The 45,119-nt window shown below is 53.3% G+C and carries 44 protein-coding genes and 1 pseudogene (1 of these 45 only partly in view); 12 read left to right on the forward strand and 33 right to left on the reverse strand.

From position 1 onward, the window contains the following. The 3 genes from HA51_RS18710 to dnaB form a co-directional block, all read right to left on the reverse strand. Positions 1-405, reverse strand: the 5' portion of a protein-coding gene (locus HA51_RS18710; protein WP_084936102.1) for a YitT family protein. The gene continues 210 nt to the left of window position 1, outside the view; the window shows 405 of its 615 coding nt (coding positions 1-405); it begins with the start codon at positions 403-405; its stop codon lies beyond the left edge, outside the window. A 230-nt stretch (positions 406-635) separates the two neighbouring features. Next, a complete protein-coding gene (locus tag HA51_RS18715) occupies positions 636-1,127 on the reverse strand; it encodes an Lrp/AsnC family transcriptional regulator (protein WP_084936103.1) in 492 nt (163 codons plus the stop codon). A gap of 128 nt (positions 1,128-1,255) precedes the next feature. Further along, entirely contained in the window at positions 1,256-2,662 is a 1,407-nt protein-coding gene (gene dnaB / locus HA51_RS18720; protein ID WP_084936104.1) for a replicative DNA helicase, read from the reverse strand. Positions 2,663-2,735: 73 nt separating this feature from the next. Between dnaB and HA51_RS18725 the strand changes: the two genes are divergently transcribed. Then, complete coding sequence (locus tag HA51_RS18725; RefSeq protein ID WP_084936105.1) at positions 2,736-3,719, forward strand: quinone oxidoreductase; 984 nt, start codon at positions 2,736-2,738, stop codon at positions 3,717-3,719. Between the two features lie 185 nt (positions 3,720-3,904). Here HA51_RS18725 and pspG read toward each other — a convergent pair whose 3' ends face one another. From pspG to HA51_RS18740, 3 genes are all read right to left on the reverse strand, one after another. Next, complete coding sequence (pspG, locus tag HA51_RS18730; RefSeq protein ID WP_084936106.1) at positions 3,905-4,171, reverse strand: envelope stress response protein PspG; 267 nt, start codon at positions 4,169-4,171, stop codon at positions 3,905-3,907. Positions 4,172-4,424: 253 nt separating this feature from the next. After that, positions 4,425-5,420 carry a tRNA dihydrouridine(20/20a) synthase DusA gene (gene dusA, locus HA51_RS18735; protein ID WP_084936107.1) on the reverse strand — a complete coding sequence of 332 codons (996 nt, stop codon included), beginning with the start codon at positions 5,418-5,420 and terminating at the stop codon, positions 4,425-4,427. 93 nt (positions 5,421-5,513) lie between these two features. Beyond that, the gene (locus HA51_RS18740) at positions 5,514-6,764 is read right to left on the reverse strand and encodes a conjugal transfer protein TraF (RefSeq protein WP_084936108.1); all 1,251 of its coding nucleotides are present in this window, start codon (positions 6,762-6,764) and stop codon (positions 5,514-5,516) included. A gap of 453 nt (positions 6,765-7,217) precedes the next feature. Here HA51_RS18740 and zur point away from each other — a divergent pair, with 453 nt between their 5' ends. Continuing rightward, on the forward strand, positions 7,218-7,736 hold the full coding sequence (gene zur / locus HA51_RS18745) for a zinc uptake transcriptional repressor Zur (protein WP_084936109.1): 519 nt from the start codon (positions 7,218-7,220) through the stop codon (positions 7,734-7,736). A 70-nt stretch (positions 7,737-7,806) separates the two neighbouring features. Here zur and HA51_RS18750 read toward each other — a convergent pair whose 3' ends face one another. From HA51_RS18750 to HA51_RS18765, 4 genes and pseudogenes are all read right to left on the reverse strand, one after another. Then, positions 7,807-8,019 (reverse strand): CsbD family protein, encoded by a 213-nt coding sequence (locus HA51_RS18750; protein ID WP_084936110.1) that lies wholly within the window; start codon positions 8,017-8,019, stop codon positions 7,807-7,809. 164 nt (positions 8,020-8,183) lie between these two features. Further along, a pseudogene (gene dinF / locus HA51_RS18755) lies at positions 8,184-9,505 on the reverse strand (MATE family efflux transporter DinF). A 131-nt stretch (positions 9,506-9,636) separates the two neighbouring features. Then, complete coding sequence (lexA, locus tag HA51_RS18760) at positions 9,637-10,251, reverse strand: transcriptional repressor LexA (protein ID WP_084936111.1); 615 nt, start codon at positions 10,249-10,251, stop codon at positions 9,637-9,639. 105 nt (positions 10,252-10,356) lie between these two features. Then, positions 10,357-10,725 carry a diacylglycerol kinase gene (locus HA51_RS18765; protein WP_084936112.1) on the reverse strand — a complete coding sequence of 123 codons (369 nt, stop codon included), beginning with the start codon at positions 10,723-10,725 and terminating at the stop codon, positions 10,357-10,359. A gap of 127 nt (positions 10,726-10,852) precedes the next feature. Between HA51_RS18765 and plsB the strand changes: the two genes are divergently transcribed. Then, positions 10,853-13,276 carry a glycerol-3-phosphate 1-O-acyltransferase PlsB gene (plsB, locus tag HA51_RS18770; protein WP_084936113.1) on the forward strand — a complete coding sequence of 808 codons (2,424 nt, stop codon included), beginning with the start codon at positions 10,853-10,855 and terminating at the stop codon, positions 13,274-13,276. Between the two features lie 70 nt (positions 13,277-13,346). Here the strand turns inward: plsB and ubiA are convergent, their stop codons facing one another. The 4 genes from ubiA to HA51_RS18790 all read right to left on the reverse strand — a co-directional run bounded on the left by ubiA (position 13,347) and on the right by HA51_RS18790 (position 16,026). Further along, a complete protein-coding gene (ubiA, locus tag HA51_RS18775) occupies positions 13,347-14,213 on the reverse strand; it encodes a 4-hydroxybenzoate octaprenyltransferase (protein WP_211282967.1) in 867 nt (288 codons plus the stop codon). A gap of 24 nt (positions 14,214-14,237) precedes the next feature. Further along, positions 14,238-14,756 (reverse strand): chorismate lyase, encoded by a 519-nt coding sequence (ubiC, locus tag HA51_RS18780; protein WP_084936115.1) that lies wholly within the window; start codon positions 14,754-14,756, stop codon positions 14,238-14,240. A 92-nt stretch (positions 14,757-14,848) separates the two neighbouring features. Then, positions 14,849-15,259 carry a phosphate-starvation-inducible protein PsiE gene (psiE, locus tag HA51_RS18785; RefSeq protein ID WP_084936116.1) on the reverse strand — a complete coding sequence of 137 codons (411 nt, stop codon included), beginning with the start codon at positions 15,257-15,259 and terminating at the stop codon, positions 14,849-14,851. 68 nt (positions 15,260-15,327) lie between these two features. Further along, complete coding sequence (locus HA51_RS18790; RefSeq protein WP_084936117.1) at positions 15,328-16,026, reverse strand: UTRA domain-containing protein; 699 nt, start codon at positions 16,024-16,026, stop codon at positions 15,328-15,330. 224 nt (positions 16,027-16,250) lie between these two features. Here HA51_RS18790 and HA51_RS18795 point away from each other — a divergent pair, with 224 nt between their 5' ends. The 6 genes from HA51_RS18795 to HA51_RS18820 all read left to right on the forward strand — a co-directional run bounded on the left by HA51_RS18795 (position 16,251) and on the right by HA51_RS18820 (position 22,663). After that, entirely contained in the window at positions 16,251-17,312 is a 1,062-nt protein-coding gene (locus HA51_RS18795) for an ABC transporter substrate-binding protein (protein WP_084936118.1), read from the forward strand. 116 nt (positions 17,313-17,428) lie between these two features. Continuing rightward, positions 17,429-18,241 carry an alkaline phosphatase family protein gene (locus tag HA51_RS18800; RefSeq protein WP_084936119.1) on the forward strand — a complete coding sequence of 271 codons (813 nt, stop codon included), beginning with the start codon at positions 17,429-17,431 and terminating at the stop codon, positions 18,239-18,241. Further along, positions 18,238-19,086 (forward strand): ABC transporter permease, encoded by an 849-nt coding sequence (locus HA51_RS18805; protein ID WP_084936120.1) that lies wholly within the window; start codon positions 18,238-18,240, stop codon positions 19,084-19,086. The genes HA51_RS18800 and HA51_RS18805 overlap by 4 nt, the downstream gene beginning before the upstream one ends. 3 nt (positions 19,087-19,089) lie before the next feature. Beyond that, positions 19,090-19,875, forward strand: a complete 786-nt coding sequence (locus HA51_RS18810; RefSeq protein WP_084936121.1) for an ABC transporter permease — start codon at positions 19,090-19,092, stop codon at positions 19,873-19,875. A gap of 2 nt (positions 19,876-19,877) precedes the next feature. Then, positions 19,878-20,870, forward strand: coding sequence for an ABC transporter ATP-binding protein (locus HA51_RS18815; protein WP_084936122.1), 993 nt, complete (start codon positions 19,878-19,880; stop codon positions 20,868-20,870). A gap of 167 nt (positions 20,871-21,037) precedes the next feature. Continuing rightward, entirely contained in the window at positions 21,038-22,663 is a 1,626-nt protein-coding gene (locus HA51_RS18820; protein ID WP_084936123.1) for a Na/Pi cotransporter family protein, read from the forward strand. A gap of 129 nt (positions 22,664-22,792) precedes the next feature. Here HA51_RS18820 and gntU read toward each other — a convergent pair whose 3' ends face one another. The 4 genes from gntU to HA51_RS18840 form a co-directional block, all read right to left on the reverse strand. Further along, complete coding sequence (gene gntU, locus HA51_RS18825; RefSeq protein ID WP_084936124.1) at positions 22,793-24,133, reverse strand: gluconate transporter; 1,341 nt, start codon at positions 24,131-24,133, stop codon at positions 22,793-22,795. Positions 24,134-24,135: 2 nt separating this feature from the next. Beyond that, entirely contained in the window at positions 24,136-24,672 is a 537-nt protein-coding gene (gene gntK / locus HA51_RS18830) for a gluconokinase (RefSeq protein WP_084936125.1), read from the reverse strand. Positions 24,673-24,813: 141 nt separating this feature from the next. Further along, complete coding sequence (gntR, locus tag HA51_RS18835) at positions 24,814-25,809, reverse strand: gluconate operon transcriptional repressor GntR (protein ID WP_084936126.1); 996 nt, start codon at positions 25,807-25,809, stop codon at positions 24,814-24,816. Between the two features lie 146 nt (positions 25,810-25,955). Beyond that, positions 25,956-26,651, reverse strand: a complete 696-nt coding sequence (locus HA51_RS18840; protein ID WP_084936127.1) for a pirin family protein — start codon at positions 26,649-26,651, stop codon at positions 25,956-25,958. Between the two features lie 364 nt (positions 26,652-27,015). Here HA51_RS18840 and HA51_RS18845 point away from each other — a divergent pair, with 364 nt between their 5' ends. After that, complete coding sequence (locus HA51_RS18845) at positions 27,016-27,507, forward strand: GNAT family N-acetyltransferase (protein WP_084936128.1); 492 nt, start codon at positions 27,016-27,018, stop codon at positions 27,505-27,507. Positions 27,508-27,788: 281 nt separating this feature from the next. Here HA51_RS18845 and ggt read toward each other — a convergent pair whose 3' ends face one another. After that, entirely contained in the window at positions 27,789-29,540 is a 1,752-nt protein-coding gene (gene ggt / locus HA51_RS18855; protein WP_084936129.1) for a gamma-glutamyltransferase, read from the reverse strand. Between the two features lie 202 nt (positions 29,541-29,742). Between ggt and HA51_RS18860 the strand changes: the two genes are divergently transcribed. After that, entirely contained in the window at positions 29,743-30,021 is a 279-nt protein-coding gene (locus HA51_RS18860; protein ID WP_084936130.1) for a DUF2756 domain-containing protein, read from the forward strand. Here HA51_RS18860 and ugpQ read toward each other — a convergent pair. From ugpQ to HA51_RS18910, 10 genes are all read right to left on the reverse strand, one after another. Next, the gene (gene ugpQ, locus HA51_RS18865) at positions 30,018-30,761 is read right to left on the reverse strand and encodes a glycerophosphodiester phosphodiesterase (protein ID WP_084936131.1); all 744 of its coding nucleotides are present in this window, start codon (positions 30,759-30,761) and stop codon (positions 30,018-30,020) included. The genes HA51_RS18860 and ugpQ overlap by 4 nt on opposite strands. Further along, complete coding sequence (locus HA51_RS18870) at positions 30,758-31,831, reverse strand: sn-glycerol-3-phosphate import ATP-binding protein UgpC (protein WP_084936132.1); 1,074 nt, start codon at positions 31,829-31,831, stop codon at positions 30,758-30,760. The genes ugpQ and HA51_RS18870 overlap by 4 nt, the downstream gene beginning before the upstream one ends. Next, positions 31,832-32,677 carry a sn-glycerol-3-phosphate ABC transporter permease UgpE gene (gene ugpE, locus HA51_RS18875; RefSeq protein ID WP_038643678.1) on the reverse strand — a complete coding sequence of 282 codons (846 nt, stop codon included), beginning with the start codon at positions 32,675-32,677 and terminating at the stop codon, positions 31,832-31,834. It lies immediately after the preceding gene. After that, positions 32,674-33,561, reverse strand: coding sequence for a sn-glycerol-3-phosphate ABC transporter permease UgpA (ugpA, locus tag HA51_RS18880; RefSeq protein ID WP_084936133.1), 888 nt, complete (start codon positions 33,559-33,561; stop codon positions 32,674-32,676). The genes ugpE and ugpA overlap by 4 nt, the downstream gene beginning before the upstream one ends. Before the next feature lie 61 nt (positions 33,562-33,622). Next, entirely contained in the window at positions 33,623-34,939 is a 1,317-nt protein-coding gene (ugpB, locus tag HA51_RS18885; protein WP_034827028.1) for a sn-glycerol-3-phosphate ABC transporter substrate-binding protein UgpB, read from the reverse strand. 225 nt (positions 34,940-35,164) lie between these two features. Next, positions 35,165-35,878, reverse strand: coding sequence for a high-affinity branched-chain amino acid ABC transporter ATP-binding protein LivF (livF, locus tag HA51_RS18890; RefSeq protein ID WP_084936134.1), 714 nt, complete (start codon positions 35,876-35,878; stop codon positions 35,165-35,167). Position 35,879: 1 nt separating this feature from the next. Then, complete coding sequence (gene livG, locus HA51_RS18895) at positions 35,880-36,647, reverse strand: high-affinity branched-chain amino acid ABC transporter ATP-binding protein LivG (protein WP_084936135.1); 768 nt, start codon at positions 36,645-36,647, stop codon at positions 35,880-35,882. Continuing rightward, positions 36,644-37,915 (reverse strand): high-affinity branched-chain amino acid ABC transporter permease LivM, encoded by a 1,272-nt coding sequence (locus tag HA51_RS18900; RefSeq protein ID WP_084936136.1) that lies wholly within the window; start codon positions 37,913-37,915, stop codon positions 36,644-36,646. Before HA51_RS18900 ends, livG begins: the two co-directional genes overlap by 4 nt. Continuing rightward, entirely contained in the window at positions 37,912-38,838 is a 927-nt protein-coding gene (livH, locus tag HA51_RS18905; RefSeq protein WP_034827036.1) for a high-affinity branched-chain amino acid ABC transporter permease LivH, read from the reverse strand. The genes HA51_RS18900 and livH overlap by 4 nt, the downstream gene beginning before the upstream one ends. Positions 38,839-38,961: 123 nt before the next feature. After that, positions 38,962-40,089, reverse strand: coding sequence for a branched-chain amino acid ABC transporter substrate-binding protein (locus tag HA51_RS18910; protein WP_084936137.1), 1,128 nt, complete (start codon positions 40,087-40,089; stop codon positions 38,962-38,964). A 403-nt stretch (positions 40,090-40,492) separates the two neighbouring features. On the opposite strand from HA51_RS18910, the gene panM reads away from it, so the two are divergent. Then, positions 40,493-40,879, forward strand: a complete 387-nt coding sequence (gene panM / locus HA51_RS18915) for an aspartate 1-decarboxylase autocleavage activator PanM (RefSeq protein WP_084936138.1) — start codon at positions 40,493-40,495, stop codon at positions 40,877-40,879. Positions 40,880-41,147: 268 nt separating this feature from the next. Here the strand turns inward: panM and rpoH are convergent, their stop codons facing one another. The 4 genes from rpoH to ftsY form a co-directional block, all read right to left on the reverse strand. Further along, a complete protein-coding gene (rpoH, locus tag HA51_RS18920; protein WP_034827057.1) occupies positions 41,148-42,005 on the reverse strand; it encodes an RNA polymerase sigma factor RpoH in 858 nt (285 codons plus the stop codon). A 239-nt stretch (positions 42,006-42,244) separates the two neighbouring features. Beyond that, complete coding sequence (ftsX, locus tag HA51_RS18925; protein ID WP_084936139.1) at positions 42,245-43,231, reverse strand: permease-like cell division protein FtsX; 987 nt, start codon at positions 43,229-43,231, stop codon at positions 42,245-42,247. Beyond that, the gene (ftsE, locus tag HA51_RS18930) at positions 43,221-43,889 is read right to left on the reverse strand and encodes a cell division ATP-binding protein FtsE (protein ID WP_084936142.1); all 669 of its coding nucleotides are present in this window, start codon (positions 43,887-43,889) and stop codon (positions 43,221-43,223) included. The genes ftsX and ftsE overlap by 11 nt, the downstream gene beginning before the upstream one ends. A 5-nt stretch (positions 43,890-43,894) precedes the next feature. Then, positions 43,895-45,119: signal recognition particle-docking protein FtsY (ftsY, locus tag HA51_RS18935; RefSeq protein ID WP_084936140.1), on the reverse strand; the 1,225-nt coding region annotated here is incomplete at its 5' end.

The raw sequence follows: 45,119 nt of genomic DNA on the forward strand, positions 1-45,119 counted from the left end.
GGCTTTGTGACGAAACAACACTATAAACCCAATCCCCATCACCACGTTACCGAACAATGTCGCATAAAACGGATTTAGCGCAGAAAAATGGATGAACATCGGATGCAAGTGCGTGAACAGTGAAACCAGCCCCACCGCGCAGAACGTTTTGATGGTGAATTCCCAGCCCATGCGGCGCACTGCCAGCCAGTAAAACGGCAGGTTAATCAGGAAGAATGCACTGCCAAAAGAGAGGTGTGTCAGATAGCTAATCAAGAATGCGATACCTGCGGTGCTGCCGGTGAGCGCGCCCGCTTGTTTCAGCATCATCACGCCAAAGGAGACCATTAAAGTGCCGAGCACTATCGCCAGTGCGTCTTCAATCAGTGAATGAGGGACTTTGGTGGGTTGAACAACGTTATCCATGGATTAATCTCAGTGCAAATGATGCGGTTCAAATGCAAAAAACGCACCACATAGGTGACATTAAGTCGCCACCTATGGGGTGCCAGCGATTATCCAATTGATATCTAAGGCGCTTTTATTGCAGGTTTTTGTGCACCAACCTAAACATCATTCGTTGATTCATGCACAAATCTGTATTCCGGTGCGCGTTTTTTGCATATATCGTGCGTTAATTGCACCAGATTAGCACATCATGCACTTTTTTGGCGCGTTTTGTGCTCGGGGATAATCATCAACCCATTTTCTTTTAAACGGCTCAACACCACGGAGGTTTTCACATGGGCCACGCTTTGATGGCCCGCAACGAGTTGACTGATTAGCGCACTGAGCGAGGCTAAATCGGCAACCGCCACTTTCAGTAGATAATCCGCATCGCCGGTGGTTTTGAAGGCATCTACAATGGCATCCTCCTCTTCCACCATGCGATGAAAACTCTCTTCGTAATCCGGGGTGTGATTTTTTAGACGTACCTCAATCAACCCGACCATACCCAAGCCGACGGCATCGGGCGAGAGCCGTGCGTGATAGCCGAGAATGAGGTTTGCTTGTTCGAGATTGATGCGGCGGCGTGAACATTGAGACGCCGAAAGACCGACTAAATCACTGAGTTCCTGATTGGTAAGGCGGCCGTTAGATTGTAATAATGTCAATATCTTAAGGTCGTAATCGTCTACCTGAGTCATTCTGTTTCCACAGCGTTATAGGGTGCGCTTTGGTACAGATAACCTGATTAAAGCCAAGGTTGTCCAACACTATTTTCTGATGACGTGAAATGCATGCACAAATCGTGCATGCATACGCTAGGAGAGGATTATTCGTCGTCGTAAGACGGGCCTGCGTAGTTATCAAAACGCGACCACTGCCCATTAAAGGTCAATCGTACTGTGCCGATCGGGCCGTTACGTTGCTTACCCAGAATGATCTCGGCGATGCCTTTGAGATCGCTGTTTTCGTGATAGACCTCATCTCGATAGATGAACATGATCAAGTCAGCATCCTGCTCGATCGAACCGGACTCACGAAGATCCGAGTTGACTGGACGTTTGTCGGCGCGTTGCTCCAATGAGCGGTTCAGCTGCGACAGCGCCACCACCGGCACATTGAGCTCTTTCGCCAACGCTTTAAGCGAGCGCGAGATCTCTGCGATTTCCAGCGTACGGTTATCCGACAGCGCCGGTACGCGCATCAACTGCAGATAGTCGATCATGATCAGACTTAAGCCGCCATTCTCACGAAACACGCGACGCGCGCGCGAACGCACTTCTGTCGGCGTCAGGCCGGAAGAATCATCGATAAACATGTTCTTCTTCTCAAGCAAGATCCCCATGGTGGCAGAGATGCGCGCCCAGTCTTCATCTTCCAGCTGGCCGGTACGAATCCGCGTTTGATCCACGCGAGACAATGAGGCCAACATACGCATCATCAGCTGTTCGCTGGGCATCTCCAGGCTGAATATCAGCACCGGTTTTTCTTGCAGCATCGCGGCGTTTTCGCACAGGTTCATGGCGAAGGTGGTTTTACCCATCGACGGTCGCGCCGCCACAATGATCAAATCTGAACCCTGCAAACCGGCGGTCTTTTTGTTTAGATCCTGATAGCCAGTATCCACTCCGGTTACACCATCGTGCGGGGTCGATACCAGCGCTTCAATACGCGAGACCGTGGCTTCCAGAATTTGCTCGATGTTCTGCGGACCTTCCGCTTTATTGGCCCGCTGTTCTGCAATCTTGAAGACGTTGGATTCTGCGAAATCGAGCAAATCTTCACTGCTGCGCCCTTGCGGATCGTAACCGGCATCAGCAATTTGATTCGCTACCGAGATCATTTGTCGCACAACGGCACGTTCACGAACGATATCAGCATAAGCGCCGATATTCGCCGCACTTGGCGTGTTTTTCGCCAATTCTGCCAGATAAGCAAAGCCACCGGCCATCTCCAGCTCGCCCAATGTTTCCAGCGATTCAGACAGGGTGATTAAGTCAATCGGCTGGCCCATTTCCAGCAAACGCTGCATCTCAGAGAAGATCATACGGTGCGAACGGTTGAAGAAATCATCCGCCACTACGCGCTCGGAGACGTTATCCCAGCGTTCGTTATCCAGCATCAACCCACCGAGCACCGACTGCTCCGCTTCAATAGAGTGCGGCGGCATTTTCACGCCTTCCAGCTGACGATCGCGGGGTTCGTTGGATTTGTTGGTGGGTTTATTTCCTGCCATAGTGAATGCATTACCGATCGTGAAAGGGACGCGCAAGTATACCGTCCCAGGATGAACAATCACAGGAGTCAGAATGGCAAAGCGTATTCAGTTCAACCAACACGGTGGCCCGGAGGTACTGCAATGGGTCGATTTTGAGCTGGCCGATCCCGCCGAGCATGAAGTTCAGGTCGAAAACAAGGCGATTGGCATCAATTATATCGACACCTATGTGCGCAGCGGGCTCTATCCGGTTGCAGCTTTCCCGTCCGGGCTCGGCACAGAAGCCGCAGGCGTGGTGAAACGTATTGGCTCAGGCGTGACACGCTTCAAGCCAGGCGACCGTGTGGTGTATTGCCAGGCTGCGCAGGGTGCCTACAGCGAAGTGCATAACGTGGCGGAAGCTCGCCTGGTGATCCTGCCGGAAAGCATCAGCTTTGAACAAGGCGCAGCCTCCTTTTTGAAAGGCTTAACCGTGCAGTATTTGCTGCGTCAGACCTACAAAGTGAAAGCCGATGAGATCTTCCTGTTCCATGCCGCCGCGGGCGGTGTTGGCCTAATCGCCTGTCAGTGGGCTAAAGCGCTGGGCGCACATCTGATTGGTACGGTGGGTTCCGCCGAAAAAGCGCAGATTGCAAAAAATGCTGGCGCCTGGGCAACCATTAACTATCGCGAAGAGAATATTGCACAGCGCGTCAGTGAACTGACCAACGGCGAAAAAGTCGCGGTAGTGTATGACTCGGTGGGTAAAGATACCTGGGAACCCTCACTCGATAGCCTGCGTCGTCATGGCTTAATGGTGAGTTTTGGTAATGCCTCGGGGCCCGTCACCGGCGTTGACCTTGGTATTTTGAACAAGAAAGGGTCGCTGTTTGTCACGCGCCCTTCGCTGTTTGGCTACATCACCAATCGCCAGGAACTGGATAGCGCCAGCAATGAGTTGTTCTCATTAATTGCCAGCCGAGCAATTCAGTTAAAAGTGCCTGAAGAACAGAAGTTTGCCTTGAGTGATGCGGTGCGCGCCCATCAGGTTCTGGAGAGCCGCGCGACGCAAGGTTCCAGCTTGCTGATTCCGTAAAAGTTAAGGGCTTCCCGAAGGAAGCCCTTTTTTTCTTTCTTTTTATAGTTCGCGCTGGTGTAGGGTCAGCGGCGATGAATTCGTTTTGAATTACTTTACGCATCCTGACAGAAAACATAAGTAAAAAATATGTTTAAATGCAGATTCGTACTAAGCAATTATTGAGTCTGTGATCGCTCCCGCATTTAACGCCAGCCATCTCTTTCTAACTTACTGATTTTTCTTTTCAGCTTATTCAATTTAACCTCACCAGATGGCGTCATGAATGCGCGATAGAGCCAAACCACTACCACCGCCAACACTAACCATGGCAACAATTTAATAACAATCGCCAATAATCCACCCAAGAACATCAATACGGTGGCGACAATCAATGCGGCGATAACCCCCAGCAGCGAGACACCGGTCAACAACAGCATCAGAAAAAAGCCGATAACAAATAAAATTTCCACGAAGGCTCTCCTATGTAAGTCACGTAGAGTGCATTACAAGATACGTGCCAAGGTAGATATCGCATTAATTCATTGAATTTTATGGAAGATTTAAAAAACAGAATAGAGGCGCGTGATGAAATTCACTAATAGATGGTGTAATAAAAACCTCTGTCACTGAACGGCACAATGCATTGCGTGCATCTGAGCGTATTGCCGCTGTAGGCAAGCGCGATGTATCGCGCTGCTACATGAATTAATCAATCTTTGGGAATTATGCTTCCTGTGGAATTTTATCTGCGACCAGTGCCAACGCCGCTTCAAGCACGCGCACGTCAGCGCCCGGCTTATGAGCATTTTCGCTTAAATGACGGCGCCACTGACGGGCACCCGGAATACCCTGGAATAGACCCAGCATATGACGCGTTACGTGGCCCAGATAGGTCCCTTTGCTCAGTTCAGCTTCAATGTAAGGATACATTGAGCGCACCACCGCGACCGGATCGACTAACGGGGTATCACGGCCAAACAACTCACGATCCACTTGCGCCAGAATGCCAGGGTTTTGATAAGCTTCGCGGCCCATCATCACGCCATCCATATGCTGTAAATGCACTTTCGCTTCTTCCAGCGTCTTAATGCCGCCATTGATGGCCATGGTGAGTGCAGGAAAATCACGCTTTAGCTGATAAACACGCGGGTAGTCCAGCGGTGGAATTTCGCGATTCTCTTTCGGACTTAGTCCAGAAAGCCATGCCTTGCGGGCATGAATAATAAAAGTGTCACAGTTGCCTTTTTCAGCGACTGTGCCAATGAAATCACACAGGAATTCATAGCTATCCTGCTCATCAATACCAATGCGGGTTTTCACTGTCACCGGAATGCTCACCACATCGCGCATTGCTTTGATGCAGTCAGCAACCAAGGCTGCATCCCCCATCAGGCAGGCGCCAAAACGACCATTCTGGACGCGATCGGATGGACAGCCCACATTGAGGTTGACCTCATCATAGCCCCGCTCTTCAGCCAGCTTCGCGCACTGCGCTAACGCCGCAGGATCGCTGCCGCCGAGCTGTAATGCGAGTGGGTGCTCCGCTTCGCTGTATGCGAGATAATCGCCTTTACCGTGAATGATGGCTCCCGTGGTCACCATTTCGGTATACAGCAGCGTATCGCCGCTCAGTTGACGGTGAAAATAACGACAGTGGCGATCGGTCCAGTCCAGCATCGGGGCGATTGAAAAACGTTGCGAAGAGAAAGTATCGGTCATGAAACGCAGCAAATCCGGTGTTAGTTAATGATGAGAAACTGCGCAATCATATCACAGCAAGAACGGGCGACACAGCCGCCCGTTTTGAAGGGTTTAGAAGTTAAAGCCGAGCTGCAACATGCCGCCCCAGGTATTGTCGTCACCCACGGAACCGGCAAGATCCAGATGCACCGTATTGTTGAAAGGTGAGACACCTAAACCAGCGGTAAAGACATTGGTATCATTTGATTTCATATCTGCGCGATAACCGGCACGCAGCGCCAACCAATCTAAGACCCGATATTCAGCACCTACGCCCGCATACTGGCTGCTCTCTTCAGACTTAAACCTTTTGGTTTCAGTGAGATCCACATCACCAGCTAGCGTGAACGCACCATAATTCCATGCTACGCCGGAAGTCACCAGCGGACGGATCTGGTAAGTATCGCGATAGCCTTCAACGGTTTTGGTTTCAAGATCGCGCGAAATCAAGTTCTGGCCAGTCACACCGACAGTCCAGTGTTCACCAAAATCAGTCGCAACACCCGCATCGATGTTGAACCCGGTATCTGAACTGCGGAATTCGCTGTTGTTGATGTTACTTTTATCGAAGTTATAAATACTGGCGGTGTAGTTGTAGAGCCAGGTTTTTTGCAGCTTAGGTGTCACGCCAACGGAAACCGGATGGCCGGCGATATCAAACTCATGCGCCAGTGCAACACCATAGTCGGTGACTAATGCCGCCAGACCATGACCGCTTGAGCTCAGTTTATCCTGATCGCCCGGCAAGGGAATCACGGTGCCGTTAGCAACACCGCGCAGATAGGTAATATCGCTATCCACCACGTTAGCCTGCACACTGGCTGTACCGTAGGCTTTGGTAATGAAGGCAAAAGGCAGCGTTTCATTTGGTACCGTAACGGCAAAAGCGACACCCGCAGTACCATGCGCTTTATCACCTTTTAAGCCATCAAGCTGATTCGCCATATCACCAGCCGCAGCCTTTAATTCCGGATAACCTCTTAAATAATCAGCAAAAGTTAGGTTATCGATTACATCTTTATAGCGATCAACACTGTCTGAAATGTCATCCACTTTGTTAATTAATTTGTCTTTATCCGTAACCTGAACACCGGCTGAAGGAAAAATGATGCTGACGTTATCTTCAGGTTTGGCTTTGGTCATCAATGCCGGGTTAGCCAGCACCGCCGAACTCCAGGTGGAGGATGCTACGCCAGTGCCACCCATCGCATCGTTACGTGCGTCATACCATGTACCCGCTGCCAGAGCTGAAGAAGAAAGAAATACTGCATTCAAACCAATAAGATAAGCTACTTTTTTGCGCCTGAATAATGTCTTCACCATGAGCCTGCCATCACCTTTGAAATGTCGCTGAATAACTCAGAAACGAAACAGTTTAGTTAGCCACTATTCTGAACGCTGGCTAACGCATCATTGCTGTGAATTAAAAGGAAATAGCGCTGCTATTCGCAGAATTGGCTGCAGAGTCACCATTCTGCTGTTTTGTTATGCAGAAAAATAAACAATGAGTAAATTGAGACCAAAAATTACTTAAGGTCTTTTGAACCTTAGACGCTAACTTGGTGAGTTGCAAAGCAAAAAAAGGACAAGTTTTATGCTATCTGGCTGATTTAACTGAGGGGACGAAATGTGAGTGTGGGACGACATTGAAATAACCGTAAAGGTAATCTTTTGATTAGAAGGGATTTTTCTGACTCATTTCAGGATAAAAAGCAATCACAGCAGGGTAAAAGTTTGTGTGATAAAATAACATCGCCTGCAACCTGGAGAACGCTTATGTCTAACCTCACGCCCGAACAACTGCTCACTCAGGCAGAATCACTTTGCCTTGACCGTGGCGTGCGCCTGACGACTCAACGCGCTGAAGTGCTGCGCCTGATGGCTGAACAAAATGGTTCGATTAGTGCCTATGATCTTTTGGACCAGTTACGTATTAGCGAGCCGCAGGCAAAACCTCCGACGATTTACCGTGCTCTGGACTTCCTGTTAGAACAAGGTTTTATCCACCGGGTCGAGTCAAACAATAGCTATGTCGTCTGCCACCACTTTGATGAGCCCGCTCATACCTCTGTCATGCTGGTATGCGATGGCTGCGCCGCTGTCAGTGAAAAACATGCTCATGGGGTGGAAAAGATCATTGCCGGGCTAGCAGATCAGGCAGGATTCTCGCTTAAACACACTGTGATTGAAGCGCATGGATTATGCGAAAATTGTGCAGAAAGAGCAGCTTGCAAGCATCATGATAGCTGCGATCATGATCATGAAGTGGAAAACAAAAAGAAGTACAGGAAGTGATGGATGGCACATCCTTGTGCCGTGCCGACGGGTGATCGGCGGGGTAGGAACACATCTTAATCAGGCTGAATTACCAGCGATAATCCTTGTTGTGACTTTCCCAGTCTTTCACTTCGCTCTCAGCTTGATCTTTAGCGTAGCCGTATCGTTCCTGGATTTTACCGACAAGCTGGTCACGCTTACCTTCAATCACGGTAAGATCATCATCCGTCAGCTTGCCCCATTTTTCCTTAAACTTACCTTTGAACTGCTTCCAGTTACCGCTCACTTCGTCTTTGTTCATAATAATCCTCCACGTCATCCTGAGTGAGATGTGATGAATCCCTAAAAAAGCAGGGAAACACCCACACAACGCGCTACTCATTTGCGCCGTTTGAGATAATTATAGTAGCCAGCAGACATTGCGCAAAAAAATACAGAATAATCTGTAGGTTACGCTTCGCTTATTCATGCGGAGAACCAACTGTCGCGCTGCCAGTGGCGACGCCAAACCCACCATAAGGTTATTCCACGCAGTGTGAGGAAGACCGTCACCGCCAGCCATAAGCCATGGTTGCCAAGCCATGGCAGCGTCAACAAAGCGAGACCATATCCGACTGCCGCCATCATCATGCTATTGCGCATTTCACGCCCGCGTGTTGCGCCGATGAACATGCCATCCAGCAAATAACACCACACACCCACCAGCGGCATAATCACCTGCCAGATTAAGTAGCGGTCAGCCATTTCTTTTAATGGCTCAATCGATGTCAGCAGAGCCACAATGTATGGACCCGTGAAGGCATAGATCACAGCAAACATCAGTGCGACTATGCCCGCTTGACGACAGGCTGCATGCCAGATCAGCAACAAACGACTGCGATCTTTTGCACCAACGGCTTCACCAGAGCAGGCCTCCACTGCATAGGCAAAGCCATCTAGCGCGTAAGCCGTAAAAGTCAGGAACATCAGCAGCACGGCGTTGACCGCCACCACATCTGGCCCAATACGCGCCCCCAACATGGTGAGAGAGGCAAAACAAATTTGCACCATCAAGGACCGCAACATAATGTCGCGATTTAGGCGAAAAAGCCGTGCCGCATCGCCACGCCAACTGTGCTTCAACAACGTAAAATGGATACCTCGCATTCTCAGCACGCGCGCAACCATCCACACCCCCACTCCGAGCGTGACATACTCTGCCAGCGCGGTCGCGCCAGCCGCTCCCGCCACGCCCCAGTGAAACTTCAGCACAAACAACAAATCGAGCAGGATATTCACCAGGTTACCGACAATCAGCAGCACCATGGGTGCACGTGCATATTGCACACCCAAGAGCCAACCCAGAATCACCAGATTAGCCAGCGTGGCGGGCGCACTTAACCAGCGTATTTCGATAAAGATCTGTGCCTGTTGTTGCACCTCTGGGCTCCCTCCCATCAGGGCTGCCGCAAGGCTACTGGCGGGTGTGCGTAACAACACAAACAACACACCGGCAACCAGTGCAATCAGCAAGGGCTGTGTTAACGCACGCGCCAGCGCAGTTTATCATTCGCGCCAAAGGCCTGCGCCGTTAAACCAGTCGTACTCATACGCAGGAATAACAGCAACATAAAGATGAAGCTGGTCGCCGTCGTGCCAACCGCAACCCCACCGAGATAAATTGGGCTATCAAGATGGCCGATGACGGCCGTGTCAACGACACCCAGCAAAGGGACCGTGATATTAGAAAGGATCATCGGCAGCGCCAGCCGCCACAGTGCTTTATCAGAAGAGGAAAACAGCCGCATCCGCCCGTTCCATGATTGCGAGGATCAGTCTGATTGCGCTCGGAGCAGCGTTAGAGACTGATGTGGATACTTAAAACAGTAGACTGCGGTCAGCCAAGGGACTCACCGCAGCGGGGGAATTCAAAAATCGATCAGAGCCACTCGCCGTTACGCACGATGCCAACAGCCAGCCCTTCTACAGTCAGCGACTGTTCGCGGGTATCCACGATAATCGGCTGGAAATCCGTGTTTTCTGGCAGAAGATGGACAATAGCCCCCTGTTTCTTCCAGCGCTTTACCGTCACTTCGTCATCGATGCGGGCGACAACGACTTGGCCGTTGCGCACTTCTTGGGTTTTATGCACGGCAAGCAGATCGCCATCCATAATCCCGATATCTTTCATCGACATTCCGCTGACACGTAACAAGAAATCCGCATTCGGTTTGAAGAGGTTGGCATCAACCTGGTAGTGGGCCTCGATGTGTTCCTGAGCAAGCAGCGGTTCCCCGGCGGCAACGCGGCCAATCAACGGTAAGCCTTCACTGACTTCTTCTTCCATCAGCAGGCGAATCCCGCGAGAAGCGCCTGAAACAATTTCAATAACGCCTTTACGCGCCAGTGCTTTCAGGTGTTCTTCAGCAGCATTGGGCGAGCGAAATCCCAGTTGTGCGGCAATTTCAGCACGCGTTGGCGGCATGCCCGTCTGGTTTATGTGGTCGCGAATCAGGTCATATACCTGCTGCTGCCTTGCTGTTAACGCTTTCATCCCGCCCCCTGGTTGTTTATACAGTCGCTGTGAGTATATACAGGTATTGGCGAAATGAAAACCGAAAGTGAGGGAAATATCAGCGGTTTGAAGTTTGTGGAAGACCTATCGCAAATGCGACCAGAGCAGTGAGATCCAGACAAAAATCGCCAGTAGAATGGTCAGCAACACGGCCGCTGAGCCCATATCTTTCGCACGCCCCGCGAGCGGATGCCGTTCCTGACCGATGCGATCCACGACCGCTTCGATAGCACTATTAAGGATTTCAACAATGATGACCAACACCACTGCACCAATCATCAGTACGCGGGAAATGGCATCCACATCTAGCCAGCAAGCCACAATAATCGCCACGATGGCTGCAATCGCTTCCTGCCGGAATGCGGCTTCGTGCTGCCAGGCCGCACGCAACCCCTGCCAAGAATAACCGGCTGCGTTTATAATTCTTTGAAAACCAGTGACGTTATTTGCCATGCTAGTGGAACCCTTGATGTGTTTTGACGTCAATGTCTGGGCAGCCTGAAGTCGTGTCACCACAGATCTTCGCTGCACTTTCTGGTATGCTTGCCGCGCTTTGCTAACAAGAGGCTTTAAGTTGTCTATGTCAGGTTGGCGTAAACTCTATTACAAATTATTGAATTTACCACTCTCTATTTTGGTAAAAAGTAAGGTCATTCCGACCGATCCCATCTCAGAACATGGGATCGATCCAACACGTCCAGTGATGTATGTTTTGCCTTATGATTCAAAGGCCGACTTGCTCACATTGCGGGCGCAATGTTTGAATCATGACCTGCCCGATCCCCTGGCTCCATTGGAGATAGATGGCACTCTGCTGCCGCGTCACGTGTTTATTCACGATGGCCCGCGCGTGTTCCCCTATTTCGTGGCGAATCCAGAGTCCGTGAAGCTCTTTCACGACTATCTCGATCTGCACCGCAGTAATCCTGATCTTGACGTCCAAATGCTGCCGGTTTCGGTCATGTTTGGACGCGCGCCGGGCCGTGAAATTCAGGGTGAAGATACTCCCCACCTGCGCATTCTGAATGGGGTGCAGAAGTTCTTCGCCATTCTGTGGCATGGCCGGGATAGCTTCGTACGCTTCTCACCGACCGTTTCACTGCGTCAGATGGCCACAGAACACGGTACTGACAAGTCGATTGCACAGAAACTGGCACGTGTGGCGCGTATCCACTTCGCCCGTCAACGTTTGGCTGCCGTCGGTCCGCGCCTGCCAGCGCGTCAGGATCTGTTCAACAAACTGCTGCAATCTAAAGCGATTGAAAAAGCGGTAGAAGATGAAGCGCGCAGTAAAAAGATTTCGCATGAGAAAGCCCAGCAGAACGCCGTCGAGATGATGGAAGAAGTCGCGGCTGATTTCTCATACGAAGCGATTCGCGTCACCGACCGCGTGATGGGCTGGCTGTGGAGCCGTCTCTATCAGGGCATCAACGTTAACGGCGGCGAACGTGTTCGTCAGCTGGCGCAAGATGGCCATGAGATTGTCTATGTACCCTGCCACCGCAGCCACATGGACTATCTGCTGCTCTCTTATGTGCTCTATCATCAGGGCTTGGTGCCGCCGCATATTGCTGCCGGTATTAACCTGAATTTCTGGCCGGCGGGTCCGATTTTCCGCCGTCTGGGTGCCTTCTTTATCCGTCGTACCTTCAAGGGTAATAAGCTCTATTCCACGGTATTCCGTGAATATCTGGGTGAGCTGTTCAGCCGAGGCTATTCGGTAGAATATTTTGTTGAAGGTGGACGCTCGCGCACTGGTCGCTTGCTGGATCCCAAAACCGGCACCTTGTCGATGACGCTGCAGGCCATGCTGCGTGGTGGCAGCCGCCCTATTACCTTCGTACCTATATACATCGGTTATGAACACGTGATGGAGGTCGGTACTTACGCTAAAGAACTGCGTGGGGCAGCCAAGGAAAAAGAGAGCTTCCTGCAAATGGTGCGCGGCCTGCGTAAGCTACGCAATCTTGGCCAAGGCTATGTCAACTTCGGCGAACCTTTGCCGTTGATGAACTATCTGAACAAGAACGTTCCAGAGTGGCGTGATGCGATAGACCCTATCGAGCCACAGCGTCCGGCATGGATGACGCCAACGGTGAATGATATTGCGGCGCGTTTGATGGTGCGCATTAACGAAGCCGGTGCGGCCAATGGCATGAATCTGTGTGTCACTGCATTGTTGGCATCACGTCAGCGCTCGCTAACCCGCGAACAGTTGATTGAGCAGCTTGAGTGTTACACCCAACTGCTGCGTAACGTGCCATATTCGCCGGAAGCGACCGTACCGGACATGAGCGCCGAAGCGTTGCTTGATCACGCCATGGGCATGAACAAGTTTGAAACTGAGAAAGACAGTATTGGCGATATCATTATTCTGCCGCGCGAGCAGGCAGTGTTGATGACCTACTATCGCAACAACATTCATCACATGTTGGTAATGCCGTCGCTGATCGCCGCCATTGTGCAGCAGCATCGTGAAATCAGTGAAGCGGAACTGCTGCGTCAGGTAAGCCTTGTTTATCCCATGCTGAAGAGTGAGTTGTTCCTGCGTTGGGACACCTCAGAACTCCCTGCGTTGTTGAATGCAATGTGCACAGAAATGGCGCGACAGGGTCTGATTACCTTGCAGGAAGGTCAGTTACGCATGAATCCGGCACGTCACCGCTCATTGCAGCTGCTGGCGGCCGGCATTCGCGAAACGTTGCAGCGTTTTGCTATCACCTTTGCCATTCTGAGTGCTAAGCCGACAATCAATCGCGGCACGCTGGAGAAAGAGAGCCGTACTCTGGCTCAACGTCTGTCAGTGCTGCACGGCATTAATGCACCGGAGTTCTTCGATAAAGCTGTGTTCACGACCTTAGTCCTGTCGCTGCGTGACGAAGGCTACATCAGCGATTCCGGTGATGCTGACGCAGAGCGGACTCATATCATGTGGCAGATGCTGGCGGACCTCATCACCAGCGACGTTCGTCTGACCATTGAAAGCGCGGTTGCCCACGAGTAATTCTCTTGGTTAATACGCAAAAAGGGGCGACCAAAATAATGGTCGCCCCTTTTTTATTGCTGAAAGCAGCTTAGAACAGATCAATAAACGGCTGGGTATTCAGTAGAACACCGATAAACAGCACCAAGCCAACATAGTTGTTATTCAAAAACGCCTGGAAGCAGGGATCACGCTCGCGCTGAGCAATCAGCTTTTGCTGATGCACGAACAAGCCACCCGCTAATAACAACGACCAGTAAAATGCGCCATTCAGATTGAGCATCATCCCCACCAGCGCCATGAGACCAAGCGTAGCCAGTTGCAACAAGCCAATGATCAGCTTGTCGTAACGACCAAATAGAATCGCCGTAGATTTCACGCCAATTTTCAGGTCATCATCTCGGTCCACCATCGCATATTGCGTATCGTAGGCCACTGTCCAACAGATATTCGCCAGGAACACCAGCCAACAAACAAAGGGTAAGGACTCACTCACTGCTGCCCATCCCATTGGGATAGCCCAGCCGAACGCCGCACCCAATACCACTTGCGGTAAATGGGTAAAGCGTTTCATAAACGGATAGACCCAGGCTAATGCTAGCCCACCAAACGAGAGCAGAATCGTCATACGGTTCATGGTCAGCACCAGTGCAAATGCCACCAGTCCCAGCACCACGAACAAAATTTTGGCCTCTTTTTCGCTTACGGCGCCACTCGCCAAGGGACGTGAGGCGGTGCGCTTCACGTGCCCATCGACTTTGCGATCGGCATAGTCGTTGATCACACAACCCGCTGCACGCATCACGTACACACCGAGTACAAACACCACCAGCACTGATAGAGGCGGTACGGCCATGCCCGACAGCCACAGTGCCCACATGGTCGGCCACAGCAGTAAGAGCGTGCCGATCGGCTTATCAATTCGCATCAGGCGGCGATAAGCCTGCCATTTGGTCATGGTTAAGGTCTTTTCCACAATCCTTTATCCTTGCTCCAGCGCACGATACAACGGCGACGCGGGTAGAAACAGTTCAGTTAACATCAGCGGTTTATCTGACAAACGCAGGCGAGAACGACGTCCCCATAAGTTATCCACTTGGCCGGGATCAATAAAATCACGGCTGAGCGTTGAGGATGCAAACAGATAACGTCCTAGCGGGCGCGTCCCCAGATTTTGCAGCATCAGTTCAGGGCCATTCAGCGTGCTTTCTGGCACCACTGTGCGTCCAATTAACCAGGGTTCGCCATCGCCGCATAGCACGATCTCGCGCAGCCAAAACCGGTCATCGGCAGGCAGGAATTCGGCTTCTTGTGCCATCTCCTCGGCACCAATAAAGCTTTCGCGGATGAGCTCAACCGTCACCTTCTGGCAATGCTGTTCAAAGCGACGCGTCATGGAATCTTCTTCCAGTAACCAGTTAAGCAATGGAGGCGAAAGATTAGGGGAAGTGGCTGGCAGCCAGTGCAGTGCGCGCAACTGGCGCAGCGCTTGATGCGACATCAGGACATCTCCGGAAAAAAAGTTGCCCTAGTTTAACGCAGAGAAACGGACGTGGCACTGTTGGTTGTGCCACGTGAGAGAAAGAAGATTTATTACTCGCGTTTCAATCGGTTGCTGTTTGCCAGCCACAAGGTGATCACCAAAATCAAGATCGCTGCCGAGTAGTAAAGGGTGTCGAACGGATTTTTATGGTCAACGATGATCAAACGAATGATCGCGGTAATGCCGATGTAGATGAAATAGCGCAGTGGGAAGTGATAGCCCGACTGGAAGTATTTCACGATTAGCGCGATAAACTCGAAATAGAGAAAATAGATAACGATGCCTTCAATCAGCAGATAAGAGGAGGCCTGCTCACCGGTGCTGAAGAGCACGTTGGCTAAATGGATGGTCTCTTTTCCAAGAAACACCACCAGGATGACGGCCAGAGTGACCAGGCCAATATTTAGAACCCACTGCAATACCGAAGCGATTAGCTGCCCCGGCGCTGATTTTGTTGTCATTTTTGCGCCTTAACATACGAGAATTCACTGGCGCTATCATGCTGTAGCGTGATCAAAATCACAATACACTACACATCAACATCCACGCAGAGCGCGTCATAGCGCCAGTATTCACAATCGCAGTCAATGACCCGTCCCTGAAGGTCGCGATTGATGCGGGTGATCAGCAGCCCAGGCGTACCGCTGGCAACGTTAAGCATTGGTGCGGCACGTGCAGGCAGCGGCCCCGGTAAAATAGTAAAACGCGCGCCGCCGTAGCGAATGCCGTAACGCTGATCATAGAGATCGGTTAGCGAGCGTGTCAGGTCTTCCCCAAGTAAGCCGGGGAAAAATGCCGGATTGAGGTAGTGCTCGACATACAGCACCGCGCGGCCATCAATGCGGCGCAGACGGCGAATGCGGTACACCCTATCCCCTTCCAGTAGAGCCAGATGGCGGGCAATGGCCAGTTGCGCTGGCACTTCACGCGCCTCAATCACTTCTGTCGTGGCAATACGGCCCTGTTCTGCCGCCATCGCATGAAAGTGGCTGTGATGGGCTGGGTTGTATATCAGTCGCGGCGGCGCGAGAAACCAGCCTCGCCGAAGTTCACGATAGATGATGCCCTGTGCTTCCAGCAAACCCAGCGCCTCGCGCAGCGTAATGCGCGTGGTGGAATAGTGTTCACTTAAGCTGCGTTCAGCTGGCAAGCGCCCGCTGGCGAACTCACCGTTTTCGATGCGTTCGCACAGAGCTGCGGCAATCACATCCGCCGTTTTCGACGACATTTCTTTAGCCTCATTTTGGGGCAAATCTGCACTATGACAGTTCAATGACTACAATATGACAGGCATATCCCACGCTTTCGCGCGTTGTATCCGCATGTGGAGCTGCGCGTCACGCCACATTTCACCACCATGGTCATAAAACCTTCATCTACACGGGCTACATTGGCTCGGTTCTTGCTGGACTAGACCAAGACGTCCCACAACTTACACCCGGAGCAACCGAGATGAAAGCGTTTATCTCCTCTGTAGTAGCCAGTGCCGTACTGCTTGCGCTGCCCGCCGCGCACGCCGCCGATAACGACCTTGCCGCGCTGGAAAAAGCCGCGCGTGCCGAGGGCCAAGTCAACAGCGTCGGTATGCCAGACAGCTGGGCGAACTGGAAAGACACATGGAATGACATCAGCAGCAAATATGGCCTGAAGCACAGCGATACCGATATGTCATCGGCGCAGGAGCTGGCTAAATTTGATGCAGAGAAAGAGAACGCCAGCGCGGATATCGGTGATGTGGGCGCAGCTTTTGGCCCTATCGCGGTCACCAAAGGTGTGGCACAGCCGTATAAACCGACCCATTGGGATCAAATCCCAAGCTGGGCGAAAGATAAAGAGGGTAACTGGATGCTGGCCTATACCGGCACCATCGCCTTCCTGATCGACAAACAGCAGGTAAAAGATGCACCGCACAGCTGGGCCGATCTGAAAAAAGGTAAGTATGTGGTCACTATCGGTGACGTCGGTGTCGCAGCTCAGGCGGCTAACGGCGTACTGGCCGCTAACTACGCCATGGGCGGTGATGAGAAGAACCTGAAACCGGCATTGAGCTTCTTTGGTGAGCTGGCGAAAGAAGGCCGTCTCGGTGTGACCGATCCGGTGATTGCCAACATCGAGAAAGGTGAGATTCAGGTTGCCGTAGTGTGGGATTTCAACGGTCTGAACTACCGCGACCAGATTGATAAGAACCGCTATGAAGTGGTGATCCCGTCAGATGGCTCAGTGATTTCTGGTTATAGCACCATCATCAACAAATATGCCAAGCATCCTAACGCCGCCAAACTGGCGCGTGAATACATCTTCTCTGATGCTGGCCAAATTAACCTGGCCAAAGGCTATGCGCGCCCGATTCGTGCAGAACATATCACTCTGCCAGCCGATGTGCAGGCCAAGCTGCTGCCGCAGTCTGAATACAAAAATGCACGCCCAATCAAAGATCAGGCCGCATGGGATAAGACATCAAAAATGCTGCCGCGTCTGTGGCAAGAGAACGTAATCATCAATATGAAGCAGTAATGTTCTGTGGGGTCTCCTTTTATGCGCGCTAGCTTGAACGGTCGCCATAAATGGCGACCCTACGTAAGATTTATTTCGTAGGGTGCGCATTTATGCGCACCTGGAAAGGAACAGGAATGAAAACAATCCTGGTGGTACTCGATGGGTTGAGCAATCAGGTGGCGCAGCATGCAATGGGCTACTTGTTTGCCGAATGCAAACAGGGTAACGGCCAATATTACACGCTGACCTGCGAACTGCCTTCGCTGTCGCGTCCGTTGTATGAGTGTATTTTGACCGGTATTCCACCGGTGCAGAGCGGCATTATTCATAACGGCGTCAATCGATTAAGCAATCAGCGCAGCATCTTCCATTACGCCCGTGCAGCCGGTTTAACCACTGCCGCCGCGGCTTACAACTGGGTGAGCGAGCTTTATAACCAATCACCGTTCAACCCCGCCCGTGACCGCCACACCGTCGCGCCCGATTTGCCGATTCAATATGGCCATTTTTACTGGGATGACAGCTATCCGGATTCACACCTGTTTGAAGATGCCGAGAGCCTGCGTCTGAACCACGATCCGGACTTTTTGCTGATTCATCCCATGAATATTGACGATGCCGGACATAAACACAGTTTGTCGTCGCCGCAATACCGCAACCGCGCACGTATGGCCGATGGTTACTTGTCGCAGTGGATGCCCGCCTGGCTCGCTGCCGGTTATCAGGTGATTGTCACCGCCGATCACGGCATGAATGATGACCGCTCCCACGGCGGTATCTTGCCGGAAGAGACGCAGGTCCCGCTGTTTGTGTTTGGTGCAGGTTTCTCGCGCCAGCCCGATCTCGAACCGCAGCAAACTGAACTCTGTGGCACTGTTTGTACGCTGCTTGGCGTTGAACACGATAAATCGGTCTGTCGCGGATTATTGGCGGAGCCAAATGCATGAAGGGCAAAACGCTCGCCACCCTGTTATTGCTACCCTTTACGGTTTTCTGGATTGCCTTCCAACTCGCACCGCTGCTGTGGATTGCCATCAACAGCTTCTGGAGCGACATGAATGAACGCTGGGGCATCGATAACTACACCGATATCCTCACCTCACCGTTTTATCTACAGGCCTTCCGCCTGTCACTGGATATCTCAATTTGGTCGAGCATTTATGGTCTGCTGATTTCGTTGATTGCCGGCTATTCGCTGCATCAAATGGGCAGCGGTCGTTTTCAGCGCTTCCTGATGTCGTTCACTAATATGACCAGCAACTTCGCCGGCGTTCCGCTGGCTTTTGCCTTTGTGATCCTGTTGGGGATGAACGGCTGCCTGACGCTGCTGCTGCGTCATTACGGCATGATGGAAGGCTTTAAGTTGTTCTCACGTGACGGCATGGTGCTGGTTTACACCTGGTTCCAAATTCCGCTCGGCATTCTGCTGCTCTATCCGGCGTTTGATGGATTGCGCAAAGATTGGGAAGAGTCGGCTGCACTGCTCGGTGCCAGCCGCTGGCGTTACTGGTGGCACATCGGTTTACCGATTCTGTTCCCGGCGCTGCTGGGCACCTTCGTGATTCTGCTGGCCAATGCCTTGGGCGCTTACGCCACCATTTATGCCCTCACCACTGGCAACTTTAACGTCGTACCCGTACGTATTGCCGCGCTGGTATCCGGCGATATCTCGCTCGATCCCAATACCGGTGGTGCATTGGCGATGTTGCTGGTGCTGATCATGGCGCTGATTACTGTGGTGCAGCAGTATCTGGTGCGCCGCAGCTATCTCAACGCGAAATCGCAGGAGTAGAACGTGTCTCGCGCGGAAAAAATTTATCATCGCCTGATTATCTGGCTACTGCTGATTATCCTCGCCGCGCCGCTGCTGGCGACGCTGCTGTATGGCATCTCCACTGACTGGAGCGACACTATTCTGCCGCGGGGCTTTACCTTGAAGTGGCTGATTGAATTGTGGAGCGATCCTCGTTTCCTGTCGGCGCTGGGCCATTCGTTGCTAATTTGCTTTGGCGCGCTGGCATTCTCGCTAGTGCTGGTGCTGCCTGCGATGTTTGTGATCGCTTACTATTATCCAAAGCTAGACGCCGTGATGAACGTGCTGATTCTGATGCCGTTTGCCGTACCGCCAGTGGTATCGTCGGTCGGCCTGTTGCAACTTTACTCGTCATCACCGCTGATGCTAACCGGCACGCCGTGGATACTGATCGGTTGCTACTTCACCATCGCCCTGCCGTTTATCTATCGCGCGATTGCCAACAACATGCAGGCGATCAACCTGAAAGAGCTGATAGACGCCTCGCATCTGCTCGGTGCCAGCACCTGGCAGGCAGCGCTGTTTGTGGTGCTACCTAACTTGCGTAAAGGGGTGTTCATTGCCGTGCTGCTCTCCTTCTCGTTCCTGATAGGTGAGTTTGTGTTTGCTAACCTGCTGGTCGGCACCCGCTATGAAACCTTGCAGGTGTATCTCTACAATATGCGCAATGGCAGCGGCCACTTCACCAGTGCGCTGGTGATCTCCTACTTTGCTGTCGTCCTGCTGGTTACCTGGCTGGCGAATGCCCTCAATCCTGAACGAGGCTGACCATGAGTTACCTGAACGTCACCCAGCTGAATAAAAGCTACGGCCCGACCAACATCTTTGAAAATATCGATTTCAGCGCCGATGAAGGGGAGTTCGTCACCCTGCTCGGCCCGAGCGGCTGCGGTAAATCCACCTTGCTGCGCTGCATTGCTGGATTGACCGATGTCGACAGTGGCAAAATTCTGCTGCAGGGCCAGGATATCGTGCCGCTGCCGCCGCAGAAGCGCACCATTGGCATGGTGTTCCAAAGCTACGCGCTATTCCCCAACATGACGGTTGAGAAGAACGTGGCGTTTGGCCTGAAAATGCAAAAACTGCCGAGCGGTGATATTCAGAAACGTGTGATGGAAGCACTGGCGCTGGTTGAACTCACTGATTTTGCCCGCCGTTACCCGCATCAACTTTCTGGCGGCCAGTGCCAACGTGTGGCGCTGGCACGATCGTTGGTGACGCGTCCACGCCTGCTGTTGCTGGATGAACCGCTATCCGCATTGGATGCACGCATTCGTCGCCACCTGCGCGAGCAAATCCGCAATATTCAGCAAGAGTTGAAGCTCACCACCATTTTCGTGACCCACGATCAGGAAGAGGCGCTGACGCTCTCAGACCGTATCGTGCTGATGAATCGCGGTAAGATCGTGCAAAACGGTAACGCTGAAGCCTTGTATACCCAGCCAGTCGATCTGTTCGCCGCCGGATTTATCGGTAACTATAATTTGCTGAGCGCCGAGCAGGCGACGCAACTTACGGGCCAAACCTTTAGCGGCCAAGTGGCGATTCGTCCTGAATCGATCCGCCTGAGTGCGCCGCAGGATGGCATCCCGGCCACTATCCTCAGCCACAGCCTGCTCGGAAACGTGATTCGCTATCGTGTACTGGCCAATAGTGTTGAGCTGTCGGTGGATGTATTGAACAGAAGCGTAGCGGATTTGCACCCTAACGGTATGCAAATTGGTCTACAGTTAGAGATGTCGACGTTGCGCCAGGTCGCTTAAATTTAAAGAGAAATTGGCAACGCAACGCGGCAGCATCCCGTTCCAATGCAGCCCTGTTGTCGTTGTTGAGGTGGCCCTCGGGCCATCCAATGGGCGCCCCCAAGCGCCCTCATCATTCGGCTGACAGTGGGTACGATTAAGTCCTGAAGGATGAGGAATCGTCTTACGTGTTAACCCTACTCAACTTGTTGTCTGCCGTGGCGTTACTGGTATGGGGCACGCACATTGTGCGCACCGGCATCATGCGCGTTTACGGTGCCGATCTACGGCGCGTGCTCAGCCGCAGCGTGGAAAGGAAACCCATGGCGTTTCTTGCTGGAATTGGCGTCACCGCGCTGGTCCAGAGCAGTAACGCGACCACCCTACTCGTCACCTCATTTGTGGCGCAAAATCTGGTCAGCCTGACACCCGCACTGGTCGTGGTTCTCGGTGCCGATGTCGGTACCGCCATCATGGCACGTATTCTGACCTTCGATCTCTCCTGGCTTTCGCCGCTGTTTATCTTCTTTGGCGTGGTATTTTTCCTTAGCCGCAAACAGACACGCGCCGGACAAATGGGCCGCGCCGCGATTGGCCTCGGGCTGATCTTGCTGGCCTTGCAGCTGATTGTCGCCGCCGCCAAACCCATCACTCAAGCGGCAGGCGTGCAGGTTTTATTCTCCACGCTGACTGGCGATGTCATGTTAGATGCGCTGCTGGGTGCCGTATTCGCGATCATCAGCTATTCCAGTCTTGCCGCGGTACTGATCACCGCCACATTGACCGCTTCCGGAGTGATCTCGTTTAAAGTCGCGCTTTGTTTAGTCATTGGGGCCAATCTTGGCAGCGGTTTGCTAGCGATGATCAACGCCAGCGGCTCTAACGCAGCAGGCAAACGCGTGGCGCTTGGTAGTTTGCTGTTTAAGTTGATTGGTAGCCTGGCGATCTTGCCACTGGTGAATTACGTCGCCGACCTACTCGAAAAAATGCCGGTGAATGATGAAGAATTGGTGATCTTCTTCCACGTATTTTACAACCTGATTCGCTGTCTGATTATGGTGCCCTTCGCCGAACCGATGGCGCGTTTGTGCCGCCGCATGATTACCGACGATCCTGATACCGATGTGCATCTGCGGCCAAAACATCTCGACAGAAGCGCTCTGGACACGCCGGCACTGGCACTGGCTAATGCTGCGCGAGAAACGCTGCGCATCGGCGATGTGGTTGAACAGATGATGGAGTCATTCAATAAAGTGGTGCATGGCGAACTGCGTGAGGAGCGTGCGGTGCGGCGGCTGGATGATGATGTCGATGTGCTGTACACCGCCATCAAACTCTATCTGGCGCGCATGCCGAAGGAGGATCTGGCAGAAGAGGATTCACGGCGCTGGGCGGAAGTCATCGAGATGGCACTGAATCTTGAGCAGGCAGGCGATATCATCGAGCGCATGTGTGGAGATGTGGCCGTAAAATCGCTGAATGCACGACGGGCATTTTCAGCGGAGGGACTGGAAGAACTGAATACGCTACAGGAACAGGTGCTCAATAACCTGCGCCTTAGCCTGTCGGTGTTTCTGTCCAAAGATATCCCGAGCGCGCGCCGCCTGCGTCGTTCCAAGCACCGTTTTCGCATCTTAATTCGACGGTTCTCACATGCGCACGTTGAACGTTTACATCAGAAGAACGTGCAGAGCATTGAGACCAGTTCGCTGCATTTGGGGTTGCTGGGGGATATGAAACGCCTTAATTCGCTGTTCTGTGCGGTGGCGTATACGGTGCTGGATCAACCGGATGATGAGCGGGATGAAGATTGATTGCCAGGTCGCCATAAATCGCGTCATCACCGGTTGCGGTATTCGGCCAGGTCGCCATAAATGGCGACCCTACGGGGCGGAAATATGTGGTTTTTTGTAGGGTGCGCATTCATGCGCACCGGGAAAATATTACGACAGCAAACTGAAAGCGATCATACCGACAATCGCACCCGTGGTGCCTAAGATGGTTTCCATCAGCGTCCAGGTCTTCAGCGTTTCACCTTCCGTTGCGCCCGTGAAACGCCCAAACAGCCAGAAACCGGCATCGTTGACGTGGCTGATAATGATCGAACCACCCCCGATACAAATCGACAACGCTGCCAGCTGCGCGCCGCTGTAGTGCAGCGGTTCAATCACCGGCATCACCAGGCCCACCGTGGTTAAACAGGCGACCGTAGCCGAGCCCTGAATCACGCGGATCGCGCCAGAGAGAATAAAGCACGCCAACGCAATCGGCATACCGGCACCGGTCAGCGCATGGCCCAATACCGGACCCACGCCAGAATCCACCAGCACCTGCTTAAAGACACCGCCCGCACCAATCACCAGCAGAATAATGCCTGCCGGTTGCAGTGCGCTGCCGCACACCTGCATCACCTTCTCTTTGTCCATCCCCTGGCGATAGGCCAGTCCATAGATCGCCACCAGGCACGCCAGCAAAATCGCAGTGAACGGGTGACCAATAAACTCCAGCCACTGGTAGAGACGTGAATCCGGTGTGGTGAAGCGCGCACCGATGGTTTTCAGCCCCACCAGCATCAGCGGGAACAGAATCAGCGCCAGACTAAAGCCAAACGATGGTAGCTTGCCCTCTTCCACTTCCGGCTGATGATCTTCCGGCGGTGCGCTGAAGCTGACATGGCGGGCAATGAAGTTGCCAAACAGCGGACCCGCAATCAGCATGCCGGGAATGGCTGCGCACAAACCGAGCAGAATCATCCAGCCAAAATCAGCGTGCATCTGTGAAGCGAGCAGCATCGGGGCCGGTCCCGGCAGCAGAAACGCCGCTGAGGCCGCTACACCCGCAAACAGCGGGATCACCAATTTCACTAAATTACCGTTGGTGCGACGCGCCACGGCAAAAGCGATGCTGATCAACAAGACTACCGCCACTTCAAAGAACAGCGGTAACGCGCAGATCAGTCCGGCAATCCCCATCGCGTAATGCGCCCGGTTTTCACCAAAGGCTTTCAGCATGCGGATAGCAATCTGATCGACCGCGCCGGTTTCATGCAAAATTTTGCCGAACATCGCGCCCAATGCCACCACGATGGCGAGAAATCCAAGCGTTCCGCCCATGCCTTTTTGCATGGTATCGGCAATTTTATCCAGCGGCATGCCAGAGAACAGACCGGCACCAATCGAGACTAACATCAGGGCGACAAAGGCGTGCATACGCGCTTTCATCACCAAAAACAGCAGCAGCAGGACAGAGCCTGCTGCGGTTAACACCAACGTTGCGGTACTCATCACTAACCCTTGTTGATTGCTTCCTTAATGGTCGCAACCGTGGCCGCAACGACTTCATCCAGTGAATGATTAATATCAACCACCAGTACATCGGGCTCGTCTGCCCCAGGTTCTTGCAACGTTTCAAACTGCGTGACCAGCATCTGCGGCTTAAAGAAGTGACCTTTACGCGCTTTCAGACGGGATTCAATGGTTTCGAAATCACCCTTCAGATAGATGAACTTCAGGTTCTCGTTGCCTTGGCGCAGGATATCGCGATAAGACTTTTTCAGCGCCGAGCAGACGATAATCGACACGGCTTGGGTACGTTGCATCGCAAACGCCGCATCATTCAATGCCTGCAACCACGGTTGACGATCGTTATCGTCCAACGGATGACCATCGGCCATTTTCATGATGTTGCTACGCGGATGGAGGAAGTCGCCATCGAGGAAGGCGCTGCTCAACTGATGAGAAACCTGATTAGCGACGGCAGACTTTCCGCTGCCGGATACGCCCATCAGGATAAACACGTGGTGCGATGGAGATGGCGTTGTCATTGTTTTGCGCTCCGGCAGTGGATTCTGCCAATGTTACCGATAACAAATTTGATTACCATTGTCGGAGCCAGTAAGAAGGCTGGCAACCCTTGTTAGGCGGAAAAGCACGAAAGTGTGAACTGACTCAAACATTCGCCAAAATCAGATGCTGCCACCTTCGGCAATTTCGAATCCGACATCCAGCGGTTGGGTCACGCTATCGTCGCCACCAATCCGGGCCAGTAGCATCGCCGCCGATTCACGTCCCATGCGCTCTCGCGGCGTTAACACCGTAGCAAGGCGTGGCGTGACCACTTGGGTAATATCATGGCCGTGGAAACCGGCAATCGCCATTTGCTCTGGCACGCTTAGGCCTTGGCGCTGGCACTCAAACATCGCACCGACCGCCAAGTCATCGTTGGTACAAAACAAGCTGTCGGTTTCGGGATAGCGTTTCTGCGCCTCACACAGCAACTGTGCACCCGCACTGAATGACGAGGCATCTTCCATCATCACACTGTGTGGGATCAGCCCAGCTTCGCGCATCGCTCGCTCATAGCCCTGCTGTTTTTGCAAGGTACGTTCATCGAGGCGTGCACCAAGGTAAACCGTGTGACGATGGCCTTTTTTGAGAATAGCATGCGTCATCTGACGTGCGGCTTCGACGTTATCGAACCCCACGGCCATATCTAGGCATGGCGTGACGGAATCCATCATTTCAATCACCGGGATGCCCGCCACTTCCAGCATGCGTAACGTACCCGGCGTATGTGTGCGCTCGGTAAGAATCACACCATCGATATTCCAGCCCAACAGCGATCGCAACTGCAACTCTTCTTTCTGAGCGTTATAGCCGAAGTGCGCCACCAGAGTTTGATAACCGGCTTCATCGGTGACGGTTTCAATGCCGCGTAATACGTCAGCGAAAACCTGGTTGGTCAGCGAAGGCAACAGCACGCCGATGGCGCGACTGGTGGCATTGGAGAGCATATCGGGGGCACGATTGGGGATATAACCGAGTTCATCCAGCGCCACGGCGATCTTATCGCGTAGCGCCAGCGAGACCTGATCGGGATTACGCAGGTAGCGGCTGACGGTCATTTTTGTGATGCCGACGCGATCGGCAACGTCCTGTAGTACCGGCCTTTTCTTCTTCATCGTATGCGCCTGAGGTCAGAGATACGATGAGTCTATCATTTTTTGTCATCATCAGGCTGTGCGGCGGCTATCGCTAAAACCGCATGATGTATCGCGTCGCTACCAACCATATGGAATCGGTAGCGACGCAGTTTATTTCGCAGGGTTTACACCGGCGGCAAATCAAACAACAGAATCTCCGCATCACTGTCAGCTTTGAGGGTCAGCGCGCTCTCATCCCAAATCGCCAGTGCATCGCTGGTACCGACCTGTTCACCATTCACACTCACCAGGCCTTTTACCACCTGAATCCATACGCGACGATCCGCTTCGATCGTGACTGCATCGGTTTCGCCTTCGGCAAACACCCAGCGCGACAAGGTCATGTCCTGGAACACTTTCAGCGACCCTTCACGCTCATCCTGAGACAGCACAAACTGGCGACCTTTCACGTCTTCAAAGCGACGCTGCGCATAACGTGGCTCAATGCCTTTGCGCTCTGGAATGATCCAGATCTGATACAGATGCAGCGGATCTTTGTCACTGGCGTTGTATTCCGAATGGCGCACGCCGGTACCGGCGCTCATGATCTGGAACTCACCTGCTGGGATCTGCTCTTTATTACCCATACTGTCCTGATGTTCTACGGTGCCAGACAGCACATAGGTCAGGATTTCCATGTCTTTATGCGGATGGGTACCAAAACCCTGGCCGCCATCAATCACGTCTTCATTGATAACGCGCAACGCGGAGAAGCCCATAAAATTGGCATCGTAATAATCCGCGAAGGAAAAGGTGTGCCAGCTATCGAGCCAACCGTGAGTGGCGTGACCGCGTTCTTCAGCTTTGCGTACGTAGATCATGTTCAATTCTCCTCAATGTTTTTTACAGTGTGGACCTGAGGTAGATCTATTGATAGCTGAAAAACTTAACGCCTCTGTTCAAAAATGCTGAATGTTTTAATGAGGATTGCACAGGAGAGATGAAGGAGGTACATCGCAGGCAAAAAAAAAGCCAGCACCCGAGCTGGCTAAGAAACACTGGAAGCAATGTGAGCAATGTCGTGCTAACTCGGTAGTCAGGAGACGTTCCCGAGTCCGCATGACAATAATAATCATTATCATTCGCGTATGTAAACCCCTTTTGAGAATTATTTTCCATTGACGACTCGCGAGAATTCCTTGATGTTAAAGGGGATTTTATTCACTTTGCACAAGGAGTCGCTCTATGAGTCAGGTCACTGTTCGTCACGCCACACCCGAAGATGCCGCTGCTCTCACCTATCTTTATAGTCAGCAAGAAACCCAAGCGGGCACGCTGCAACTCCCTTATCAGTCTCCGGTTCTATGGCAGGAACGCCTCAAAGAGAACCGTCCAGGCCAATACCGTCTGGTGGCGTGCATTGATGAAAAGGTCGTGGGTCAACTATCGCTGGATGGTATTACGGTGGCACGCCGCCGCCATGCCGCATCGATTGGTATGGGCGTCGATCCCGCCTTTCATCGTCGCGGCGTAGGCTCGGCGCTGATGACAGCGATGATTGACTTGTGCGACAACTGGCTACAGGTGACGCGCATTGAGCTGACGGTGTTTGCCGATAATCATAAAGCGATTGGTCTGTATCAGAAGTTTGGCTTCGAAATCGAAGGGACCGCGAAGCGTTTTGCGATGCGCGACGGCGAGATGGTGGATACGCACTACATGGCGCGCTTGAAATAACCCTTAGGCCGTCCTGTTAAACAACGCACTGAAGCCAATGAGCAGGCTGGGGCCGCTCAGGGGCTGGCATTTCGCAGCGCTGAACAGAATGAGTCTGCCAGGAGAGCCCGCAGGACGCGGGCGAAAGGCGGGGCGGCACACGATGTGCCATCCCCGCCGGTCCGTCAGGCAGATGAATGGCGTGAAGGAACCGCGTCAGCGGCGCGAGGACCGCCAGCCCCTGAGCGGCTCCAGACTGCGTTATCACCAATACAAGCATTGCGCCCCGTTAATCGCGCTGGTTAATACCCAGCACTCAAATCATCCACTGAACGCGGATCGGAAGCGCCATAGCGCATGCCATCCGGCCCAATCATGATGCTCTGGGTGCTGCCCATCGCTGGCATCACTTTCACATGCTGCCCCTTGGCTTCCAGCAAACGCAGCGTATCCGGGCTGAAGCCTTTCTCCACGCGCAGCTGATCCGGCAACCACTGATGGTGGAAACGCGGCGCATTGGTGGCTTCGGCTACGTTCATGCCAAAATCGATGCTGTTCACCACCATTTGCAGCACGGTGGTAATAATACGGCTACCGCCTGGGCTGCCCGTCACCAGCCAGGTTTTGCCGTCTTTGGCGATAATGGTCGGAGACATCGATGACAACGGACGTTTGGCCGGCTGCACCGCATTCGCTTCACCACCCACTAAACCATACACATTCGGCGTGCCCGGTTTCGCGGAGAAATCATCCATTTCGTTATTCATCAGGATACCGCTCTGCCCAGCCACAATACCGCTACCGAAATAGGTGTTCAGCGTGTAAGTCACCGCTACGGCGTTGCCGTCTTTATCCACCACCGAGAAGTGGGTGGTTTGATTACTTTCGTACGGCTCCAGCTTGCCCGGTTTGATCTCGCTGGAAGGACGTGCTTTGTTGACGTCAATCTGCTGCGCCAGGGTTTTGGCGTAGGCTTTACTGGTCAACGCCTGCTGCGGCACTTTGACGAAATCCGGATCGCCCAAATATTCAGACCGGTCGGCATAGGCGTATTTCTCTGCTTCCGCCATCACCTGCATCGCATCGGCGCTGCCAAAGCCCCACTTCGCCAGATCGAAGTTTTCGAGGATATTCAGGATCTGCACGATGTGAATGCCGCCTGAAGACGGAGGTGGCATTGAAAACACCTCATAACCGCGATAGGTGCCGCTGACCGGTTTACGCTCCACTGCACGGTAGGCTGCCAAATCCGGTTTGCCGATCAGGCCGCCGTGCTGCGCCATTTCTCCTGCGATCTCATCCGCGATTTTGCCCTTGTAGAACGCATCGGGGCCCTGCTGTGCAATCAGTTGCAGACTGTGCGCGAGGTTCTTCTGCACCAGACGCTCGCCCTTCTGATAAGGCTTGCCATCCGCTTTATAGAAAATCGCCCGGCTGTTGTCATGATTGATCAACGTCTCTTTGCCGTAGGTCGCCAGATCGTCCGCCAGCGCGTCGTTCACAATAATACCTTCACGCGCCAGTTTGATGGCCGGCGCCAGCAGTTTGCTCAGCGGCAAGGTGCCGTATTTCTGCGCCGCCAGCGCAAAACCGGCCACGGTGCCCGGCGTGCCCGATGCCAGATGTGAAGTGAGAGACAGTTTTGGATCGGCATTACCTTGCTTATCGAGGAACATATCGCGGGTGGCATGTGCCGGAGCCATTTCACGGAAGTCGATAGCAGCAGTGCGGCCCGATGCAGTACGCAGCATCATAAATCCGCCACCGCCGAGGTTACCGGCCTGCGGATGGGTCACCGCCAGCGCGAAGCCCACTGCAACGGCCGCATCCACCGCATTACCGCCCTGTTTCAGAATATCGACGCCAACCTGGGTGGCCATCGCATCCACCGACGCCACCATGCCGTGCTGCGCTTTCACCGGATGAAAGGTATCGCTGTCCACCCCATATGACACCGGTGGTGCACTGGCGGGCACGGCAAACGCACCCTGCACCACAGTAAAACTCATCAATAATGCCCAGCCAACCTGGCGCACGCTGCCCTTTAGTCTCATTTGCGATCTTCCTTTGCGATTATTTACATTTGTTATTTTTTGATGCAAGTGTTTGCAAACACGATAAAAAGCGTAGCAGTAAGCCAAATTCGGTGCACTCCTGGTTCAGGACTTTGTGACATCGCATAAACTTATGACAGCAGCTCTTGTTGCCATACTGATGGCGACAGCACACAGCAGGCTGCATCAATGGAGGAAGACCATGAAAAAATGGCTAATTGTGATTGCCGCATTGCTGCCACTGAGCGGCATGGCAAACATGCTCAATAATACCAGTGAGCCTTATAAACCCGGTTACAACCCGAGTCAGCAGCGCATGCAGACGCAAATGCAGGTCCAGCAGCAACAGCAGCAGCAGAAACTGCGGCAGGACCAGCAGCAGCAGAATCAGGAATTACAGCGGAAAATGCAGGAGCGAAGGGATAGCGCCCAGCAGCGCGTGATTCAGCAACAGCCGGGCCAGCAGCAAAACCAGAATTAGCGGAAGTCGGGACCGATAATGTCGATGCGGTCGGTACAAATCGCATCGACGCCCCAACTCAACAGCTCGCGCGCCCGCGCGGGCTGATTCACCGTATATACCAAAATATGGAGTCCGGCAGCTTTCAACTGCGCGGTGCGTTCAGCATCCAATAATTTATGGTTCAGATGGATGGAGACGCAACCCAGTGCTTGGGTCAGCGCCGGCCAGTCATCGTGCCACTCATCCAGTAATAATCCGCGTGGCAACTCAGGTGCTGCCTGCATCGCTGCTTCCAATGCTTCATAAGAGAAGGAAGACAACAGTGGCGCGGTTTGGCCTTGCCACAATTCGCGCGCGGCCAACGCCACATCGCGTCCTGTCTCCACCTCTTTGCCGGTGGTCGGCTTGATCTCAACGTTCGCCATTATTTGATGCTGGCGGCAACGATCGGCCACATCACGCAACAGTGCCAGTGGCTCGCCTTCGTATTCGCGGCTGTACCAGCTACCTGCATCCAGTTGCGATAACTTACTCCATGAGAGATCGCCCGCCACTCCCCAGCCGTTGCTGGTGCGGTCCAGCGTGTCGTCATGCAACAGGAACACCTGCTTATCATCCGACAGCTTGGCATCAAACTCGATCATGGTATGACCGTAATGCGCGCCGACATCAATCGCCGCCAGGGTATTTTCTGGGGCCAATTTACCGCCGCCGCGATGGGCGACGATGTGTGGGTATGGCCAGTTTTCTACACTCATTCCAGACGCTTTCCATGGGTTGAATCGAAGAAGTGTAACGCATCTGGCGGCAGATGCAGCCACAAGGTGCTTCCTGCCTTCGGACGTTCGCTGTGCGGCAAACGCACCACCAGTCGCGTATTACCAATGCGGCCATGCGCAAGGTTGTCGGCACCCAGCATCTCCAGCGTGTCCACCACCAGCGGAATGCCACCGGCTTGTTGGCTGCTCAGTACCAGATGTTCCGGACGAATACCCAAGGTTAGCGGTCGGTTAGCCCATTTCGCTTTGTTCTCGCCCAGCGGCAGGCTATTGAGCGCATCGAGCGTAAAGCGCGTGCCATCGCTATTGATTTGGCCCGGTAGCAGGTTCATGGCCGGTGAACCAATAAACGATGCCACGAACTGGCTCGCTGGACGTTCGTACACTTCCACCGGTGTACCGACCTGCTCGACCACGCCTTTGTTCATCACCATCACACGTTGAGCCAGCGTCATGGCTTCCACCTGATCGTGCGTGACATACAGGCTGGTCGTTTTCAGGCGACGGTGCAGCTGTTGCAGCTCGAGACGCATCTGTACTCTGAGGCGCGCATCGAGGTTCGATAACGGCTCATCAAACAGGAACACCGCCGGTTCGCGCACAATCGCACGGCCCATTGCCACACGCTGACGTTGACCACCGGAAAGCTCACGCGGACGACGAGCCAGCAAGTGATCTAACTCCAGGCTGCGCGCCGCTTCCATCACGCGTTGATCAATCTGCTCTTTGCCCATCCCGCGAATTTTCAGGCCATAAGCCATGTTCTCGCCGACCGTCATATGTGGATAGAGCGCGTAATTCTGGAACACCATGGCGATGCCACGATCTTTCGGTTCCATGTGGGTGACACGCTTGTCGTCGATATAAATATCGCCCGAGGTGACACGTTCCAAGCCTGCCACCATGCGCAGCAGGGTCGATTTACCGCAGCCGGAAGGGCCAACCATCACCATAAATTCGCCATCGTTGATGGTGATATTCAGGGGCTGAATAATTTGATTCTTGCCGTCATACGATTTGGTAACGGTCTGAAGGGTTACGCCTGCCATTTATTTATCACTCTCCACCAGGCCACGCACAAAGGCACGTTGCATTACGAGTACCACCACCACCGGTGGGATCAGGGTTAATAACATTGCCGCCATCACTTCGTTCCACTGCGTTGGGCCACCGCTGGTGTTGATCATACTTTTCACCCCGGCAACTGCCGTGCTCAGGCTCGGATCGTTGATGATCAACAGCGGCCACAAATACTGGTTCCAGCCGTAGATAAAGGTGATCACGAACAGTGCGGCAAGGTTGGTTTTTGACAGCGGTAAAACGATGTCCCAGAAGAAGCGCATCGGGCTGGCACCATCAATACGTGCCGCTTCAATCAGCTCGTCAGGCAGTGACATAAAGAACTGACGAAACAGGAATGTAGCGGTCGCCGAGGCCATCAGCGGCAGGGTTAAGCCACTGTAGCTGTCGAGCATATTCAGGTTTGAAATCACTTCCACCGTCGGGAAAATACGCACTTCCACCGGCAACATCAGCGTGATGAAGATCAGCCAGAAGAACAGCGAGCGCAACGGAAAACGGAACCACACCAGCGCGAAAGCTGAGAGCATTGATACCGCAATTTTGCCCACCGTAATGCCCAGCGCCATGATCAGGCTGTTGAGCATCATCATGCCGAATGCCGGGCCACTGCCGTTAACGCCTTGCGTCCAGATGCGTGAAATGTTGTCCCACAGATGTGTGCCGGGTACTAAGGTCATCGGCACCTGATACACCGCTTCGTTATCCAGCGTCGCGGCAACAATCGCCACATACAGCGGGAACAGAATAGTCAGTACGCCGAGCACCAGCAGGGTATGGCTGAAGATATCCAGCCCGCGTCGATTTTCAATCATTGGTATTGCACCTTACGCTCGACAAAGCGGAATTGCAGGATCGTCAGGCCAATCACCAGCAGCATCAGCACCACTGACTGCGCGGCAGAGGATGAAAGATCCAAACCGGTAAAGCCTTCGCGGTAGATTTTGTAGATCAGCGTAGTGGTGGCCTGTACCGGTCCACCACCAGTCGCGGCATCGATCACCGGGAAAGTATCGAAGAAGGCATACACCAGGTTGACCACCAGCAGGAAGAAACTCACCGGTGTAATCAGCGGCAGCGACAGGTTGAAGAAACGACGGACCGGACCGGCACCGTCAATAGCCGCTGCTTCCACCAGCGATTTGGGAATCGACTGCAGCGCGGCGAAGAAGAACAGGAAGTTGTAACTCATCTGCTGCCAGATGGACGCCAGCACGATCAGGAACATCGCCTGACCGCTGTTTTGCGCGTAGTTCCAGTTGTAGCCAATCTGATTAAGCAGATGGCTGAACAGGCCGAGGCCAGGATTGAACAGGAACATCCACAGCACCGCAGCCACCACAGGCGCAACGGCATAGGGCAGCAGCAATAAGGTTTGATAGAGCTTTCTCAGGCGCACCACATAATCTACCAGCGCCGCCAGCAGTAGCGAGAAGGTCATACCGCACACGGTAACCAGTGCGCTGAACTCGATGGTGGTCCAAAAAGACGCCAGATAATATTCGTCATTAAACAAACGCTTAAAGTTATCCAGTCCCACAAAAGTGCTGGAGATACCAAAAGGATCGATGCTTTGCAGTGAATACCACAGCGCTTCACCGGCCGGCCACAGGAAAAATATGGCGGTGATCACCAACTGCGGTGCGACCAGCAAATAAGGCAGAAAACGGGAGCGAAAAACGGGGCGTGATGAGGACATAGCAGACTCGCCAAAAGAGAAATCGGGGCTGACGCCATGCGCCAGCCCCGAGACAACGGAATTACTTCACTTGCTGTTCAAAACGACGCAGCAGTTCATTTCCGCGCTTCACAGCGTTATCCAGTGCAGCCTGTGGAGCCTGTTTGCCCGTCCACACGCCTTCCAGCTCTTCGTCCACGATGGTACGAATCTGTGGCATGTTGCCCAGACGCATGCCTTTGGTGAACGGCAGAGGATCTTTATTCAGCATCTGACGCGTAGCGATATCCGCACCTGGGTTCTTGTCATAGAAGCCCTGCTGCTTGGTCAGCTCATACGCTGCGGTGGTGATTGGCAGGTAACCGGTCTTCTGGTGCCATTCCGCGGCGATTTCTGGCTGCGCCAGGAACTTCATGAACTCTGCAACGCCTTTGTAGGTGTCAGCATCTTTGCCTTTCATCACCCACAGACTTGCGCCGCCAATGATGGCGTTCTGCGGTGCGTTAGGCACGGTTGAGTCGTATGGCATCATGCCAACGCCGAAGTTGAACTTGGCGTAATGCTTGATATCCGCCAGTGAACCCGAAGAGGCCGTAGTGATGCCGCAATCGCCGTTGTAGAACTTGGCGGTCGACTCATCTTTACGACCGAAGTAGGTGAAATCACCCTTCTTGTTCATGTCTTCCAGCATCTGGATGTGGCGCACCTGAACGGGCTTGTTAAATTCCAATACCGCGTCGGTACCGTCAAAGCCGTTGTTTTTGGTGGCCACCGGCAGTGCGTGCCAGGCGCTGAAGTTTTCGATCTGGATCCAACCCTGCCAGCCGCTGGCGTAACCACAGGTCATGCCCGCTTTACGCAGTGCGTCGGCGTCTTTCGCCAGCTCCTGCCAGGTTTTAGGTGGCTGATCTGGGTTCAGACCGGCTTTCTTGAATGCATCTTTGTTGTAGTACAGCACCGGCGTTGAGCTGTTGAACGGCTGAGAGATCAGCTGACCGTTGCTGTCGCTGTAATAACCCGCCACTGCTGGTACGAACTGTTTTGGATCCATCTGCACGCCCGCGTCTTTGAACACGTCATGCACAGGCACGATGGCTTTAGAAGCCATCATGGTTGCCGTACCCACTTCGTAAACCTGGAGAATAGCCGGTGCTTTACCGGTACGCACAGCAGCGATACCCGCTGCCAGGCTCTGCTCGTAGTTACCTTTGTAAGTCGGTACGATTTTGTATTCTGGGTGAGCCTGGTTAAAACGTTGTGCCAGAGAATCGACTTCTTTGCCTAACTCGCCTTCCATTGAGTGCCAGAAAGGAATGTCAGTTGCAGCCAGCGCATTACCGCTGAGCGCCAGACCGAGCAACACACTCATCAGGCGGGGACGAAGCGTAAAAGCGGACATAAGTTTTTTCCTGTGCTGTTAGGTACGCGCGATATCACGCATTTTTTTGTTCGCGAAGTAACATGACATGCAAATATGATAGAAAAATATCTGAAATATGACAGAGATGTGACACGCAAAAAACGCGTCAAACTATTAAGAAATAATTAAGTCTAGAGGAAGTATTGTACTGCGAAGACAGCGAGGAAAAGACGGCCTGGTTAAAGTACCAGACCGTTGAAAGGGTTAAGCGCCCAGGTAAGCACTTCTGACGGCTTCGTTAGAAAGTAGCGCGTCACCGCTGTCTTCCAGCACCACGTGACCGTTCTCCAGCACGTAGCCACGGTCGGCTAATTTCAACGCCTGGTTGGCGTTTTGCTCCACCAGGAAGATGGTCATACCCTCTTTGCGCAGCTGCTCAATAGTATCGAAAATCTGCTGAATGATAATCGGGGCCAGGCCCAATGATGGCTCGTCTAACAGCAGCACGCGGGGCTGGCTCATTAGCGCGCGGCCAATCGCCAGCATCTGCTGTTCACCGCCCGACATGGTGCCTGCACGCTGCACTTTACGCTCTGCCAGCCGTGGGAACAGCTGGTACACCCGTTCAATGCGCTCTTGATACTGCTGTCGCGTGGCAAAGAAACCGCCCATCGCCAGGTTCTCTTCCACCGTCATGCGCGAAAACACACGACGCCCTTCCGGCACAATCGCAATCGCTTCCCGCATGATTTTCGCTGTTTGCCAGTCGGTGATCTCTTTGCCGTCGAACACGATGGTGCCGCTGGTGGCACGTGGTTCGCCGCATAGGGTGCCGAGCAGCGTGGTTTTACCCGCGCCGTTCGCACCAATCAGCGTGACGATTTCACCCTGATTAATGTGCAGATTAATATTGTGCAGCGCCTGAATCGGGCCGTAATGGGCATTCACACCCTGCAGAGTTAAAATCGGGTTTGCCATATTACGCCTCACCTAAATAAGCACGGATCACATCCGGGTTGTTACGCACTTCTTCCGGGGTGCCGTTCGCCAGCGGTGTTCCCTGATTCACCACATAAATGCGGTCAGAAATCCCCATTACCAGTTTCATATCGTGTTCAATCAACAGCACGGAAACCTTGTGCTTGCCGCGCAGTTCGGCGATCAGTTCATCCAGCTCGTGGGTTTCACGCGGGTTGAGTCCAGCGGCCGGTTCATCCAGCATCAGGATTTCTGGACGCGTCACCATGCAACGCGCAATTTCCAGACGACGCTGCTGACCGTAAGCCAGGTTGCCCGCCTGACGGTTTGCCAGCTCCAGCAAGCCGATGCGCTCCAGCCAGGTAGCCGCACGATCCAGTGCTTCGCTCTCGCCGCGACGAAACGCCGGGGTTTTGAACAAACCTGAGAACACACCGCTTTTCAGGTGTTGATGCTGTGCCACCAACAGGTTCTCAATCACCGTCATTTCGCGGAACAGACGCACGTGCTGAAAAGTACGCACGATGCCCATGCGCGCAATCTTTTGGCCCGGCTGGCCTTGCAGCTCTTGGTCACGCAATTTGATGGTGCCGCCAGTCGGCTTGTAGAAGCCGGTCAGGCAGTTGAACACCGTGGTTTTACCAGCACCGTTCGGGCCAATCAGTGACACGATTTCCTGGGGATGCAGTTCCAGCGCCACATTGTTGACGGCCAACAGGCCGCCAAAGCGCATCATCAAGCCTTCAACGGCTAACAAAGGCTGACTCATGCCTGCTCTCCTTGTTTGCTGCTTTTCAACTTCAGGTGTGGACGCTTCATTGGCAACAGTCCTTGCGGACGCCAGATCATCATCAGTACCATCAAACCACCCAGCACCAGCATGCTGTACTCATTCAAATCACGCATCAGCTCGCGCGACACCACCAGCAGCACCGCTGCCAGGATCACCGCAAACTGCGAACCCATACCGCCCAGCACCACAATCGCCAGTACAAAAGCGGACTCGACGAAGGTGAAGGATTCTGGGCTGACAAAGCCCTGACGTGCAGCGAACAACGTACCGGCAAAACCCGCGAACACGGCGCTGATGGTGAAAGCGGTTAGCTTGATACGCGTTGGGCTGAGGCCCAGCGAACGGCAGGCGATCTCATCTTCACGCAGCGCTTCCCATGCGCGACCCAGTGGCATACGCAGCAGGCGATTGATAACAAACAGCGTGACCGCGACCAACAGTAGCGCCACCAGATACAGGAAAATCACACGATGGTTAGGATCGTATGCCAGGCCGGTGAGGTCGTGGAACGTAGTCCAACCGCCCTCACTCACTCGACGTCCAAACTCAATGCCAAACAGGCTCGGCTTAGGTATCTGAGCAATGCCGTTCGGCCCTCCGGTAATTGAGGTGCTGTTCAGCAGCAAAATACGCACGATTTCACCGAAGCCCAGCGTCACAATCGCCAGGTAGTCACCGCGTAAGCGCAGAACCGGGAAGCCCAGCATTAGACCAAAGGCGCCCGCGACAATACCCGCCAGCGGCAGGCTTTCCCAGAAGCCAAAGCCGTAATAGTGGTTGAGCAATGCGAAGGTGTAAGCGCCGATGGCATAGAAGCCGCCATAACCCAGCACCAGCAAACCAGACAGGCCCACCACTACGTTAAGCCCTAACCCCAGCATGACGTAGATCAGCGTCAGGGTGGCGATATCTACGCTGCCGCGCGAGACCAGAAACGGCCAAATCACCGCGGCGGCGATCATCAGCGCCATCACCAATTTTTGTTTCGGCGTAGAGCCATCGAAGCCAGGCAGTACGAAGGCCTTGCCGCTACGTTTAAATTTGCCATGAAACAGCGGGCGCAGCAGTTGGAAGACAAACACCACCGCACAGCCGATGAAAATCCAGTTCCAGCGTGCGGCACCGGCGTTAGCCACCACCAGTTTAGTACCGTCCAGATCGAGACGGACGCCCATAAAGAAGGTGGCAAGAATCAGTAACATCACCGTTGAAATCACGGCGTTGACCAGACCGAGGCGTTTCATACTTTCTCCACCTCCGGACGGCCCAGAATACCGGTTGGCATCACCAGCAGCACCACAATCAGCAGCGCGAACGACACCACATCTTTGTATTCCGTCGACAGATAAGCAGACGTCAGTGCTTCAGCAATACCCAGCACTAAACCACCAATCATCGCACCCGGAATACTGCCGATGCCGCCCAGTACCGCAGCGGTGAACGCCTTCATGCCCGCCATAAAGCCGATGAACGGGTTGATTGAGCCGTAGAATTGCCCCAGCAACACACCCGCTACCGCCGCCATCGCCGCACCAATAATGAAGGTCAGTGAGATCACGCGGTCGGTGTTGATGCCCAGCAAGCTGGCCATTTTCAGGTCTTCAGCGCAGGCTCGGCAGGCGCGGCCCATACGGGAATAACGGATGAACAGCGTCAGCGCCAACATCGACAGGAAGGTCACCACCCAAATCACCAGCTGCATGGTGGAGAGCGTGGCAGCAAAACCGTTGCTCTCGCCCAGCGTCCACTGGCCGGTGATCAAGCTTGGCAGGGCCAGATCGCGCGAACCTTGCGTCAGGCTGACGTAGTTCTGCAGGAAGATCGACATCCCGATCGCGGATATTAGTGCAATCAAACGCTTCGAAGATCGCACGGGCTTATACGCCACACGCTCAATGCTCCAGCCGTAGGCGCTGGAAATGATCACCGCCATCACGAAACCAGCGGCGATCATCAGCCACGTGGTATCAATGCCCATCATCATCAGGGCGGCGATCACAATAAAGGAGACATAACTGCCGATCATATACACCTCGCCGTGGGCGAAGTTGATCATGCCGATGATGCCGTAGACCATGGTGTAACCAATGGCGATCAGCGCGTAGGTGCTCCCGAGGGTCACCCCGTTGAACATCTGCTGAATGAAATAGAGAAACTGTTCGGACATAACGATTACCTTAAAAACACGTCCGTGATCGGTTAACGCAAGATGCGATAAAAGGACCGGATTTGAACAAGGGCGGCCACAAGGCCGCCCCTACATGCGTGTTAAATGCTGTTCTGGGCGGAATTACTTAACTGCGGTAGAAGAACCGTCTTTGTGCCATTTGAAGACACCAAATTCGAAGCCCTTCAGGTCGCCTTTCTGATCCCAGTTCAGGTTGCCCATCACCGTTGGAACCGCTGCGCCCTCTTTCAGGTTTTTAGCAATCGCATCGGGCTCAGCGCTCTTGCTGCGTTCGATACCGGCAACCAGTGACTGAATGGCCGCATAGGTGGTCCAGACGAACGGTCCGGTTGGATCTTTACGGTTAGACGCGGTATTGGCTTTGATGGCTTCAACAATCGCCTTGTTCTCTGGCAACTGGTCATAACGCTTCGGCAAGGTCACATACAGGCCTTCTGACGCATCACCGGCAATGTTAGACAGTGAAGCGTTGCCCACGCCCTCTGGACCCATGAAGCCGGCATTCAGGCCGGCTGCTTTTGCCTGACGCAGAATCTGGCCCAGCTCTGGGTAGTAACCACCGTAGTAAACGAAATCGACGTTCTCTTTCTTCAGACGCGCAATCAGCGTGGAGAAATCTTTGTCGCCGGCAGTGATACCTTCAAACAGCACCACGTTGCCGCCTTTGGCTTTCAGGGTTTTCTGCACCGACTCTGCCAGACCTTGGCCGTACTGCTGCTTGTCATGCACCACAGCGATACGTTTTGGTTTGATCTCATTGAGAATGTAAGTTGCTGCGGTTGGGCCCTGATCGGAATCCAGACCCGTGGTGCGCAGCACATCAGCATAACCACGTGCCGTCAGCTCTGGTGCGGTGGCTGCTGGGGTAATCATCAGAATGCCTTCGTCGTTATAGATGTCGGAAGCAGGCTGAGTAGAAGAGGAGCAGAGGTGGCCGATAACATATTTGATGCCGTCGTTAACCACTTTGTTGGCCACTGCAACCGCTTGTTTAGGGTCACAGGCGTCGTCATATTCCACGCCAACCAGTTTGTCACCGTTAACGCCGCCTTTGGCATTAATGTCCTTAATCGCCTGCGCTGCACCGGTGAACTGCATGTCACCGTATTGGGCAACCGGGCCTGTTGCTGCGCCAACGATGGCAATTTTGATGTCTTTTGCCAGTGCGGCATGGCTTAACGCCAACGCAACGCAACCCGCCAGTAATGCGCGTCCTTTACTCATTTTCATGCGAACTTCCCCATCTGTTGTGTCGTGTGTCTGTTGTGATTGGTTTTATTCAGCCAGTCAAAGAGGAAAACTGATTTTAAATAATGAGTTAGCACCCTTTTCTGGCATTTTTTGTTAAGAAGGCTTTATTTTTCAGGTTATTAAACAGGAACTTTCTTCTGTAAATCAACTGACATATTCAGTATTAGTTGCGTTGAACAGCAGAATCATCTGGTTTTTATGGCCATATTTTAGTCAGGTTTCCAGGGCATTATGCTGGACTTTTCAACGATCATTGATGGCTTCATCCACAATTCTGGCAAACCGGGTGGTATTTGACCTATTTTCATTGCAAAAAAGTGACAGCACGCTGACTGTCTAAATTCGCTACACTATGGCCTTTCTGCCAGTACAGGTAAGGGTAATGAAGCTCACTATTCAGCGGATCACCACGCTGACGCCGCAAGATCGGTTGGATTTAGCTAAAGTCTGGCCGCAGATCGATATTTCGCAACTAGCAGCTGCGTTAAGCGAGACACAGCGACTGTATGCGGCACGCTTTAACGATCGCCTGCTGGCAGCATTACGGCTGGAGGTTCGCGGTACCCAGGGAAAGATTTCGCACCTGAATGTGCGTGAAGTGACGCGGCGGCGCGGTGTAGGACAATATTTGCTGGAAGAGACTGTGGCACAGAACAGTGCGCTAAGAGATTGGTGGATAGCGGATGATGGCGACGACAATCAAAGCGTGCGCGCCGCCTTTATGCAGGCCAGTGGTTTTCGCGCGCAGGCGGATGGCTGGGTCCGTTAACTGTTTGGTTACGTAGCGGCGCGATTTATCGCGCGGACCTGAAGCGGCACTATGGCTGGCAGATGCGCAATAAATTGCGCCGCTACGGCTTAACCAGTTGATATCCCGTTCAATGCTCATATGAACTGAGGTCGGTGGCTACGTGGTATAACGCGCAGACCTGAAGCGACGCTGTGGCTGGCAGATGCGCAATAAATTGCGCCGTTACAGATTTCGGGCAATAAAAAGGGCGACTATAAAAGTCGCCCCGTTTTGCACCTGATGGTTATCAGGCTTCAATCGCCATACGCAGTTTCTTCATGGCGTTCTTTTCCAGCTGACGCACACGCTCTGCAGAGACACCGTATTTGTCGGCCAACTCCTGCAGCGTGGTTTTGTTCTCATCATCCAGCCAACGAGCGCGGATGATGTGCTGGCTGCGCTCATCGAGACTCAGCATGGCATCGCTCAGTTTATCCGCGGCATGCGCATCCCAGTTGTCTTCTTCAATGCCATCAGCAAAGTCAGAAGTTTTATCCTGCAAATACAGCACCGGTGCCATCGGCTTACCTTCGCCAGCTTCGTCATCCGAAGACATATCGAAGGTCATGTCCTGCGCGGCCATACGAGATTCCATCTCGAGTACGTCTTTGCTGCTCACGCCCAACTCGCGCGCAACCATCTCCACTTCGTCCTGATTGAACCAACCGAGACGCTGTTTGCTTTTACGCAGATTAAAGAACAGCTTACGCTGCGCTTTAGTGGTTGCGACCTTCACAATACGCCAGTTACGCAGCACGTATTCGTGAATTTCTGCTTTGATCCAGTGCACGGCAAATGACACCAGACGCACGCCGACTTCAGGGTTGAAGCGACGCACCGCCTTCATCAGGCCAATGTTGCCTTCCTGAATCAGGTCCGCCTGTGGCAGGCCGTAACCGGAGTAGTTACGAGCGATATGAACAACAAAGCGCAGGTGAGACAGGATCAGCGTCTTAGCTGCATCCAGATCGCCCTGGTAATGCAGTTTCTCCGCTAATGCCTTCTCCTCTTCTGCCGTTAATACCGGCCAGTTATTGGCAGCCCGGACGTAAGATTCCAGGTTACCCAGAGGCGCAATCGCTAAAGTTTGCATTTCTTTGGTCATTCAAACCCTCACAAATTCAATGGACTTGCTGCACGGTATTTTGCGCAGACGTTACATTATGTCAACGTCGCAAAAAAACCAAAAGCAATCTGTGCTACTTGGACGAGAAAGTTATCCACAAGTTCAATTATAGCAGTGAATATTTTACACACAGATGACGGCGGGGAAAATAGGAAGATTCCTCTGCTCCCAGGTCGTCGGCAGCAGAGGAAGAGTATATCAAAAAACGTTGCTGTTGGTTACTGCGGCGTAAATCGGCGTAAATGTTGTACAGTCGCTAACCACGCGGCAATCCAGCCGATAATGGCGGCAACCAGCAGCAGCAATAGCCCTTCATCCCAGGAAAAACCTTCCAGCGCAAAGGTGGTGCCAAACACAGTGGCGACTTGTGCCACCACGGATTGCAGACGCAATACCAGGACTTCAGAAAGTATTAACGACAGCACTGCACCACTCAATCCTAGCAATGCGCCGCCATACAGGAACGGACGCAGGATAAAGCCGTCAGTGGCACCAATCAGCTTCTGCACGTTAATGGTGTCGCGGCGAGCAAAAATGCTCAGGCGCACGCTGTTACCAATCACCAGGAACACGGCCACGACCATTAACAAGCCAATCATGGAGGCCACTTGCCCCACCAGACCGGTTAACGCCGCTAAACGGGCAAACCAGCTGTCATCCATACGCACTTCATCAACGCCCTGCACTTTCGCGACGCGATCGCGCAGATTGCTCATGGTGTCCGAATTCTGGAAATTCAGCTTCGGCGTGATAATTGCCACAGCAGGTAATGGATTCTGCTCCAGCATATCCATCGAACCGCCAAAGCCAGACCAGTTGCGGAACTCATTCAAGGCTTCTTCGCGCGTCAGATAATTGACGTTGTCCACGCCATCCAGCTTTTTCAGCTCCGCAGTGACATTCTCTGCGGCCGTATCATCCAGCGCTTTATCCAGATACACCGTCAGCTGAGGCGCGGGATACCATTGCGTAGCCGCCTGGCTGACGTTCTTCCACACCATGTAGCAGACGCTTGGCAGCGTGAGAGAAATCGCGATCACCATAACCGTCAGCAGCGTCGCCAACGGTTGACGCCACATATCCGACAGCGTACCGCGCAGCGCGTAACGCCACTGTTCCTGCCAACCGCCTTTCAGCGCCTTACTTTTGGAAGGCTGCTTCGTCGCTTTCGGCGCCGCAGGGCGCTTATTGCGTTTATTGACCATCGTGGCCTCCGTGCAGGCGTCCCTGATTCAGCGTCATCAAGCGGTAATTACGGCGAGCAATCAGCCCGGTGTCGTGCGTTGCCATCAGCACCGTCACACCAACGCGGTTAAACTCTTCGAACAAGCGCAGGATGTCTTCCGACAGCGCATCATCGAGGTTACCGGTCGGTTCATCTGCCAGCAGCACCGCCGGCTTATTCACCACCGCACGCGCAATGCCGACACGCTGTTGTTCACCGCCGGAGAGCTGGATCGGAAAACTTTTCGCTTTGTCGAGCAGGCCGACTTTATCTAATGCGGCCGATACACGACGACGAATATCTTCACCGCTGGCCCCGGAGATAATCAGCGGGATTGCCACGTTGTCGTAGACCGAACGATCCATCAGCAAATGGTGATCCTGAAAAATCATCCCGATCTGACGTCGCAGGAAAGGCACTTCACTGTGACGCAGACGCGAAATATCGTGACCACTAAACCAGATCTGCCCTGCACTCGGTCGCTCAATGCCACAAATCAGCTTCAGTAAGGTACTTTTCCCCGCACCGGAATGGCCGGTCAGGAACGCCATTTCACCAGGACGCAGATGAAAATCCACTCCCTGTAGCGCCTGACGTCCTCCCAGGTAAGCTTTACTGACCTCTTCAAAGCGAATCATCCCAATCATTCCTCTCGGGCAAACAGTGCCTCAATAAAGTCTCCAGCCTTAAACGGCCGTAAATCCTCGATGCCTTCCCCGACACCGATATAACGAATCGGAATACCAAACTGGTCGGCAACCGAGAAGATCACCCCACCTTTGGCAGTACCGTCGAGTTTGGTCAAGGTGATACCGGTCAAGCCCACGGCCTCATGGAACAGTTTGGCCTGGCTGACGGCATTTTGCCCAGTGCTAGCGTCGAGCGTCAGCATCACTTCATGCGGCGCATCGTCATCCAGTTTTTTCATTACACGCGTGATTTTCTTCAGCTCTTCCATCAGGTGCGCTTTGTTTTGCAGGCGACCCGCGGTATCGGCAATCAGAACATCGACGTTGCGTGATTTGGCGGCCTGAATAGCGTCAAAGATAACCGAGGCTGAGTCAGCCCCCGTGTGCTGCGCCACCACGGGAATGTTGTTGCGCTGGCCCCACACCTGCAACTGTTCAACAGCCGCGGCACGGAAGGTATCACCCGCTGCCAACATCACCGATTTCCCCTGCGCCTGATATTGACGCGCCATCTTGCCGATGGTGGTGGTTTTACCGACGCCATTGACGCCGACCATCAGGATCACGAACGGGGTTTTACCCTCGATGTTGAGCGGCGCATCGACTTTTTCCAGAATGCCGGCCATTTCAGCCTTTAACATGCCGTAAAGTGCTTCCGCATCGCGCAACTGTTTACGATTAGCCTGCTGAGTCAGATTGGCAATGATACGGCGCGTGGTTTCCACCCCGACATCGGCAATCAGCAGCTGCTCTTCCAGCTCTTCAAACAGGTCATCATCAATTTTCTTGCCACGGAACAGGCTGATAAAGCCCGAACCCAAGTTTTCGCGCGTTTTAACCAAGCTGCGCTTCAAGCGGGCGAAGAAGCCCTCTTTGGTAGGACGCTCTTGCTCTTGCGCAATGATCGGGGCTGCGGCCAACGGCAAATCACTGACGGTATCCTGCGCTTCTGCTTCCGCGTCTTCCGCATAGGTTTCCGCTAAGGCCAGTGCTTCCAGTTCCTCATCACTGAGTACATCGTCTTCTGGCTCGATCTCTGATTCAACCGGCGCTTCAATAACAGCCTGCTGTGGCTCGATAGTCGGCTCAACAGGCGCTTCGAGAACAGCCTGCTGCGGCTTGATAGCCGATTCGACCGGCGCTTCGATAATAGCCTGCTGCGGCTCGATAGCCGGTTCA

The organism is Pantoea rwandensis (genome assembly GCF_002095475.1).
GTDB lineage: Bacteria > Pseudomonadota > Gammaproteobacteria > Enterobacterales > Enterobacteriaceae > Pantoea > Pantoea rwandensis.

What these genes read in the sequence shown, in the direction of transcription:
- HA51_RS18715 (WP_084936103.1), bottom strand. Translation starts at nt 1,127, where the DNA reads ATGACTCAGGTAGACGATTACGACCTTAAGATATTGACATTATTACAA.
- dnaB (WP_084936104.1), bottom strand. Translation starts at nt 2,662, where the DNA reads ATGGCAGGAAATAAACCCACCAACAAATCCAACGAACCCCGCGATCGT.
- HA51_RS18725 (WP_084936105.1), top strand. Translation starts at nt 2,736, where the DNA reads ATGGCAAAGCGTATTCAGTTCAACCAACACGGTGGCCCGGAGGTACTG.
- dusA (WP_084936107.1), bottom strand. Translation starts at nt 5,420, where the DNA reads ATGACCGATACTTTCTCTTCGCAACGTTTTTCAATCGCCCCGATGCTG.
- HA51_RS18740 (WP_084936108.1), bottom strand. Translation starts at nt 6,764, where the DNA reads ATGGTGAAGACATTATTCAGGCGCAAAAAAGTAGCTTATCTTATTGGT.
- zur (WP_084936109.1), top strand. Translation starts at nt 7,218, where the DNA reads ATGTCTAACCTCACGCCCGAACAACTGCTCACTCAGGCAGAATCACTT.
- HA51_RS18750 (WP_084936110.1), bottom strand. Translation starts at nt 8,019, where the DNA reads ATGAACAAAGACGAAGTGAGCGGTAACTGGAAGCAGTTCAAAGGTAAG.
- lexA (WP_084936111.1), bottom strand. Translation starts at nt 10,251, where the DNA reads ATGAAAGCGTTAACAGCAAGGCAGCAGCAGGTATATGACCTGATTCGC.
- HA51_RS18765 (WP_084936112.1), bottom strand. Translation starts at nt 10,725, where the DNA reads ATGGCAAATAACGTCACTGGTTTTCAAAGAATTATAAACGCAGCCGGT.
- plsB (WP_084936113.1), top strand. Translation starts at nt 10,853, where the DNA reads ATGTCAGGTTGGCGTAAACTCTATTACAAATTATTGAATTTACCACTC.
- ubiA (WP_211282967.1), bottom strand. Translation starts at nt 14,213, where the DNA reads ATGACCAAATGGCAGGCTTATCGCCGCCTGATGCGAATTGATAAGCCG.
- ubiC (WP_084936115.1), bottom strand. Translation starts at nt 14,756, where the DNA reads ATGTCGCATCAAGCGCTGCGCCAGTTGCGCGCACTGCACTGGCTGCCA.
- psiE (WP_084936116.1), bottom strand. Translation starts at nt 15,259, where the DNA reads ATGACAACAAAATCAGCGCCGGGGCAGCTAATCGCTTCGGTATTGCAG.
- HA51_RS18790 (WP_084936117.1), bottom strand. Translation starts at nt 16,026, where the DNA reads ATGTCGTCGAAAACGGCGGATGTGATTGCCGCAGCTCTGTGCGAACGC.
- HA51_RS18795 (WP_084936118.1), top strand. Translation starts at nt 16,251, where the DNA reads ATGAAAGCGTTTATCTCCTCTGTAGTAGCCAGTGCCGTACTGCTTGCG.
- HA51_RS18800 (WP_084936119.1), top strand. Translation starts at nt 17,429, where the DNA reads ATGAAAACAATCCTGGTGGTACTCGATGGGTTGAGCAATCAGGTGGCG.
- HA51_RS18805 (WP_084936120.1), top strand. Translation starts at nt 18,238, where the DNA reads ATGAAGGGCAAAACGCTCGCCACCCTGTTATTGCTACCCTTTACGGTT.
- HA51_RS18815 (WP_084936122.1), top strand. Translation starts at nt 19,878, where the DNA reads ATGAGTTACCTGAACGTCACCCAGCTGAATAAAAGCTACGGCCCGACC.
- gntU (WP_084936124.1), bottom strand. Translation starts at nt 24,133, where the DNA reads ATGAGTACCGCAACGTTGGTGTTAACCGCAGCAGGCTCTGTCCTGCTG.
- gntK (WP_084936125.1), bottom strand. Translation starts at nt 24,672, where the DNA reads ATGACAACGCCATCTCCATCGCACCACGTGTTTATCCTGATGGGCGTA.
- gntR (WP_084936126.1), bottom strand. Translation starts at nt 25,809, where the DNA reads ATGAAGAAGAAAAGGCCGGTACTACAGGACGTTGCCGATCGCGTCGGC.
- HA51_RS18840 (WP_084936127.1), bottom strand. Translation starts at nt 26,651, where the DNA reads ATGATCTACGTACGCAAAGCTGAAGAACGCGGTCACGCCACTCACGGT.
- HA51_RS18845 (WP_084936128.1), top strand. Translation starts at nt 27,016, where the DNA reads ATGAGTCAGGTCACTGTTCGTCACGCCACACCCGAAGATGCCGCTGCT.
- ggt (WP_084936129.1), bottom strand. Translation starts at nt 29,540, where the DNA reads ATGAGACTAAAGGGCAGCGTGCGCCAGGTTGGCTGGGCATTATTGATG.
- HA51_RS18860 (WP_084936130.1), top strand. Translation starts at nt 29,743, where the DNA reads ATGAAAAAATGGCTAATTGTGATTGCCGCATTGCTGCCACTGAGCGGC.
- ugpQ (WP_084936131.1), bottom strand. Translation starts at nt 30,761, where the DNA reads ATGAGTGTAGAAAACTGGCCATACCCACACATCGTCGCCCATCGCGGC.
- HA51_RS18870 (WP_084936132.1), bottom strand. Translation starts at nt 31,831, where the DNA reads ATGGCAGGCGTAACCCTTCAGACCGTTACCAAATCGTATGACGGCAAG.
- ugpE (WP_038643678.1), bottom strand. Translation starts at nt 32,677, where the DNA reads ATGATTGAAAATCGACGCGGGCTGGATATCTTCAGCCATACCCTGCTG.
- ugpA (WP_084936133.1), bottom strand. Translation starts at nt 33,561, where the DNA reads ATGTCCTCATCACGCCCCGTTTTTCGCTCCCGTTTTCTGCCTTATTTG.
- ugpB (WP_034827028.1), bottom strand. Translation starts at nt 34,939, where the DNA reads ATGTCCGCTTTTACGCTTCGTCCCCGCCTGATGAGTGTGTTGCTCGGT.
- livF (WP_084936134.1), bottom strand. Translation starts at nt 35,878, where the DNA reads ATGGCAAACCCGATTTTAACTCTGCAGGGTGTGAATGCCCATTACGGC.
- livG (WP_084936135.1), bottom strand. Translation starts at nt 36,647, where the DNA reads ATGAGTCAGCCTTTGTTAGCCGTTGAAGGCTTGATGATGCGCTTTGGC.
- HA51_RS18900 (WP_084936136.1), bottom strand. Translation starts at nt 37,915, where the DNA reads ATGAAACGCCTCGGTCTGGTCAACGCCGTGATTTCAACGGTGATGTTA.
- livH (WP_034827036.1), bottom strand. Translation starts at nt 38,838, where the DNA reads ATGTCCGAACAGTTTCTCTATTTCATTCAGCAGATGTTCAACGGGGTG.
- HA51_RS18910 (WP_084936137.1), bottom strand. Translation starts at nt 40,089, where the DNA reads ATGAAAATGAGTAAAGGACGCGCATTACTGGCGGGTTGCGTTGCGTTG.
- panM (WP_084936138.1), top strand. Translation starts at nt 40,493, where the DNA reads ATGAAGCTCACTATTCAGCGGATCACCACGCTGACGCCGCAAGATCGG.
- rpoH (WP_034827057.1), bottom strand. Translation starts at nt 42,005, where the DNA reads ATGACCAAAGAAATGCAAACTTTAGCGATTGCGCCTCTGGGTAACCTG.
- ftsX (WP_084936139.1), bottom strand. Translation starts at nt 43,231, where the DNA reads ATGGTCAATAAACGCAATAAGCGCCCTGCGGCGCCGAAAGCGACGAAG.
- ftsE (WP_084936142.1), bottom strand. Translation starts at nt 43,889, where the DNA reads ATGATTCGCTTTGAAGAGGTCAGTAAAGCTTACCTGGGAGGACGTCAG.